The sequence below is a fragment of the Hydrogenophilus islandicus genome, from assembly GCF_054657095.1.
Genome location: NZ_BAAHXE010000003.1, coordinates 54,639 through 96,910, shown reverse-complemented (window position 1 = coordinate 96,910; position 42,272 = coordinate 54,639). Strand labels below are relative to the sequence as shown.

At 62.7% G+C, this 42,272-nt stretch carries 38 protein-coding genes and 1 tRNA gene (1 of these 39 only partly in view); 21 read left to right on the top strand and 18 right to left on the bottom strand.

What is annotated here, in order from left to right; genetic code table 11:
* Positions 1-321: 321 nt before the first annotated feature.
* From ACYQ6T_RS02215 to ACYQ6T_RS02185, 7 genes are read left to right on the top strand one after another with little or no spacing between them, the layout of a single operon-like run.
* Positions 322-1,509 (top strand): FAD-dependent monooxygenase, encoded by a 1,188-nt coding sequence (locus tag ACYQ6T_RS02215; protein ID WP_459827028.1) that lies wholly within the window; start codon positions 322-324, stop codon positions 1,507-1,509.
* 40 nt (positions 1,510-1,549) lie between these two features.
* The gene (locus ACYQ6T_RS02210; RefSeq protein ID WP_459827026.1) at positions 1,550-2,272 is read left to right on the top strand and encodes a DsbC family protein; all 723 of its coding nucleotides are present in this window, start codon (positions 1,550-1,552) and stop codon (positions 2,270-2,272) included.
* Between the two features lie 12 nt (positions 2,273-2,284).
* The gene (locus ACYQ6T_RS02205) at positions 2,285-2,872 is read left to right on the top strand and encodes an anthranilate synthase component II (protein WP_459827024.1); all 588 of its coding nucleotides are present in this window, start codon (positions 2,285-2,287) and stop codon (positions 2,870-2,872) included.
* Between the two features lie 17 nt (positions 2,873-2,889).
* Positions 2,890-3,930, top strand: a complete 1,041-nt coding sequence (gene trpD / locus ACYQ6T_RS02200) for an anthranilate phosphoribosyltransferase (RefSeq protein WP_459827022.1) — start codon at positions 2,890-2,892, stop codon at positions 3,928-3,930.
* Between the two features lie 2 nt (positions 3,931-3,932).
* A complete protein-coding gene (gene trpC, locus ACYQ6T_RS02195; RefSeq protein ID WP_459827020.1) occupies positions 3,933-4,769 on the top strand; it encodes an indole-3-glycerol phosphate synthase TrpC in 837 nt (278 codons plus the stop codon).
* A complete protein-coding gene (locus ACYQ6T_RS02190; protein ID WP_459827018.1) occupies positions 4,769-6,040 on the top strand; it encodes a hypothetical protein in 1,272 nt (423 codons plus the stop codon). Before trpC ends, ACYQ6T_RS02190 begins: the two co-directional genes overlap by 1 nt.
* A gap of 4 nt (positions 6,041-6,044) precedes the next feature.
* A complete protein-coding gene (locus tag ACYQ6T_RS02185; RefSeq protein ID WP_459827016.1) occupies positions 6,045-6,404 on the top strand; it encodes a DUF2069 domain-containing protein in 360 nt (119 codons plus the stop codon).
* Here the strand turns inward: ACYQ6T_RS02185 and ACYQ6T_RS02180 are convergent.
* From ACYQ6T_RS02180 to ACYQ6T_RS02170, 3 genes are all read right to left on the bottom strand, one after another.
* Complete coding sequence (locus ACYQ6T_RS02180) at positions 6,388-7,929, bottom strand: 2-isopropylmalate synthase (RefSeq protein WP_459827015.1); 1,542 nt, start codon at positions 7,927-7,929, stop codon at positions 6,388-6,390. The two genes, ACYQ6T_RS02185 and ACYQ6T_RS02180, sit on opposite strands and share 17 nt — an antisense overlap.
* Positions 7,930-8,106: 177 nt before the next feature.
* A complete protein-coding gene (gene pssA / locus ACYQ6T_RS02175; RefSeq protein ID WP_459827013.1) occupies positions 8,107-8,883 on the bottom strand; it encodes a CDP-diacylglycerol--serine O-phosphatidyltransferase in 777 nt (258 codons plus the stop codon).
* Positions 8,880-9,551 carry a phosphatidylserine decarboxylase gene (locus tag ACYQ6T_RS02170; RefSeq protein WP_459827011.1) on the bottom strand — a complete coding sequence of 224 codons (672 nt, stop codon included), beginning with the start codon at positions 9,549-9,551 and terminating at the stop codon, positions 8,880-8,882. The genes pssA and ACYQ6T_RS02170 overlap by 4 nt, the downstream gene beginning before the upstream one ends.
* A 65-nt stretch (positions 9,552-9,616) precedes the next feature.
* On the opposite strand from ACYQ6T_RS02170, the gene ACYQ6T_RS02165 reads away from it, so the two are divergent.
* Positions 9,617-10,417: a carbonic anhydrase gene (locus ACYQ6T_RS02165; RefSeq protein WP_459827009.1), complete on the top strand. Its 801-nt coding sequence runs from the start codon at positions 9,617-9,619 to the stop codon at positions 10,415-10,417.
* Between the two features lie 7 nt (positions 10,418-10,424).
* Here ACYQ6T_RS02165 and ACYQ6T_RS02160 read toward each other — a convergent pair whose 3' ends face one another.
* Positions 10,425-12,065: an electron transfer flavoprotein-ubiquinone oxidoreductase gene (locus ACYQ6T_RS02160; protein ID WP_459827007.1), complete on the bottom strand. Its 1,641-nt coding sequence runs from the start codon at positions 12,063-12,065 to the stop codon at positions 10,425-10,427.
* An 83-nt stretch (positions 12,066-12,148) separates the two neighbouring features.
* Between ACYQ6T_RS02160 and ACYQ6T_RS02155 the strand changes: the two genes are divergently transcribed.
* The 7 genes from ACYQ6T_RS02155 to ACYQ6T_RS02125 are packed head-to-tail and all read left to right on the top strand — an operon-like array spanning position 12,149 to position 19,111.
* A complete protein-coding gene (locus ACYQ6T_RS02155; RefSeq protein ID WP_459827005.1) occupies positions 12,149-12,592 on the top strand; it encodes an acyl-CoA thioesterase in 444 nt (147 codons plus the stop codon).
* On the top strand, positions 12,592-14,610 hold the full coding sequence (locus ACYQ6T_RS02150; RefSeq protein ID WP_459827003.1) for an acetoacetate--CoA ligase: 2,019 nt from the start codon (positions 12,592-12,594) through the stop codon (positions 14,608-14,610). The genes ACYQ6T_RS02155 and ACYQ6T_RS02150 overlap by 1 nt, the downstream gene beginning before the upstream one ends.
* A 41-nt stretch (positions 14,611-14,651) precedes the next feature.
* A complete protein-coding gene (gene pyrG / locus ACYQ6T_RS02145) occupies positions 14,652-16,319 on the top strand; it encodes a CTP synthase (protein ID WP_459827001.1) in 1,668 nt (555 codons plus the stop codon).
* Positions 16,319-17,167 (top strand): 3-deoxy-8-phosphooctulonate synthase, encoded by an 849-nt coding sequence (kdsA, locus tag ACYQ6T_RS02140; protein ID WP_459826999.1) that lies wholly within the window; start codon positions 16,319-16,321, stop codon positions 17,165-17,167. The genes pyrG and kdsA overlap by 1 nt, the downstream gene beginning before the upstream one ends.
* A 10-nt stretch (positions 17,168-17,177) precedes the next feature.
* Positions 17,178-17,480, top strand: coding sequence for a DUF1330 domain-containing protein (locus ACYQ6T_RS02135; RefSeq protein ID WP_459826997.1), 303 nt, complete (start codon positions 17,178-17,180; stop codon positions 17,478-17,480).
* 17 nt (positions 17,481-17,497) lie between these two features.
* Positions 17,498-18,787, top strand: a complete 1,290-nt coding sequence (gene eno / locus ACYQ6T_RS02130; protein WP_459826995.1) for a phosphopyruvate hydratase — start codon at positions 17,498-17,500, stop codon at positions 18,785-18,787.
* A gap of 39 nt (positions 18,788-18,826) precedes the next feature.
* Positions 18,827-19,111 (top strand): FtsB family cell division protein, encoded by a 285-nt coding sequence (locus ACYQ6T_RS02125; protein WP_459826993.1) that lies wholly within the window; start codon positions 18,827-18,829, stop codon positions 19,109-19,111.
* A 4-nt stretch (positions 19,112-19,115) separates the two neighbouring features.
* Here ACYQ6T_RS02125 and ACYQ6T_RS02120 read toward each other — a convergent pair whose 3' ends face one another.
* Positions 19,116-19,640: a gamma carbonic anhydrase family protein gene (locus ACYQ6T_RS02120; RefSeq protein WP_459826991.1), complete on the bottom strand. Its 525-nt coding sequence runs from the start codon at positions 19,638-19,640 to the stop codon at positions 19,116-19,118.
* A gap of 76 nt (positions 19,641-19,716) precedes the next feature.
* Between ACYQ6T_RS02120 and ACYQ6T_RS02115 the strand changes: the two genes are divergently transcribed.
* Both ACYQ6T_RS02115 and ACYQ6T_RS02110 read left to right on the top strand, forming a co-directional pair.
* Entirely contained in the window at positions 19,717-20,571 is an 855-nt protein-coding gene (locus ACYQ6T_RS02115) for a 23S rRNA (adenine(2030)-N(6))-methyltransferase RlmJ (protein ID WP_459826989.1), read from the top strand.
* Between the two features lie 77 nt (positions 20,572-20,648).
* A complete protein-coding gene (locus tag ACYQ6T_RS02110; protein ID WP_459826988.1) occupies positions 20,649-22,322 on the top strand; it encodes a sulfatase-like hydrolase/transferase in 1,674 nt (557 codons plus the stop codon).
* Between the two features lie 47 nt (positions 22,323-22,369).
* On the opposite strand, the gene ACYQ6T_RS02105 is transcribed toward ACYQ6T_RS02110, so the two are convergent.
* Both ACYQ6T_RS02105 and ylqF read right to left on the bottom strand, forming a co-directional pair.
* Positions 22,370-22,987, bottom strand: coding sequence for a hypothetical protein (locus ACYQ6T_RS02105; protein ID WP_459826986.1), 618 nt, complete (start codon positions 22,985-22,987; stop codon positions 22,370-22,372).
* Positions 22,962-23,912, bottom strand: coding sequence for a ribosome biogenesis GTPase YlqF (gene ylqF, locus ACYQ6T_RS02100; RefSeq protein ID WP_459826985.1), 951 nt, complete (start codon positions 23,910-23,912; stop codon positions 22,962-22,964). Before ylqF ends, ACYQ6T_RS02105 begins: the two co-directional genes overlap by 26 nt.
* A gap of 144 nt (positions 23,913-24,056) precedes the next feature.
* Between ylqF and ACYQ6T_RS02095 the strand changes: the two genes are divergently transcribed.
* From ACYQ6T_RS02095 to recD, 3 genes are read left to right on the top strand one after another with little or no spacing between them, the layout of a single operon-like run.
* The gene (locus ACYQ6T_RS02095; RefSeq protein WP_459826983.1) at positions 24,057-27,251 is read left to right on the top strand and encodes an exodeoxyribonuclease V subunit gamma; all 3,195 of its coding nucleotides are present in this window, start codon (positions 24,057-24,059) and stop codon (positions 27,249-27,251) included.
* Positions 27,248-30,640 carry a UvrD-helicase domain-containing protein gene (locus ACYQ6T_RS02090; RefSeq protein WP_459826981.1) on the top strand — a complete coding sequence of 1,131 codons (3,393 nt, stop codon included), beginning with the start codon at positions 27,248-27,250 and terminating at the stop codon, positions 30,638-30,640. The genes ACYQ6T_RS02095 and ACYQ6T_RS02090 overlap by 4 nt, the downstream gene beginning before the upstream one ends.
* A complete protein-coding gene (gene recD, locus ACYQ6T_RS02085; RefSeq protein ID WP_459826979.1) occupies positions 30,633-32,276 on the top strand; it encodes an exodeoxyribonuclease V subunit alpha in 1,644 nt (547 codons plus the stop codon). The genes ACYQ6T_RS02090 and recD overlap by 8 nt, the downstream gene beginning before the upstream one ends.
* 15 nt (positions 32,277-32,291) lie before the next feature.
* On the opposite strand, the gene ACYQ6T_RS02080 is transcribed toward recD, so the two are convergent.
* From ACYQ6T_RS02080 to rpsU, 4 genes are all read right to left on the bottom strand, one after another.
* Positions 32,292-32,364, bottom strand: a tRNA-Ile gene (locus ACYQ6T_RS02080).
* Between the two features lie 52 nt (positions 32,365-32,416).
* Positions 32,417-34,474: an RNA polymerase sigma factor RpoD gene (gene rpoD / locus ACYQ6T_RS02075; protein WP_459826977.1), complete on the bottom strand. Its 2,058-nt coding sequence runs from the start codon at positions 34,472-34,474 to the stop codon at positions 32,417-32,419.
* Positions 34,475-34,558: 84 nt separating this feature from the next.
* Positions 34,559-36,355 carry a DNA primase gene (dnaG, locus tag ACYQ6T_RS02070; RefSeq protein WP_459826976.1) on the bottom strand — a complete coding sequence of 599 codons (1,797 nt, stop codon included), beginning with the start codon at positions 36,353-36,355 and terminating at the stop codon, positions 34,559-34,561.
* 67 nt (positions 36,356-36,422) lie between these two features.
* Positions 36,423-36,635 (bottom strand): 30S ribosomal protein S21, encoded by a 213-nt coding sequence (gene rpsU / locus ACYQ6T_RS02065; protein ID WP_459826974.1) that lies wholly within the window; start codon positions 36,633-36,635, stop codon positions 36,423-36,425.
* Positions 36,636-36,732: 97 nt separating this feature from the next.
* Here rpsU and tsaD point away from each other — a divergent pair, with 97 nt between their 5' ends.
* A complete protein-coding gene (gene tsaD, locus ACYQ6T_RS02060) occupies positions 36,733-37,743 on the top strand; it encodes a tRNA (adenosine(37)-N6)-threonylcarbamoyltransferase complex transferase subunit TsaD (RefSeq protein ID WP_459826972.1) in 1,011 nt (336 codons plus the stop codon).
* On the opposite strand, the gene plsY is transcribed toward tsaD, so the two are convergent.
* From plsY to holA, 7 genes are all read right to left on the bottom strand, one after another.
* Positions 37,716-38,330, bottom strand: coding sequence for a glycerol-3-phosphate 1-O-acyltransferase PlsY (plsY, locus tag ACYQ6T_RS02055; RefSeq protein WP_459826970.1), 615 nt, complete (start codon positions 38,328-38,330; stop codon positions 37,716-37,718). The genes tsaD and plsY overlap by 28 nt on opposite strands.
* A 27-nt stretch (positions 38,331-38,357) precedes the next feature.
* Positions 38,358-38,723 carry an H-NS histone family protein gene (locus ACYQ6T_RS02050; RefSeq protein WP_459826968.1) on the bottom strand — a complete coding sequence of 122 codons (366 nt, stop codon included), beginning with the start codon at positions 38,721-38,723 and terminating at the stop codon, positions 38,358-38,360.
* Between the two features lie 61 nt (positions 38,724-38,784).
* Positions 38,785-39,693: a site-specific tyrosine recombinase XerD gene (xerD, locus tag ACYQ6T_RS02045; RefSeq protein WP_459826966.1), complete on the bottom strand. Its 909-nt coding sequence runs from the start codon at positions 39,691-39,693 to the stop codon at positions 38,785-38,787.
* Positions 39,690-40,181 (bottom strand): methylated-DNA--[protein]-cysteine S-methyltransferase, encoded by a 492-nt coding sequence (locus ACYQ6T_RS02040; protein WP_459826964.1) that lies wholly within the window; start codon positions 40,179-40,181, stop codon positions 39,690-39,692. The genes xerD and ACYQ6T_RS02040 overlap by 4 nt, the downstream gene beginning before the upstream one ends.
* Before the next feature lie 50 nt (positions 40,182-40,231).
* On the bottom strand, positions 40,232-40,819 hold the full coding sequence (locus tag ACYQ6T_RS02035) for a chalcone isomerase family protein (protein WP_459826961.1): 588 nt from the start codon (positions 40,817-40,819) through the stop codon (positions 40,232-40,234).
* Positions 40,820-40,889: 70 nt separating this feature from the next.
* Positions 40,890-42,176: a glutamate-5-semialdehyde dehydrogenase gene (locus tag ACYQ6T_RS02030; protein ID WP_459826959.1), complete on the bottom strand. Its 1,287-nt coding sequence runs from the start codon at positions 42,174-42,176 to the stop codon at positions 40,890-40,892.
* Positions 42,173-42,272: the final stretch of a DNA polymerase III subunit delta gene (gene holA, locus ACYQ6T_RS02025; protein WP_459826957.1), read on the bottom strand. The gene runs 950 nt beyond the window's last position; 100 of the gene's 1,050 nt are visible here — the last part of the coding sequence; the start codon falls outside the window, past its right edge; it ends in the stop codon at positions 42,173-42,175. The genes ACYQ6T_RS02030 and holA overlap by 4 nt, the downstream gene beginning before the upstream one ends.

Genomic DNA, 42,272 nt, shown 5'->3' with positions numbered 1-42,272 from the left:
ACCACAAACCAAACCAAACACCCACACGAAACACCGCAAACACCGCACACAAGACGCGCACCCCAAAACAGGGGGCGCACCACAAAACACCAACCACCACACCACCTCCACACACCCAACACCCACAACCACCAAAGAACCAAGAAGTCAAACCGAACGACTTCACTCGAACTTGCATTGGCTCAAAACGGGCTGAAGGTGCCCTCCTTCGCGCACTACTCCTCCACCTTCAGGAACCTCCATCCTGCCCCAAACCCATACCGATCCACCCAGCTTCAAAAGCGTGCGAAAATAGACCTTCGCAAAGCAGGCGAGCGAAGAATGAGCGTGATCGATTATGACATCGTCATCAATGGGGGCGGACTCGCGGGGTCTTCCTTGGCGTTGGCACTCGGCAACGCAGGGTGGCGGGTTTTGTTGATCGAACCCTCCCCGCCGCCGCCTTCTCCTCCCGCGGACGACGCTTTCTGGCAGCCGCGCATTTATGCCTATGCCCCTCGCCCTTGGGGGTGGCTTGAACGACTGGCGGTTCCGCTGCCATCCGAGCGGACCCAACCGGTTGCCCGCATGGTGGTGAAAGGGGATCGTGCCGGTGTGGTTGCCTTTGCTGCCAGCGAAGCGGCACTTCCTTACCTTGCGGTGATTGGTGAGGCCGAATCGCTTCGGTCGGCGATTTGGCGTGCGCTGGCCGATTGTGAGACCGTGACTTGTGCGACGTCGGCAGGTGCGACGTTGCAAGGTGCAGAGGTGCGATGGGATGGGGTGATCCTTACGACGCAAGATGGGCGGAGTTGGCAGACGCGCTTGGTAGTTGGGGCCGAAGGGCGGCAGTCGTGGGTGCGACAGTTTGCTGGCATCCAAGCCGAAAATTTCCCGTACGGGCACAGCGCGGTGGTTGCCAATTTTGTCACCGAAAAGGAACATGATGCCACTGCTTATCAGTGGTTCCGTCGTGACGGGGTTTTAGCCTATTTACCGTTGCCAGGTCATCGCGTTTCGATCGTCTGGTCCACCCCTGAGGATCATGCCCAGACTCTGATCGCGATGAAGCCGAACGATTTCGCGCGAACTGTCGCGGAGGCGGGTGAAAGGGTGCTGGGTTCGCTCACGTTGCTCACACCTCCGCAGATGTTTCCTCTCTCGCTCATGCGCTGTGACCGGGTAACCGCGAAAAGAGTGATGATTATTGGTGACGCTGCCCACGGGATTCATCCGCTTTCGGGGCATGGGATTAATCTGGGGTTCAACGACGCGGCGGTGCTCGCTGAGGAGATCGGGCCGGCGAGCTTGGGAAGGGATCCCGGGGATCCGGTCCTTTTGGCACGCTATGCCCAGCGGCGGCGTGAGGAGCCCCTATTGCTCCAAACCGTGACCGATTGGCTCGCGAAGGGTTTTGCAGTCGACGCAAGCCCAATCCGGCTGCTGCGCAACTGGGGGATGTCGTGGGTTGATCACCTGCCGATCGTCAAACGGCGGTTGATCCGTTATGCGACACTCGCCCAATGGTAAAGTTATGTTATCGGATGAGTCTCGGAGCAAGCGGATCATGATGAAAAAAGGGGTTGCGATCGCGTGGGTGGTGCTTGCGTGCCAAAGTGTGCCACTTCATGCTGAAAATGGGGCAGAAGCCAAGGTGCGGGCCACGGTCAACGCGTTGTTGGGTGAGGATGCGGTCCGTTCAGTCGCGCCGGCGCCGCTTGCCGGGCTCTACGAGGTGGTTTTAAAAAACGGCGAACTGGTCTATACCAATGAGCAGGTGAGCCATATTGTCGTGGGCTCGATCATCGACGCGAAGACGCGGGAAAATCTGACCGAGAAACGACAAGAGGCACTCGCGAAGATCGATTTCTCCACCCTGCCGCTCAACGATGCGATCGTGATCAAGAGTGGGGACGGTTCGCGAATTTTTGCCTCTTTTGAAGACCCGAACTGCGGTTTCTGCAAACGGTTGGCGAAAGATCTGCAGCAGGTAACCAATACCACGCAGTACCTCTTTCTCTACCCGATTCTCGGCGCCGATTCGACCGAAAAGGCGCGACGGATCCTCTGTTCGGCTAACCCGGCGGAGACGTGGCGGGCGTGGATGGTCGATGGCAAAGCGCCACCGGCTCCTCCGGCAAACTGCGACACCAGCGTCATTGAGCGCAACCTTCAGCTCGGCCAGAAACTGGGGATTGGCGGGACGCCGACCCTCTTTCTCAAGGATGGGTCGCGCATTGGGGGGTATCTCCCGGCGGCGAAACTCGAGGAGCGGTTGCGCGCGGTGCGCTAAGGGGAAGCGCTGATGCTCTTGATGATCGACAATTACGATAGCTTCACCTGGAACTTGGTGCAATATTTTGGCGAACTGGGGGCTTTCGTCAAGGTCGTCCGCAACGACGAAGTGACGCTCAATGACATCGCTGCGCTCGCCCCGAGTTATCTAGTTATCTCGCCGGGTCCCTGTTCTCCTGCTCAGGCGGGGGTGAGTGTCGCGGCGATTCGCGCCTTTGCGGGCAAAATTCCGATTTTAGGGGTTTGTCTTGGCCATCAGGCGATCGGTGAGGCGTTTGGCGGGAAGGTGGTCCATGCGCGCCAGATCATGCACGGGAAGACGTCGCCGGTTTATCATCGGGGTGAAGGGCTCTTTGCGGGGCTACCCAACCCCGTGGTCTGCACCCGCTACCATTCGCTCGCGGTGGAGCGCGAGACCTTGCCCGAGGTGCTCGAGATCACTGCCTGGACTGAGGACGGCGAGATCATGGGGTTACGCCATCGCGAATGGCCGGTCGAGGGGGTGCAGTTTCATCCGGAGTCGATTCTCACGGAGCATGGTCACGCGATGCTGAAGAATTTTCTCGTGCGCTATGCGCCGCGTGCCGATGTTGCCTGAAAGAAGGGAGGTGTAGGGTGATCACACCACAGCAAGCGTTGCAGCGGTTGATCGAACATCGCGAGATCTTCCACGACGAGATGTTGTCTCTGATGCGGCAGATCATGGCGGGGGAGGTATCGCCGGTGATGATCGCGGCGATTCTCACCGGCCTTCGGGTGAAAAAGGAGACGATCGGCGAAATTGCCGCCGCTGCGCAAGTGATGCGGGAACTCGCGACCAAGGTCGATGTCCCGGGGCCGCACGACCATCTCCTCGATGTGGTGGGCACCGGGGGTGACGGCGCACACACCTTCAACATCTCGACAACAACCGCATTTGTCGCTGCTGCCGGGGGCGCGCGGGTGGCGAAACACGGGAACCGCTCGGTGTCGTCGAAGTCGGGAAGTGCCGATCTCCTGGAGGCCTTAGGGGCGCGTGTCGACCTGACACCGGACGCGGTCGCGCAGTGCATCGCCGAGACGGGGGTGGGATTCATGTTTGCGCCGCTCCACCACCTCGCGATGAAGAATGTGATGCCGGTGCGCAGAGAGATGGGGGTGCGGACGATCTTCAATATTTTGGGGCCGCTGACCAATCCGGCGCAAGCGCCCAATAGCCTCTTGGGAGTCTTCCATCCCGATCTCGTCGGCATCTGCGTTCGGGTGATGGAGCGGCTGGGGGCGCACCACGTCGTGGTCGTCCATGGTCTGGATGGTCTCGACGAGGTGACGCTGGGGGCGGAGACGCTCGTGGGTGAACTCAAAGAGGGGCGCATTCGGGAATATCGGATCCACCCGGAGGATTTTGGTTTGCCGATGGCATCGAGCCGCCACTTCCGCGTCGACGACGCCGCAACCTCTGCGGCAATCGTTCGCCAAGTCCTCGCCAACGAACCGGGGCCCGCGCGCGATGTCGTGGTGTTGAACGCCGGGGTGGCGCTCTATGCCGCAAACCGGGTCGCGTCGATTGCCGAAGGGGTGGCGCTTGCCCAGGAGTTGATCGCAAGCGGGGCGGCGCTCGCGAAGATGGAGGCGTTTGTCGCCGTGACGAACCGGCTTGCGTCAGTGGGAGCGTGACGGTGACTCTTCCCGATATTCTCGCGGCGATTCTCGCCACCAAACGGGAGGAGGTGGCGGCGGGTCGTGCCCGCACGCCCGATCGCGCGATGCGTGCGGCAGCCGAGGAGCGGCTGCGCGCCGATCCCCCCCGCGGTTTCGTTCGGGCGATCGCCGCACGTCGCGCCAAGAAGATCCCCGCGGTGATTGCCGAGGTGAAACGGGCGAGCCCCTCGAAGGGGGTTTTGCGCGATCCCTTTGACCCGGTGGCGATTGCCCACAGTTACGAGGTGGCGGGTGCGGCGTGCCTCTCGGTGTTGACCGACGTGCGCTTTTTTCAGGGGAGCAATGCTTTTTTGCAGGCCGCCCGCGCGGCGGTCTCTCTCCCGGTTTTGCGTAAGGACTTTATCGTTGACCCGTGGCAGGTCTGGGAGGCGGCAGCGATTGGGGCAGACGCGATTTTGTTGATCGTTGCGGCGTTGGAGGACTCGGCGCTCTCCGATCTCGCCGTGTTGGCGGGGGAGCTCGGGCTTGATGTACTGGTCGAAGTACACGACGCCGCCGAGTTTGAACGCGCGTTGGCTTTGCCGACACCCCTCATCGGGGTCAATAACCGCAACCTCCGTACCTTTGAGGTGGCGCTCGAGACAACGCTCACTCTGTTACCCCGCTATCCCGCCGATCGCATCCCAGTGGCCGAATCGGGGATCACGACGACAGGTGACGTCGCGCGCCTCTGGGCGGCAGGAGTACCGGCGTTCCTCGTCGGTGAGGCGTTCATGCGTGCGGGCGACCCGGGGGCAGCGCTCCGCGAACTCTTTGCCCCGTGTGGCCTCGAGCGTTGCGTTGTGGAGGAGTGATGCGTGAGGAGGCTGCCGCTACCCCGGTGACGCTTTTTCCGCGGTGGTTTTCGGAGCGGATTGTCGACTACTTTCCCGAATGGCGGGGGCGAGCGGTTTCTTGGGATTGCGAAGCGGTCAAAGCACTTGCCGACACATGGCTGGCCCGCCTTGATCGCTTTACCGACGCTGCGGCACAGGTTGACGCGGGTGCATGGGTGGTGGCGTATGCCTGGGTGGCTCGGTGTTCCTTAGAGGAGCGCTTCTGGTCCTCGTGGTTGTCTGCGGCTGTCGCCTCTGCCGAAGAACGAGGGGGAAGGATTGAAGGGGTCGCCGCGTCAGCGCTCGCGCTGACCCTTGGGGGGGACCCCAGTTGGCCGCTCCCTCAGCGAATGGAGACCTGGATGGCGCTTGCGGCGCTCCCCTCGACCGTCACCCTCACCCCTGCGGAGCACGATCCTCTTTCTCACCCGGATCTTTCTGCCTCTTCATCTGAGTTGCCTGTTTGGGGAATCGCGAAAGGTCACTCGGTTCGGCTCATCCGTTGGGGGGAGGAGGGCGAAGAGGAGTCCCCGCTCTATTGGTTCGATTTCACCGAATGTAAGCGACAGATTGAACGGTTGGCCCAACATGGGTTGCAACGTGAGCGCGAGAGCGCACCCAACCAGGGTTGGGGGTGGCTCCTTTTGGCGCTCTCAGAGCGTTTGCAGGGCGGGGTGCGACGACTTTTTCGCCACGCCGTTCACGAATCGGCGCTCATCGTCGTCGGATGGGAGGGTGTTGCGGCTTTGGGCGTTGGTGGGCTACCGGAGTACGTTTCGACGACCGTGCTCGACGTTGCCGACTATGCCTTAGGGGTACGCCTCCTACTACCTACTGACCAAAGTGAAGTGGGGGAGGGTGAAATTGTCGCGCTCCGCATGGCGGGGGCGCAAAAGGGGCCAGTGGCACGGTGGTTGTTGGGCGTGGTGCGCTGGTGTCAGAAAAGAGGCGACGGCACCGTGGTGGGGCTGCAGACCTTGGCGCCAATCGCTGCGACGGTCAATCTCTTGTGGGTTCCCCCGGATCGGAAAGCGGGAGAGCGGCAGATCGGAATACTGCTTGAGCGCTGGCTCCCCTTTTTTCCCCAACAAACGGTTGCGCTCCCGCGGTTGGACCATCTCGAAGGGGCGTGGTGGTTGGTCTTTGAGCCGGCACTCTACCGCACCAGCGTCGAACGGTTTCAGCCCGGACGGATTCGCCTGGTGACGCCGCGCGTCACGGTCGTCGAAGTGTGGCCCAAGGAGGCATAAGCGCGTGCGGCGGTGGGTAGCGTTCGCGACGGGGGTCGCGTTTCTTCTTGCCCTCTGGTGTGTGGCGTGGGAGAGCGTCTGGGCGCCGCTTCGCCCGGGGGGCTCCTGGTTGATCGCAAAGAGCTTGCCGCTCGCGTTGCTGTTGCCGGGGTTGTGGCGGGGGAGGCTCAAGACCTACCAGTGGACGGCGCTCTGGTGCGGTTTTTATCTCCTTGAAGGGGCAACCCGGATCTTCGAACCACCACCGGTACGGGAGCTCGCGGCGGTCGAGGTGCTTTTGACGCTGCTCCTTTTTGCGGCGGTGGTGCGGGTTGCCCGCTTTTTCCCCCGCCGCCCACGAGAAAAAACTAGACCTGAGGACTGATTCGCTCCTGTTGGGCGAGGAGCTTATTGAGCGCATTCAAGTAGGCTTTGATCGAGGCGACGATGATGTCGGTATCAGCGCCTTGACCATTGACGATACGCCCCTCTTTACTGAGCCGCACGGTCACCTCGCCTTGCGCGTCGGTCCCTTGGGTAATGGCGTTTACCGAGTAGAGGAGGAGCTCACTACCGCTTGCCACCAGCCGTTCGATCGCTTTGAAGGCGGCGTCAACGGGGCCCGAACCGTCGCTCTCCACCGTATGCTCTTCGCCGTCGATCGCGATCACCAGCCGCGCCCGCGGTAACTCGCCCGTTTCACTGTGGACGCAGCTGGAGACCAGCCGGTAGCGTTCGACCTCCTGGCCGCTCGCCACCCCCTCTTCGCTCATCAAGGCGATGAGGTCTTCGTCAAAGATTTCGTGCTTCTTGTCGGCAAGCTCTTTGAAGCGGGCAAAGGCGTGGTTGAGCTGCTCTTCGCTCGTGAAGGTGATGCCCAGTTCCGCAAGCCGCGTCTTGAAGGCGTTACGCCCCGAGTGCTTGCCAAGCACAATCTTGTTCGCGCTCCAGCCCACATCTTCGGCGCGCATGATCTCGTACGTCTCGCGGTGTTTCAACACCCCATCCTGGTGGATGCCCGACTCGTGGGCAAAGGCGTTCGCGCCGACGATCGCTTTGTTCGGCTGCACCGGAAAGCCAGTGATCTGCGACACGAGCTTCGATGCGGGGACGATCTGGCGGGTGTCGATCCGGGTGTCGCACGGGAAGACATCCTGACGGGTGCGGACCGCCATCACGATCTCTTCGAGCGCCGCGTTGCCTGCGCGCTCCCCGAGGCCATTGATCGTGCATTCGACTTGCCGCGCCCCCGCAAGCACCGCCGCAAGCGAGTTGGCCACGGCCAAGCCGAGGTCGTTGTGGCAGTGGACCGACCAGATCACCTTATCCGAGTTGGGGATTCGCTCGATCAGCGTACGGATCCGCTCGCCGAATTGATGGGGGAGCGCATAGCCGACGGTGTCGGGGACGTTGATCGTCGTTGCTCCCGCCTGAATCACCGCTTCAAAGATGCGGCAGAGGAAGTCGATCTCCGAGCGGCCGGCATCTTCTGCTGAGAATTCAATATCATCGGTGTAGCGGCGTGCCCAGCCGATCGCTTTCACCGCCTGTTCGAGCACCTGCTCCGGGGTCATCCTGAGCTTCTTCTCCATATGGATTGGGCTCGTCGCGATGAAGGTGTGGATCCGCTTGCGCTCTGCAGGGGCGATCGCTTCGCCTGCTGCGGCAATATCCTTTTCGTTGGCGCGCGCGAGTGAGCAGACGGTGCTCTCTTTGATCGTCTGCGCGACTGCCCGGACAGCGGCGAAATCTCCCGGGCTTGCGGCGGCAAAACCCGCTTCAATGACGTCGACGCGGAGCCGTTCGAGCTGTTTCGCGATGCGAACCTTCTCCTCTTGGGTCATCGACGCGCCTGGGCTCTGTTCGCCGTCGCGCAAGGTGGTGTCGAAAATGATCAATGGCTCTTTCATGGGTTCCTCGCTCACGTGAAGTTGCATCCTTGAGAGGGGTTAGAAACAGGGGCCAACAGGGGAGGGAGCGGAATCGTATTAGCGCGCAAGGCGCAGGAGGGGGCCGAGCAGGAGTCCTGCCCGAAGAAGGATATTGCGCGTGCGAGAGGGGAGGGTATGCGTGACCATAACGTAAATCTACCCACCTTTTTCGGTTTTGACAAGAGGTTGCCGTTTTTTCCACCACCGCCAAAGGGCGAGCAGATACCCGCTTGATGCGTAGAGCAAGGTGAGGGCAAAGAGAAGGCCGGGCGGGTAGAAGGAGATGAAGGCAAAGACGAGCGCGACGCCTGCTGCAGTGAGGAAGGGAACCGAGCGGCGCAGGTCGATCGCTTTTCCGCTCCAGAAGAGGATGTTGCTGACCATGCTGACGCCGGCGAACAGGGTGATCACCGCGCACCAGATGGCGGTCGTCGTTGTCGGCCACGAGAGGTCTGTGGCAAGCCAAACGAAGCTCGCCACCAGCGCCGCAGCCGCAGGACTCGGGAGACCCTGGAAGTAGTTTTTGCTCACCGCCGAATGGTTGACGTTGAATCGCGCGAGGCGCAGCGCTGCCGCGGCGCAATAGACAAACGCGAGAATCCAGCCGAGTTTTCCAAGGGCGTTCAGCGCGGTCGCGAGCGCCAACACCGCGGGAGCGACGCCAAACGAGACCATATCCGAAAGCGAGTCATATTCGGCGCCGAATTCGCTTTGGGTATGGGTGAGGCGAGCCAAGCGGCCGTCGAGGCCGTCGAAGAGGATCGCGATGAAGATGGCGATTGCTGCCCCTGAGAGGTCTCCCCGCCACGACTGGACGACCGAAAAGAACCCGAAGAAGAGGGCGGCGGTGGTCATCAGGTTGGGCAAAAGGTAGATCGCCCGTCGGGGGGCAGCTGTGCGGTCGTGCTCGCAACGTTCGTCGTCAGGAATCATTGCTGACTCGCGCTTGCCGGCAGTATGGCGAGGATGGACGTGGTCGCCTTCACCTTTTCGCCGATGGTGACACAGACGCGACTCTCCGGGGGAAGATAGAGATCGACCCGGGAGCCGAAGCGGATGAAACCGTAGCGTTCCCCCCTTCTGAGCCGCTGCCCCGGGGCAACGTAGCAAAGAATCCGGCGGGCAATGAGGCCCGCGACCTGCACGCAGGTGAGCTCAGCGCCGTCGTCGGTTCTGAGGTGGAGGGCGTTGCGTTCGTTTTCGCTACTCGCTTTATCGAGCGCGGCGTTGAGGAATTTCCCGGGATGGTACCAGCGGGCGACCACGACGCCGTCCACAGGACTTCGGTTGGAGTGGACGTTGAAGACGTTCATGAAGACACTGACCTTGAGTGCGGGGGTTTGTCGCCAAGGGTCGATGGTGGGTTCAACCGCGACAATTCGTCCATCAGCGGGGGAGAGCACCGCGTGGGGGGTATCGGGAATCGGGCGGGCGGGGTCGCGGAAAAATTGGACGACAAAGAGAAAGAGCGCCCAGAAGGGTAGGGAGCCCGCTTGCCACCAGAAGGTGGTGAGGAGTGCGACGACCAAAGTGAGGGCAATGAAGGGCCACCCTTCACGGGCAAGGATCGGATGGGGATAGAATCGCGTCTGTGGGCGCATCAGTTCGTGCCTGGTCTAAGATTTTGTGCTATTTTACTCGCAAAGCATCGAGAGGAGCGAAAGTGATGAAGTGGGGTCTTCGCTGGCTTACCGGCGCGATGGTGGTTGGGGCTGTAGCGCTCGCTTATGCGGCAGAGGGGGCGCACTGGAGTTACCACGGCAAAGGTGGGCCGGCAGAGTGGGGCAAACTCGATAAAGCTTATGTCCTGTGCGGCATTGGGAAGAACCAGTCGCCGATCGACATCGACCGCGTGGCGGTGTTGCGTACCGATCTGCGGCCGCTCGCCTTCGAGTACGAGGCGCCGCTGCCGCTCACCGTCGAGGACAACGGTCATACGATTGTGCTCCCGGTCTCCGGGGGGAAATGGACGCTGCGCGCCGAGGGGCAGAGCTTTGCGCTGGTGAATCTCCATTTCCATTCGCCGAGCGAACACGCCGACAGTGGGAACCGCTATCCGCTCGAAGCCCACTTCGTCCATCGCAACGCTGCAGGGGAGTTGGCTGTCGTCGGCGTCTGGTTCCGCTCGGGGGATGAGAATCCGGCACTGACGCAGATTCTCCGCTGGGTTCCGGAAGCGGAACCGCGCGCGCAAGGGGGTAAGGCAGCTGCCCCATCCCATCGGCAGGAGGCGCGCAAGCGTGTGAGTAACGAGACGATTGACCTGCGCGGCTTGTTGCCGAGAAGCGAGGGGTATTTCCGCTACAACGGGTCGCTCACGACCCCTCCCTGTTCGGAGGGGGTCCGGTGGTATGTGATGCAGGAGCCACTTTCCGCGAGCGAAGCGCAACTGATGCGGTTTCGCGAGCTGTTAAACGACAACGCCCGGCCGCTACAGCCGATCAACGCTCGTCGCGTTCTGGAGTGAGCGCCGGTCACATTCCCTGGTAGATCGGTCCTTCGCCCCCTTGGGGGGTGACCCAGTTGATGTTCTGAGTGGGGTCTTTGATATCGCACGTTTTGCAATGGACGCAGTTTTGTGCGTTGATCTGTAGCCTCGGCGCGCCGTTTTCTTCGACGATCTCATAGACCCCTGCCGGGCAGTAGCGGCTTTCGGGTGAGGCGAAGGTTTTGAGGTTCACTTCGATCGCCTTCTCGGGCACCAAGAGGCGCAGGTGGCACGGTTGGTCCTCGTCGTGGTTGGTGTTTGAGAGAAAAACCGAGGAGAGGCGGTCGAAGGTGATCTTGCCGTCTGGCTTGGGATAGGCGATTGGCTGACAGTGGCTCGCAGGTTTCAAGGCGGCGTGGTCGGGTTGGGCGTGGTGGAGTGTCCACGGGGCTTTCCCACGGAACACCATCTGGTCGATACCAAAGAGGAGCGACCCCATATAGAGCCCTTTGTGCATCAACGGCTTGAAGTTGCGCGCGCGGTAGAGTTCCTCTTTGAGCCAGCTTGCTTCGAAGCGCGCCGGGTAGGCGGTGAGTTCGTCGTGGGCGCGGCCAGCGGCGAGCGCATCGGCAACCGCTTCAGCGGCGAGCATTCCCGATTTGATCGCAGCGTGGAGCCCCTTGATGCGCGAGGCGTTGAGGAATCCGGCGTCGTCACCGATGAGCGCCCCCCCAGGGAAGACCAATTTGGGGAGCGATTGCAATCCGCCGGCGGTCAGCGCTCGTGCGCCGTAGGCCAGCCGTTCCCCCCCTTCGAGCATCGGACGGATCGCAGGGTGGGTTTTGAAGCGCTGAAACTCCTCAAAGGGGGAGAGGTAGGGGTTGGTGTAGTCGAGGCCGATGACAAAGCCGATCGCGACCAGATCCTCTTCGAGGTGGTAGCAAAAGGAGCCGCCGTAGGTGTGGGGATCGAGCGGCCAGCCGGCGGTGTGCATCACCAGACCCGCTTGATGCTTCTCTTTCGGGATCCGCCACAGCTCCTTGATGCCGATTCCGTACTTCTGCGGGTCCCGTCCCTCGCGCAGCCGATAGTGGTGTTCCAGTTTTTTGCCGAGGTGCCCACGACACCCCTCCGCAAAGAGGGTGTAACGCGCGGTAATGGCGATCCCCGGTTGGTAGTTGGGGCCCGGGGTGCCATCCTTTTGCACCCCCATATCGCCGGTGACGACCCCAATCACCCGGTTCTCATCGTCAAAGAGGAGGTCGGCGGCGGCAAAACCGGGGAAGAGCTCGACGCCGAGCGCTTCAGCCTCTTTGCCGAGCCATTGGACCAGGAACCCCGCGCGAACGATCGTGTTGCCGTGGTTTTGGAAACAGGCGGGCAAAAGAAAGTTCGGGGTCTTGTAGGCGCCCGTTTCTGTGAGGAAGAGAAAGCGATCTTCGGTGACTGGGGTGCCGATCGGTGCGCCGCGCTCGCGATAGTCGGGGATCAGTTCGGCAAGGGCGCGGGCGTCGAACACGGCACCCGAAAGGGTGTGGGCGCCCAGTTCCGCCCCTTTTTCCAAGAGGCAGATCGACCAGTCGACGCCCCGTTCCTGAGCGAGTTGCTTGAGCCGGATCGCCGCAGCGAGCCCCGCTGGCCCCCCGCCGACGATCACGACGTCGAATTCCATCGTTTCCCGTTCCATCTGCACGCTCCTTACGCTAAAATGGGTTCCCATACGCTAGCGTATGTTGGCAAAAAAAGGGTCATCTGACAAGAGGGTGGAGTATGGATAGCGAACAAGCGAAGCAAAACGAAGGGGCTGTGCGGCGGCTTGCGTGGGTCTCTCGCATCCCAGTGCGCTGGGGCGACATGGACGCCTATGGCCATGTGAATAATACGGTCTATTTCCGCTATTACGAGCAGGCGCGCGTCGAGTGGCTTGAGCACCTGGGGTATCGGGTGATGCCCGAGACTGAGGGGGCACCGGTGATCATCAACGCGGAATGCACCTTTTTGCGCCCGGTAACCTACCCGGCGACGGTCGAAGTCAAGCTCTTCGTCGGTGAGCCGGGGCGGTCGAGCGTGATGACCTTTTATGAGTTGCGCTGCGTCGGTGAAGAGATGGTCTCGGCCACCGGCTACGCCAAGGTGGTTTGGTTCAACCCGAAGAGTGGTCAGTCGGTGCCGATTCCCGACGCGTTGCGCGCGAAACTCATCGATCCCGATTGATGGCAGTGCAAACCCACCACAAGGAGAAGGAGATGGAAGAGCGGCCGATGATGTGGGCTCCGAGCCCTGAACGGATCCAGCAGGCACAAATCACCGCGTTTACCCGTCGCGCTGAGGCGCGGTGGGGGGTGACGTTACCCGATTATGCAACGCTCCATCGCTGGAGTATCGACCACCCCGAAGCGTTTTGGGCGCAAGTGTGGGACGATTGCGGGGTGATCGGTTCGCGCGGGGAGGTGGTCTTCGTCGAAGGGGAGACGATCACTTCGGCCCAGTGGTTTCCCGAGGCGCGCCTTAACTTCGCTGAGAACCTCTTGCGACGGCGCGATGAGACGCCGGCGCTCATCTTTTGGGGTGAGGAGAAGCTGACGCTCCGCTTGACCTGGGCGGAGCTTTATGAGGCAGTGGCCCAGTGTGCGCAGGCGCTCGCCGCGGCGGGTGTCGGGCGGGGCGATCGCGTTGCCGCCTATATGCCGAACCACCCCCATACGATCGTCGCGATGCTTGCGGCGACGAGTCTCGGGGCGATCTTTACCTCCGCCTCTCCCGATTTTGGGGTGCAAGGGGTGCTCGACCGTTTTGGTCAGACCGAGCCGAAGGTGTTGTTTACGGTCGACGGCTATTGGTACAACGGCAAAGCGATCGACATCCGCGGCAAGGTGCGGGAGGTCGTTCAGGGGCTCACGAGCGTCGAACGGGTGGTAGTGACGCCCTATCTCAGCCTTTCGGGGGGGCTTCCGCCCGAGGAGTTTTCCGCGGCGGTGCGCGAGATCCCGCAAGCGGTGGCCTGGTCGGAGTGGCTTACCCCTTTTGCCGCGGCGCGGGAGGTTCCCTTTGTGCGGCTCCCCTTTGACCATCCGCTCTATATCCTCTACTCCTCAGGAACGACGGGGGTGCCGAAGTGCATCGTCCATCGTGCGGGAGGGATTCTCCTGCAGCATCTCAAGGAGCATCGGCTCCATACCGACGTCCGGGCGGGTGATCGCCTCTTTTACTTCACGACCTGTGGCTGGATGATGTGGAACTGGCTCGCGAGTGGCCTGGCGAGCGAGGCGACGCTGCTGCTCTACGACGGTTCGCCGTTTGTCCGCGAGGGGCGAATTTTGTTCGATTTCGCTGACGCGGAGGCGATGACCCATTTCGGCACTTCGGCGAAGTTTCTTGACGCTGCAGCGAAACAGGGTTTGGCGCCAGCAAGGAGTCACGACCTCAGGACGCTGCGCACGATCCTGTCGACCGGCAGCCCTTTGGCACCGGAAGGATTCGACTACGTCTATGCGCAGATCAAGGGCGACGTCTGTCTCAGTTCCATCTCTGGTGGGACCGATATCTGCTCCTGTTTTGTGCTGGGTAATCCGACGTTGCCGGTCTATCGCGGCGAGATTCAGTGCAAAGGGCTCGGGATGGCCGTAGCAGTCTATAACGACGAGGGGCAACCGGTGGTGGGCGAAAAGGGGGAGTTGGTCTGCACCCGCCCCTTTCCGGCCATGCCGCTTGGCTTTTGGCACGACCCCGACGGCAAGCGCTATCGCGCCGCCTATTTCGAGCGCTTCCCCGGGGTGTGGACCCATGGTGACTACGCCGAAGAGACACCCCGCGGGGGCTTCATCATCTACGGCCGTTCGGACGCCACCCTCAACCCCGGTGGGGTGCGGATCGGCACAGCCGAAATCTACCGCCAGGTGGAGAAGCTCGACGAGGTGGTCGAGTCGCTCGTCATCGGCCAGCGTTGGGAGAACGACGAACGGGTGGTCCTCTTTGTCCGCCTGCGCGAGGGGCTCGTGCTGGATGAGCCGCTCATCCAGAAAATCAAGGAGACGATTCGTGCCCATACCACACCCCGCCATGTGCCGGCGAAGGTGCTCCAGGTTCCCGACATTCCACGCACGAAGAGTGGCAAGATCGTCGAAATCGCGGTGCGCCAGGTGGTCCATGGCGAACCGGTGAAAAATGTCGAGGCGTTGGCCAACCCCGAGGCGCTCGACCATTTCCGGAATCGCCCGGAGCTCGCGACCTGAGTTTCGGGTAGAATAGCGCTTTTCGTGAGCGCCTTTTCGCTATGACCAAGTATGTCTTCGTCACCGGCGGCGTCGTCTCTTCACTCGGCAAGGGCATCGCCGCCGCGTCGCTCGGCGCGATTCTCGAGTCGCGTGGTCTTCGCGTCACCCACCTCAAACTCGACCCTTACATCAACGTCGATCCGGGCACGATGAGCCCGTTCCAACACGGTGAGGTCTTTGTGACCGAAGATGGCGCCGAGACCGACCTCGACCTCGGCCACTATGAGCGGTTCACCAGCGCCAAAATGAGCCGGCGCAACAACTTCACCACTGGGCAGATCTACGAGTCGGTGATCCGCAAAGAGCGGCGCGGCGAATATTTGGGGAAGACCGTCCAGGTGATCCCTCACATTACCGACGAGATCAAACAGTTTATCCGCCGGGGTGCTGAAGGGGCCGAGGTGGCGATCGTCGAAGTGGGCGGGACAGTGGGCGACATCGAGTCGCTCCCCTTTCTCGAAGCGATCCGCCAGATGGGGCAGGAGTTGGGGCCGCACGGGGCGTGCTACATCCATCTGACGCTGCTCCCGTACATCGCCACTGCGGGCGAGTTGAAGACGAAGCCAACCCAGCACTCCGTGAAGGAGCTGCGCGAAATCGGCATCCAACCCGATATTCTCCTCTGCCGGGCGGACCGCGAGATCCCCGCCGAGGAGCGGCGCAAAATTGCGCTTTTTTGCAACGTTCGGCCTGAGGCGGTGATCGAGGCGCGCGACGCCGATACCATCTACCGGATTCCGCTGCTCCTTCATGAGCAGATGCTCGACGAGATCGTCTGCCATAAGCTGGGGATTCTGGCGCGTCCGGCGAATCTGCGGGTGTGGCAGGAGATCGTCGAGGCGCTCAACCACCCTGAGACGCAGATCGACCTCGGTTTCGTCGGTAAATATGTCGACCTGACGGAATCCTACAAATCGCTCATCGAGGCACTCACCCACGCCGGGCTCAAAGCGCGGTGCCAGATTCGCATCCACTACATCGACGCCGAAGATCTCGAGGTGGCGGGTGGCGAAAGGCTCCTGAAGGAGCTCGACGCGATTCTCGTTCCCGGCGGCTTTGGTCGCCGCGGAACCGAAGGGAAGATCCGTGCGATCCAGTACGCCCGCGAGCAGAAGGTCCCCTATTTGGGGATCTGTCTGGGGATGCAACTTGCGGTTGTTGAGTTTGCCCGCAACGTCGTCGGCTGGTCAGACGCCCATTCGACCGAGTTCGAACCGACCACGGCGCATCCGGTGGTGGGGCTGATTACCGAATGGCAGGATCGGAGTGGCGAACTGGTCCGCAGAAGCGCCGCCGACGACCTCGGGGGGACGATGCGGCTGGGGGGGCAACCCTGCCGGATCGCGCCGGGGACACTCGCGCACGAAATCTACGGCAAAGAGGAGATCATCGAGCGCCACCGCCACCGCTATGAGGTGAACAACCGCCTTTTGCCGGAGCTCGAGCAGCATGGGTTGGTGGTCTCTGGCCGCGCGCCCGGCACCGATCTCTGCGAGATCGTCGAGCTGCCGCGAGCTGTTCACCCCTGGTTCTTGGGGTGCCAATTTCACCCTGAATTTACCTCCAATCCCCGCACGGGGCACCCGCTCTTCTCCTCGTTTGTCCATGCGGCTCTGGCCGCGCGCGAGCGGGCGGGACGTCCGGTGTTGTTGGCAAAGGAGCGGTGATGCAGCTCTGTGGCTTTGAGGTGGGGCTCGATCGCCCCCTCTTTTTGATTGCCGGCCCGTGTGTGATCGAGTCGCGCCAGATGGCCCTTGAGACCGCTGCGGCGATCAAAGAGATCGCCGTCCGAGTCGGGATCCCGGTGATCTACAAATCGAGCTACGACAAAGCCAACCGTACCTCGGTGCAGTCGTTTCGCGGCCTTGGGATCGCGAAGGGGCTCGAGATCCTTGCCGAAGTACGCGAAACGGTGGGGGTGCCGGTGGTCACCGATGTCCACACCGAAGCTGAGGTGAAGCCCGCCGCCGAGGTGGTCGATCTCCTTCAGACGCCCGCGTTTCTCTGCCGCCAGACCGATTTCATCCAGGCGGTCGCCGCGAGCGGCAAGCCGGTCAATATCAAGAAGGGGCAGTTCCTTGCGCCGGAGGACATGAAGCACGTCGTCGCGAAAGCAAAAGCGGCGAATGGCGGTGCCGATACGATTTTGGTCTGCGAGCGCGGCGTCTCCTTTGGTTACCATAACCTCGTCGTCGATATGCGCGGTCTGGCGGTGATGCGCGAAACGGGGTGTCCGGTCGTCTTTGACGCGACCCATTCAGTTCAGCTACCAGGTGGCGGCGACGGGCGTTCGAGCGGGCGGCGGGAGTTTGTCCCGGTGCTTGCACGCGCAGCGGTCGCCGCGGGGATTGCCGGCCTCTTCATGGAGTGCCACCCCGACCCGGACAGAGCGCTCTCCGACGGCCCGAACGCCTGGCCCATTCCGCGACTCGAGGAGCTTCTGCGCACCCTCGTGGAGCTTGACCGGACGGTGAAACGCACGCCGTTCCTGGAAAACGAATGGCTCAATCGGTGAAAGGGAAGTGATGGCGAAGGGATATGTGATCGTGGTGGCCCGCAGCGCCAACCATGAGGCGCTGGCCCGCTATCGGGAGTTGTCGGCGCAAGCGGTTGCCGAGCACGGGGGGCGGTTTCTCGTTCGCGGCGGTCGCTTCGCAGTCCTTGAGGGGGAGTGGCAGCCGGTGCGGGTGGTCGTCGTCGAATTTCCCTCTTTTGAGGTCGCACAACAGTTTTACGCGTCTGAGACCTACCGCCGGGCGCGGGAAGCGCGCGCGGGCGTTGCCGAGTACGACATGCTCGTGGTCGAGGGGCTCGAATCAGCCGGTTGATTTCAAGGAGAAAGCAAATGGCAGCAATCGTCGATATCGTCGCGCGCGAAATTCTCGATTCGCGCGGTAATCCCACCGTCGAAGCGGACGTGTTGTTGGAGTCGGGGGTGCTTGGGCGCGCTGCAGTCCCTTCGGGTGCCTCGACCGGTTCGCGCGAGGCGCTCGAATTGCGCGACGGGGACCCCCAGCGTTATCTCGGGAAAGGGGTGTTGAACGCGGTCGAGAACGTCAATACCGAAATCTGTGAAGCGCTCCTCGGGTTGGATGCCGAGGATCAAGCGCTCATCGACAAGACGATGATCGAACTCGACGGTACCGAAGACAAGTCACGCCTGGGGGCAAACGCGATTCTGGCGGTGTCGCTCGCTGTAGCCAAAGCGGCTGCGGAAGAGGCGCGACTGCCGCTCTACCGCTACCTGGGTGGCAGCGGCCCCAAGGTGATGCCAGTGCCGATGATGAATGTAATCAACGGGGGAGCGCACGCCAACAACAGCCTCGATATCCAAGAGTGCATGATTATGCCGGTCGGTGCAACCTCCTTCCGGGAGGCGCTCCGCTGCGGGGCGGAGGTCTTCCACCACCTCAAGAAAATTCTCGACAAGCGCGGCATGCCGACTACGGTGGGCGATGAGGGGGGCTTTGCACCCAACGTGAAGAACACCGAAGAGGCGCTCAACTTGATCCTCGAGGCGGTGGTGGCGGCGGGCTATGAACCGGGGCGTGAGGTGGTTCTGGCGCTCGACTGTGCGAGTTCCGAGTTCTACCTCGACGGGCAGTATCACCTGGAAGGGGAGGGGCTTACCCTCACCTCTGAGGGGTTTGCCGACTATCTCGCGACGCTGGTCGACAAATTCCCGATCGTCTCGATCGAAGACGGGATGGCGGAGAGCGATTGGGACGGCTGGCGTCTCTTGACCGAACGGTTGGGACGTTCGGTCCAGTTGGTTGGGGACGACCTCTTTGTCACCAATACCAAGATCCTGCAAAAGGGGATCGAAGCGGGTGTGGCCAATTCGATCCTGATCAAGATCAATCAGATTGGGACGCTCACGGAGACCTTTGCAGCAGTAGATATGGCGCAGCGCGCCGGTTATACTGCGGTGGTTTCGCACCGTTCGGGCGAAACGGAGGATGCGACGATCGCCGACATTGCGGTGGGGCTGTCGACGATGCAGATCAAAACGGGTTCGCTCTCCCGCTCCGACCGTCTGGCGAAATACAACCAGCTGCTGCGCATCGAAGAGGATCTGGGGGTCACGGCGAGCTATCCTGGGCTCTCGGCCTTCACCAATCTGCGGCGCAGATAATATCGCCTTCCGGGTGGCTGCGCGCGGGTGGTATTCCCCATGATCACGGTGCTCCGGCGCGTGGCCTTTCTGCTCCTCATTTTGGGGCTGCAGTACCAACTCTGGTACGGCGACGGCGGAATCGTTGCCCGGCAGCGGCTCGAGGCGAAATGGGCGGAGCTGCGCGAGCAAAATAGTGCGCTTGCGGCCCGCAACGAGCGGCTGCGCGAAACGATCCGCCAGCTCCAAGAGGGTGGGGAAGCACTGGAAGAAAAGGTCCGCCGCCACTACAACTGGATTCGTGGCGACGAAGTGCTCTTTTTGCTTCCCGAAAAGGAGGAGTAACGCGCTAATCGATGCGGCGAAGCGCGCGGCGGTAGCGTTGAGCGGCGTCGATATAGTGGTGGGCGTTTTGCTGCAGTGCTGCGACCTCCTCGTCACTGAGCGTCCGGACGACCCGACCGGGCGAACCAACGACGAGGCTGCGATCGGGAATGACTTTCCGTTCGGGGATCAAGGTATTCGCACCGATGATGCACGACTTCCCGATCACCGCGTGGTTGAGGATCACCGCGTTGATGCCGATGAGCGTCCCGTCGCCGATGGTGCAGCCGTGAAGCATCGCCATGTGACCGACCGTGACAAAGGCGCCGATCGTGAGCGGCACCCCGATGTCGTTGTGGAGGATCGCTCCGTCCTGGATGTTGCTCCCTTCGCCGATGGTGATCGGTTCGTTGTCGCCGCGAACCACCGCGTGGAACCAGATCGAGACGCGGGGGGCCAACCGGACGTCGCCGATCACTTCAGCGCTTTCGGCAATCCAGACCTCTTCGGATAGAATGGGCTTCTTGTCGTCGAGTGCGTAGCAGGCCATCGTTGGACACCATTTTTTCTGAAATACGTTTCATTATCCCATGAAAACTTCTCGTTGGTGAAAGAGCCCCAAAGCGATGTTGGCCTACCGTCACGCCTTCCACGCCGGAAACTCCGGTGATTCTCTGAAACATTGGCTGCTCAGCACCACGTTGCAGCTCCTCAACCAAAAAGCGAAGCCGTGGTCCTATTTTGATACCCATGCCGGAGCGGGCGTCTATGCGCTCAGCCAACCGGTGGGCGGGCGTCTGCCCAGCGAATGGCAACAAGGGGTGGCGCGCTTCTGGGAAAAGCGCTCTGCGGCTCCTGCCCCCTTCACGGCGTGGCGTTCCGTGCTCGAGGCGTTCAACTCGGAGCAGAAGTTGACGATCTATCCCGGTTCCCCCGCGATCGCGCGCTTTTTTGCTCGCGAGGAGGTTGCCGACCGACTCTTTCTCTTTGAGCGTCACCCCACCGATGGGGAGAAGCTGCGCGCCCTCTTCGCCCGTGACGACCGGGTCGAGGTCTTCCTCGCCGATGGGTGGCAGGCCGCGCCCAAACGGATGCCCCCGGCGGTGCGGCGCGGCGTGGTCTTTGTCGACCCCTCTTATGAACTCGCAAAAGATTACGGTGCGGTGGTTCCCTTCGTGCGCGAAGTGCGCCGGCGTTTTCCCCAAGCGGTGGTGATGGTCTGGTATCCGCTCTTGAAGCGCTATGAGGTGCCGCTCCTCGCGCGGCGGCTGCGCAACGTCCTCCCTGAGGAGCATCTCTGGGTCGAACTTCCGGTCGCGCCGCCACCTGAGCACGGTTGGGGGATGTATGGAAGCGGAATGGTGGTGCTCCAGCCGCCGTTCGGTTTGGCACAGCAGGTGGCTGAGGGGTTACCGTGGCTCCATGCGCTCCTTGCGCAACCGGGCGCCGCGGAGCCCCGCTTTGCCGCCCACGAGCGGTGAAGCATGGGGTGCGCCGCAAGGGGTGAGCATTGGATCGTCGTGGTGAGCAAAGGAGCGGTTTTGTGGTGAGGGCGTGTGTGGCACCTCTCGAGAAGAGGAGGGGGCGCCGGGTTGCTGTCTGGTGGCTTGTCGCTGGGGTGACGACGGTCGGGTACTTCGCCGTCGACCACCTCTATGCCCTGTGGGATTCCAACTACCTCGTGAGACCCGAAGGGCTGACCGTCGGGGTCACTTTCATCTGGGTTGCTTTGGCGCTCGCGCTCCGTTCGCGTGGCGCAGCACTGTTGGCTGCGCTCTTTTTCGCCGCAGCGCAGTGGGGGCAGTTTCTCCATTTTGCCTATTATGGCGCGCCGATCGCGCCCCATGAACCGCCGCTCCTCTTTTCCGAGTGGCGTGAGATTGTTGGCGCCTTTGCCGGAACAGTACATCACTATACCGCGGCGATCGTCTTGCCTCTGGTGTCGCTACTCTTTTTCGCCGTGGGGTGGTCCCTCAATCGCCGCTACGGCCTCCAGGGCCGTCTCTGGCCGGTGCTCCTCTTTGTCGCGCTCCTTGCGGTTTTGCCGGTCAAAGCTTATCGCGCGCCGGACAACACCCAGGCGTTTTATCCGCGTCCCTACGGGTACGCGCTCAAGAACGCTTGGTTGGTGACGAGCTACGCGATCGGTTCCGCGTTGGCGCACGGGGGACACACCGCGGTGGCTGGGGAGGCAGCTACCGCGCAACCCTATCGGGTCGAGCGGGTCGGTGACGGGGTTGATGGGGTGGTGGTCGTGGTGATGGGGGAGTCGACGAACCCCGCGGTGATGAGCGCGTTCGGTGCCCCCGAGCCGACAACACCCTTTCTTGCCTCCCTGGCCGCAAGCGGTGCCATCGTCACGGTGGGGCAATCGGCGGGGGTGGCGACGAAGGTGTCGCTCCCCATGTTCTTCAACGTGCAACGCGAACCGTGGCGTCACGACATTCCGGTGGCGGGGAAGAGTAACCTCATTGCGCTCGCTCAGGCGAACGGCTACCGGGTAGTGGTCGAGTCGGCGCAGACCAACAACCTCTTTACCTTCACCCGCGCCGAGTGGGCCGACCACTTCTGCGCGGTCGACCGCTGCCACCCAGAACGGCCGGAGGCAGGGGTCGACACGGTGTTGCTCGAAAGGGTCGCTGCCGAGCCGTTTGACAGGAAAACCCTTCTCATCCTCCATACGCGGGTCGCCCATTCGGCCTACGACCGTTTTCTCCCCGAGGGGTGGCGACCCTTTCCGGTCGATGAGAAGAGTCGCGAGGCGCAGATGCGCTCGACCTACCGCAACGCCGCGGCCTGGTTCGACGAATTGGTACGGCGAATCACCGAGGCGATCCGCACCAAGACCTCCCAGCCAATCTGGTTCGTGCTCACCGGTGACCACAACGAGCTCCTCGGCGAGGGGGGGTATTGGGGGCACGGGCAGCTCGTTGCGCGCGCCGGCGAAGTGCCGGTGGTGGTTGCCACCTGGAACGGGGCAGAGCTTCCTTCTGCGTGGCGCGATCGGTTACACTGTCGCCCGAGCCACTACGAGGTGGGGCAGTTGGTTGCCGCGTTGCTTGGCTGGGAGGTCCGTTCGCCTGACGAGGTGCCCGACCAGGTGCTGACGAACGGCCCCGATTTGGCAGGAAAAGCAGGGTGGATCGAACTGGAGCGGGAGGTCACGGCTGAGGGCGAATGCCGGGTGCGTGAACGGCTCGTCTTCCCCGGGCAGAGAGGGGCGCTGCGTTAGGGGGTCATCCCCCGCCACGGTGCAAGGCGGAACATCTGGCGTCAGTGTTACTCATTGAGCACCAACGGGTCGGAAAAGACCAGCGTTCCGTCTTGACGCATCATCAGGTTGTCCTGGGCGATCAGGTCGGGGAGTAACCGGTACTGCTCGGTGAAACGGGCGAGCGCTTCCAGCGCCTCTTGCAACGACCGGTCAAAGGGGGGTTGGGTTTGTAACATCTGCTGCAAGGCGATGGTCCCCATCTTGCGGTTGAGTTCCCCCCACTGTTTGCACATCTCCCAAAAGACGGTTGCGAGCCGCCGCGCAAGCTGGCCGGCGGGGGATCGCTCCGGTAAGGGGTAGAGCTTCTCCATTTCGAAAAGATGCATCGGGTAGCCCAGCGTCGACCGACCGATGATGCCGTGGTAGCCGTAGATGATCGGGAAATGGGGGCCTTGGGGGCGATTTTCTGCGGTGTAGTAGAGGAATTCGTCAGGATGGGTGACGATCTTGAAGACCCACTCAGGTCCCGCATCCAAGACGATGCTGAAGCGTCCCCGCCCGATCTCGGGTTTGCCCTGGAGCAGCGGGTGGTCGGGAACGGGATCGGGGAGAGGAGGTTGCTGGGGCGTCACATTCCGGGGTGGCGTGCGGCTCTCTTTAGCGTGCTGCGTCTTCGACGTCATCGGTCTGCTCCACTCTCTCTCCGTTGTCAATCATACCACCACTCTTTTCTCTGGACGCTTGGGCAACGCGCAAGGCGCGGCTCGCGGGGGTCTCAAGCGTGATTCGCCCCAAACGCCCGTCACGGAAATCCTGGAGGAGCAGGAGCGCCGCCCGCTCCCAGTCGATGCCGCCCCCGCGCGCCACGCAACCACGCCTTTTGCCGATCGCTTCGAGCACCGCTTCCGGGGTAGCCTCTGTCGCGTACTGCTCTGGGAGATGGTAGCGGGCGACGAGCCGCTCGCCGTATCCCTCTTCCTGGAGCGTGGAGATGAGCGCGAGCGCCACCTCTTCCTCACGAACCGCATTGCGGCCGATCGCATGACACGCGGCAAGGAGCCAGCCGTCGTGTTCGATTTCGATCTTTGGCCACATCATCCCGGGGGTGTCGTAGATCGTCCGCAGTCCGTCGAGGGCGTAACGTTGCACTGCTTTGGTGACAGCCGGTTCATCGCCCACCTTGGCTGCTTTGCGCCCAAGAAGGGCGTTGAGCAGCGTCGATTTGCCGACGTTGGGGATACCAACGACCATGACGCGCAACGGTTTCGCGGGGCTGTTGCGGTGGGGGGCAAGACGGGCGGCAGCGGGGAGCACACGGCGGACGTCGGCGGGGTTGTGGGCGCAAAGCGCCAGCGCCGCAACCTGTGCTTCACCTTGGAGCGTCGTCAGCCATTCCGCAGTGCGGACGGGATCCGCGAGGTCGCTTTTGTTGAGGATTTTGAGGCACGGTTTTTGCCGGCTGCGGCGAAGCGTCTCCAGGAGTGGATTGCGGCTTGCCGCGGGAATGCGGGCATCCAGAAGCTCAATCACGACATCGACCTCCGCGAGCGTCTCTTCAAGACGCTTGCGGGTAGCGTGCATGTGGCCGGGGAACCATTGAATGGGCATTGTGGGGGAATTCACGGTTGAACGGGGTTGGCGATAAGGATAACGCAGAAAAGCGGATTGGCGAAACGCCTCCAACCCCAGCATGGGCAGATACAATTGCCGCTGAAGATTGGGCCGCCTGAAGGGCGGCTGAGGAGGTGCCCTGTGACGAGCCACTTTTTTCTCCACACCGGTAACCGCACCGAAGCGCTCTTTGCTGGCGTCAAAGCGCTGATCGAAGCAGAGCAGCGCCCCTTTGGCCGCTGGGTCTTCCTCGTGCAGGCGCGGGGGATGGAGCGGTGGCTCGAGCAGCGGCTCGCCGACACCTTCGGCGTCTGGATGGGGAGCGAGTTTCCCTTTCCGCAGACCTTCTTTGACCGGCTCGCTGCTGAGCTCGATGATTCGCTCACCAGCGACCATCTGCAGCGGGAGCGGGTGCGGTGGCGCATCGAGGCGCTGCTGCGTGAGCCGGAGTTCGCCTGTGATCCGCTGCTTCAGGAGCTTCTGGGAGAAGGGCGCGACCGCCACCGCTTCTTGCTCGCCGAGCAGATCGCCAACCTCTTTGACCAGTACCAGATCTTTCGCCCCGATTGGTTGGAGGCGTGGGCGCAGGGCAGAAGGGTTACCGAGAACCCCCACGAAGGGTGGCAGATGCGGCTGTGGCAGGCGCTCGGGTTGCGCCCGCACCGCGGCGAGTTGTGGCGGAGGCTCATCGAGCATCTCGAAACGATTCCGAGCGAGGCTCTCCCTAATCCCCCTGACCAGCTCTTTGCCTTCGGGATCACCTTTCTGCCACCGGTGATGCTCGAGGCGCTCTTGGCGTTGAGTCGCCATCTGCCGGTCCATCTCTTCACCTTGTCCCCCACTGCGACCTTCTGGGCCGACCTGCCGAGTCGCCGCGCCCAGCTCCAGCTCCTGATGCCGCGAAACGAAACGGAATCTGCCGAAGAGGCGCCCACGTTCCATCCGCTTCTTCTTGCACTCGGCCGCCAAGGAGCCCACTTCCAGCAGCTGCTCCTTGCGGTCGACGAGCAGGTCGAGTACCGCGTCGACTATTTCCAGCCGCCCGCGGAGGAGACGCTGCTGGCGCAGTTGCAACGCGATCTCCTTGCCAACCGGGTCGATCGTGACGCGGCGAAGCAGCGCGCGCGCAATATCCTCTTTCACCGCTGCCATACCCCGCAGCGCGAGGTCGAGGTGCTGCGCGACCGGGTGGTGGCGCTCCTTGAGGAGTCTCCCGATCTGCGCCTCAACGAGATCGTGGTGATGGCCCCCGATCTCACCCCCTATCGCCCCTTCATCACCACCCTCTTTGCTGAGATTCCCCACACGATCGCCGACCGCACCGTGGAGATGGAAGCTCCAGCGATCAAGCTGCTTACCCGTTGGCTTACGCTGGTAAGCGGGCGGATCGATTGGGACGAGCTCTTTGGCTTCCTCTACGACCCTGAGGTGGCGGCGCGGCTCGAGCTTTCCCCCCAGCAGCTGGAGGCGCTCTACGATGCGCTCATCGCCAAAGGTCGGATCCGCTGGGGTTTGGCGGGGGAACTGCACCGCAACCACTGGTGGGACGGCATCCAGCGCCTCTTGCTTGGGGCGGTGATGGCCGCGCCAGAGACCCTGTGGCAGGGTCACGCGCCGGTTGCGGCGCTCGAGGGGCAAGCGATCCGTCTCCTCGCCCCGATCCTCGAACTCCTCGAGCGCATTGCCCGGTGGCAAGAGGCAGCGCGTTCAGGACTCACTGCAGCGGGGTGGGGGGAATTGATCGGCGAATTGGCCAACTTTTTTTACCGCGATGCCCCGGAGGGGATCGCGCTCTTTGAGGCGGCGGAGCGACTCGCGTTGGAGGCAGCACCGCTTGGGGAGCAGCCGATTGCGCTCGAGACCCTCGCCGCGTGGTCCGAGTCGCTCGGCGCGGAGCGGCGAAGCAGCGCCGGCTTTCTCAGCCACGGGATCACCTTCTGTGACCTCCTGCCGATGCGCTCGATCCCGATCCGGGTCGCGTTTCTTTTGGGGATGAACGACAAGAGCTACCCGCGGCCGCGATGGACGCCGGCATTTGACCTGATGCGTGACACTTTCCGCCTGGGCGACCGCGACCTGCGCGCCGAGGATCGCCACACCTTTTTGGAGCTCCTCCTCTCGGTTCGCGAGCGGCTCGAGATCCTCTGGCAGGGCCTTTCGCCCGACAAAAATAGCGAATTGCCCCCTGCGCAGGTGGTGCTCGAGTTGCGCGACACGTTGCACCACCACTACGGGGTGAATCTAGGGGAGATCACCTGGGACCACCGCGCCTATCCCTTCCACAGCGACTATTTTCGCGTCGATGGGGCGCTTCAAGGGCGCTCGCCGGAGGATTTCGCGACCTGTCGGGCGCTGCACGCTGCGGACAAAACGCTCCCCCCGTTATGGCAGAAGCCGCTTGCGACGCCCGAGGCGCCGCTTCCCCTTGCAACCTTGAGCAGCGCGCTCGCCGACCCCGTGCGCTGGGCGCTCCAAGAGGCGGGGCTTTCGCTGCCGCGATGGGAATCCCCTCCCGAGCCGCGGGAGAAGCTCGACGTCGATGGTCTGGATCGCTGGGCGTTGCGGGAGGCGGTCAAAGTGGGGAGGAGGGAGCCGATCGAATGGGCTGAGGTCAAGAATCTTCTCACCCGCTGGCAGGCCGAGGGGCGTTGGCCGCTCGGAGCGGTGGGCGACCAGACTGCGGAAGAGACCGTATCGCTCGTGACCCGCCTCCAAGAGCTGATCGCCGAGAAAGCGCTCCCCACGATGGGGGAGCAGCTCCCCGCCGAGACGATCGAGCGGCAGATTGGGGCATGGCGGCTCATCCATCGATTTCCAGAGCGCTTTGCCGCGGGGCAGGTGGTCTTTCATCCCCATCGCCTCAAGGGAAGCCATCGGCTTCACTTCTGGTTGAGTCATCTCCTCTTGAACGCCCATCAAGAGGGGCAGACGACGTGGGTCGGCTATTTCGATACCCGCAAAAAAGAGCGGAGCGAGCAGTTTCCGGCGCTCTGGCGGCTGTTGCCGGTCACTCGCGAGCGTGCCGAAGAGGAGCTGGCAGCGTGGCTCGACCGCTTCGCGAGGGTCTTGGTTCAGCCGCCACTCTGGCACGCCGACTGGATCGCTGAGTGGTTGAGCAGTACCCCAGAGCGCCGCGAAGAGGAGTGGTGGCGCGCTGCAACGCTCGCAACGGGGTTGCGCGCGCCCGGTGAATGGGAAAGCGAACCGGACGCCGCGTGGCGCCTCTTCCTGCGCCACGAGCGCGAAGGGGCGGTACGCGACGCGATCCGTTCGGGCTACGAGAGCCTGGTGCCGCTTCTGGAGTTCTGGAACGCGCACGAGGAGCGCCTCACATGACCAACAGTTTCCAGCTCTACACCGACCCGTTGCCGTGTGGCGTCCATGCGATCGAAGCGAGCGCCGGCACTGGGAAGACCTATACGCTCGCACAACTCGTGGTGCGTCTCGTGGTCGAGATGGGGATCCCGATTGAAAGGATCCTCACCGTGACCTTCACCCGCGCTGCGGCGGCGGAACTGCGCGAGCGGATCTTTGACCGCTTCAGTACGGTCCTGCAGGTGTTGCAAGGTGGTGCATGTGAAGATCGGGAGCTCCTGCGTTGGCTTGACTCCCTCACGCACCCGCCGCACGGGCTCAGCAAAGCGGTGCTGGAATCGCGCATTCTCGAGGCGCGCATGATGCTCGACCTCGCGACGATCGCGACGATCGACGCCTTTGCGATGGAAGTGGCGCGCGAACACGCGCTTACGCTGGGGCTGCCGTGGAACGCAACACTGCTTGAGGAGAGCGAGCGGCTCGACCGCCAGCTCGGCGACGCCCTCTGGCACGAACTGAAGGCGCTGCCCGAACCGGCGCGCGAGAGTCTCCTTGCCAAGTGGTCCTCACCCGACGCGCTCTGCAACCAGTTCCGGGATTTGGGGGCGAACGTCCTCTTCGACGAGGCGATCGGGCGCTTGCCGGCGCTGATGGCCCGCTACGAGGAGCTCGCTGCCCCTTGGCCCGCTGAGCGGTTGCAGCGCCTCTTCGCGCAGCTCAACCCCTGGTTGCAAGACTACTGCCGCGCCAATAGCCTTGCGAAATGCACTCGCATGATTCTCGACCCCCTGAAGAGGGGTCGCTTTCCCCGGCTCGAGGGCGACAGTGGGATCGAAATGTACCTCAGCAGTGTCCTCAAAAAAGGGGCGTTCGAGCGCATTCCCGCTGAAGTTCGCACGGAGTTGGCGCAACTCGATGAACTCCTCCTGTCGCTCCCCTCTGAGGAGGTTTTGGCCTTCGCAGCGTTTCGCGATGCCCACGAGCGGTGGCAAAGCGCGCGCAGCGCTGCGCTCGACCGAGAAGGGCTCTTTACCTATGAGAGCCTCAAGCACCGCCTGGCTGAGGCGGTGAGCGCCGCGTCGCCGGTGGGGGAGGCGCTCGTCGCGGCGCTTCGGAAACGCTACGCGGTCTGCCTGATCGACGAATTCCAGGATACCGACCCCGACCAGTGGCGCCTCTTTCGCCGCCTCTTTGCCGAAAGCGACGACCACCGCCTCTTTCTCATCGGTGACCCGAAACAGGCGATCTACAGCTTCCGCGGCGCCAATCTGCTCACCTATTTCGCCGCGGTTCGCAACGCCCACTACCGCCATACCCTCACCGTCAACTACCGTTCCCACCCCCACCTCATCGCCGCGTTCAACGCCCTCTTTGCCGAGATCGACGGCGCGCCGACCTTTCTCCACCCCGAGTGCTGCTACCACGAGGTGGAGGCGGGACGCGACGACGCCCCCGCTTTGACGGTCGCGGGGGACTCCTGGACGCAGATCCGCATTGTGACCGGCGAAGGGCTCGAGGATCGTGAGGAGGCGACGCTGCGGCAACTCGCCCGTGACGTCGTCTGGGTGCTCACCGATGGCGTCATCGAACGCAAGGGCTCCGACGGCGCGGTCGACCGCCGCCCCGTCGCTCCAGGGGAGATCGCCGTGCTCGTCAAAAGCAACAGCGACGCGCTGGCGGTGCAACGCAAGCTCAGAAGTGTCGGTGTGCCCAGTGTGCTCACCAGCCGCACGAGCGTCTGGAGGAGCGACAGCGCCTCGGACCTGGTGTGCCTCCTTTATGCGCTCCTCCACCCCCGTCGCCGTGCCGAGGTGCGTGCGGTGCTCGCCGGCCCCTTTTTCCAATATACCCTTGCCGAACTCGACGACCCGCAGCGGGAGGCGCAAATCGCGGTGCAGCTCACCGAGGCGGTCGAGCGGTGGGAGCGGGAGGGGGTGCTGGCCGCGCTCCTCGACCTCTTTGCCCGCAATGAGAGCTGGGTGAAGCTCGCACGCCTCCCCGACGGCGATCGACGCATCGCCGACACCCGCCACCTCCTCGAGCTTCTGCACGAAGAGGCGCACCAGGCGAACCTCTCGCCGCAGGCGCTCCTTCGTTGGGCGATCGCGCAGCACCAGGGGGGTAGCGGCGAAAATCAGACGTTGCGCCTGGAAAAGGATGACGATGCGGTCGAAATCGTCACGATCCACAGCAGCAAGGGGCTCGAGTATCCGATCGTCTTCGTCTATGGCGCGTGGCGGGGAGTCGCAACGAACCGCTCTGTTCCGCTTACTGTTGCGACCGAAGCGGGGTTTCTCGTGAGCTTCTCTGCAGAGCGGAAGAAGGAGCGCGTCGCGCAAGAGGAACAAGAGCTCCGGCGCCTCTTCTACGTCGCCTGTACGCGGGCAGTGAGCCACCTCACCCTCTACTGGCCTAACGCTGACGTGGATACCGCTGACTATTCCGACGCGCTCAACGCAATCCTCCGCCCGCGGTGGGAATCGCTCTGTCAATCGCCCCACTTCCGCTTTGTCCCTTACTGCGACGGGGAACCCCCCGTATGGCAACCGAGTCGTCCTGCGGTTGTCTGGCGTGAGCCCCCCGCCGTCGACTGGGGGGCGATCCGGGGGCGCAGCGAACGCTTGACCAGCTTCACGGGGCTCGTCAGGGCCCTCCCTCGGCCAGACGATGAGAGCGTTGCGCTGCTGGACGAGGAGGGGGGAAGCGAGGAGCTCCCCGCTGAAGGGATAAGTACCGATCCCCTCCCCGCAGGCGCAGCGTTTGGGACCTTCGTCCACGCGTTTCTTGAAAGGTGCGATTTTGCTGCCCCCGACTGGGTGGGGCTCCACGAGCGTTGGGAGCGCTTTGCCGGGCGTGCAGCGGAGGAGAGCTGGCCGCGACTCCAGGAGATGCTCGCCCATACCCTAGCCGGGAATTGCCAACCCTTTGCGCTCCAGACCCTTTCCCCCGAACAAATCTGGCGCGAGGTTCGCTTCGTTTTGCGCGCGCCGCGCATCGACACCGCGCGGCTCAACGCTCTTTTCCACCACCGCCCCGACTGGGCACCGGTCGAGGCACGCGAGGTGCAGGGCTACCTCCAGGGAACGGTCGACCTCATTGCCGCAGTCGACGGGCGTTACTTCATCGTCGACTACAAAACCAACCGCCTGAGCGACTACCGCCCCGAGACGCTCACGGAGGCGATGGCGGCGCACCGCTACACCCTTCAAGCGCTTCTCTACACCTTGGCGATCGACGCGCACCTGCGCCGCTTCCAAGAGGGATACGACCCCACGCGCCATCTCGGGGGCGTGCGCTATCTCTTCCTCCGCGGCATGGCGGCGGGGGAAACGAGCGGTGTCTATGCGCTCACCTTCTCACCTGAAGAGTTGGCCAGCGCACGTGCGGCATTGGGAGTAGCAGATGAGTGAGACGATCCCGCGAAACAACTCCAGCGATGCGACCCTTGCCCGGGCACTCGCCCGGACGCTCGAGCCGGAGGAGCCGGCGGCGCGCGAAGCGGCGTGCTCCTTTGTCGAGCGGCTCTTGGCCGCCGAGGTGCAAGGGGACACCGCGATCGAAGTAAGCGACGAGGAGGCGGCGTGGCTCACCACCCGCCCGTGGGTGGGGAGTGGCACCCCGCCAACGCCGCTCGTGCTCTCCGGGCCGCTGTTGCAGTTCCACCGCTACTGGGACGCAGAGCAGCGGATCGTTGCCGCGCTCGCTCCGCGCGTCACGGCCAATGCAACGCCAACGGCGCCCCCCGACGCGTGGCTCGAAGCGGCCCACGCCCACAGGATCGACCCCGAGAAGATCGCCTTGATCGCCGCGGCGCTACCGCAACACCTGGTGCTCCTCACCGGCGGGCCGGGAACGGGAAAGACGACGACACTCGCGTGGCTCCTGGCGGCGCTCCTGCTCCTCGAGCCCGATCGCTCCATCGCCCTTGCCGCCCCCACCGGCAAGGCCGCCGAGCGGATGCGGGAGGCGCTCCAGCGCGCGATTTCCTTTCTACCGCTCTCTGACGCGCAGCGTGCAACCCTGGGGAATCTCCAGCCGAGTACGCTCCACCGGCTGCTCGGGATCGGCTGGAGCCCTGTACCCCGTTACACCGCCGCCGCGCCGCTCCCCTACGACATCGTGGTGGTCGATGAAGCGTCGATGGTCGATGTGCTGCTCCTCGCCAAACTCACCGACGCCCTCCAACCGAGCGCGCGGCTGATCCTCATGGGTGACCCCAACCAGTTGGCGTCGGTCGAAGCAGGCAATGGCCTCGCCGACCTGATTCGCCGCTTTCCTGAAGCCCACTGCCGCCTCACCCGCAGCCACCGCTTCAACGCAGCGATCGGGGCGCTCGCCGACGCCGTGTTGCAGGGCGACAGCGGCGCGGCGGTTCAGCTCCTCACCGCGGGTGGGGAGGCGCTGCGGCTCCTGCCCCTCGACCGCGCGGCGCTCATTGCCGAAGCAGAGCGGGGGTTTTCAGGGTACCTCACGCAGCTCACCCACTTTCGCCTTGGGGATTACGACCAGACTGCCAATGCCGCGCGGGCGCTCCTGGCGCACCTCACCTCCTTTCGCGTAGTGACCCCACTGCGCGAAGAGTCGATCTGGGGGGCGAACGCGCTCAACGTGCGGCTTCTTCGCGCTTTTGCCCGTCGCGGCTTGAAGCCGATCGGTCGACGTTATCTTGGCGAGCCGATCCTCATTCAAGAGAACGACTACACCCTTGGGCTCTTCAACGGCGACGTGGGGGTGCTGCTACCACTCTCGGGCGAACTCGTCGCCTGGTTCATCGCGGGCGAAGAGGTGCGTGCCATTCCCCTCACCCAACTGCCGCAGTGGGAGAGCGCCTTTGCGATGACAGTGCACAAATCCCAAGGGGCGGAGTTTGACGAGGTGCTCCTCGTGCTTCCCGACGCGTCAACGCCACTTGTCACGCGCGAACTCATCTACACCGCGGTGACGCGCGCGAAAAAGGGGGTGACGGTGATGGGGAGCAGCGACGCATTCATTTGCGCGCTCGAGCGGGTTACGCGCCGGGTGAGCGGCTTGGGGCGTTCTGGTTGAACGAGAAGTACAGCATGCGCCCAGCAGGATTCGAACCTGCAACCCACGGATTATGAGTCCGCTGCTCTAACCGTTGAGCTATGGGCGCACAGGCGGCCGCAAAAAGCGGCCGGGGGTTGGGCACAACAAGCGTAACAGGTTCAGCTTTCGTTGTCCAGGTAGGCACGCAGCAGCTCGGCGCGCGAGGGGTGGCGGAGCTTTCTGAGTGCCTTCGCTTCGATCTGCCGGATCCGTTCGCGGGTGACGTCGAACTGACGCCCGACCTCTTCCAGCGTGTAGTCGGTGTTCATTTCGATGCCGAAACGCATCCGCAGCACCTTAGCCTCGCGCGGATTGAGTTGCTCGAGGACCTCGCGCATCGCGTCGCGCAGGTCGGCTTGCAACGCAGCGTCGATCGGTTGCTGCACCGAGGTATCTTCAATGAAGTCGCCGAGATGAGAGTCTTCGTCGTCGCCGATCGGGGTCTCCATCGAGATCGGATCGCGCGAAATCTTGAGGATGCGGCGGATCTTCTCTTCGGGCATCCCCATCTTTTCAGCCAGAACCTCGGGCGAGGGCTCTTCACCCGTCTCCTGAAGGATCTGGCGGCTGATCCGGTTCATCTTGTTGATCGTTTCGATCATGTGGACCGGAATCCGGATGGTGCGCGCCTGGTCGGCGATCGAACGGGTGATCGCCTGGCGGATCCACCAGGTGGCGTAGGTGGAGAATTTATACCCGCGCCGGTATTCAAATTTATCGACCGCTTTCATCAGGCCAATGTTCCCCTCCTGGATGAGGTCGAGGAACTGTAGCCCGCGGTTGGTGTATTTCTTCGCGATCGAAATGACGAGCCGGAGGTTCGCTTCGATCATTTCGCGCTTCGCGGCGCGCATCTTCGCTTCACCCTGCGACATCCGTTTGTAGATGTCTTTCAATTCATCGAGGGGTACGCGGGCGCGGGCCAGCACGTCGAGGATGCGTTGCTGCTCGTCGAGGACGCTCGGGAAGACGCGCAGGAGCGACTCCGACCAGGGGTGACCGGCCTCAATTTCGTGTTTGATCCAGTCGAGGTTGGTTTCGTTGGGCAGAAAGCTCTTCAAGAAGTGGTCGCGGGGCATCGCACCGATTTCGGTGCAGAGCTTCTGGATCTGCCGCTCGTGGAGGCGAATCTGTTCGATGAAACCCCGGACGATGTCGCACACTTGTTCGATGTAGCGCGCCGTGAAGCGAATGTGGAGGAGCTCGTGGGCGATCTGGTCGCGCAGCTTCAGGTATTCGGGATCTTGGGTGCCGCCGCGGGAGAGTGCAGCGTCGAGCTGCGCGTACCATTCGCGGATTTTGGCGAAGTGCTCCAGCGTCCCTTTTTTGAGGGTGGCGAGGTTTTCGGCCTGGATGCGGGCAGCGCGATCCTCCTTGGACTCTCCCTCGTCATCTTCCTCTTCAAGGTTCGAGGTCACCTCATCGTCGGCAAAGGTGTCGTCGCTCTCATCTCCCTCCTCTTCGTCGTCGAGCGCCGCTTCGAGGTCGGCGAGCATCGCCTCGTCGGCGGCGTCATCGTCCGCGGCGGCAGGAACGATGTCGTCAAGTTGCTCAATCAGGCCATCGACCGCCTCATCGATGCGCATTTTGTCCTTCTCGATCTTGTCGAGGGTTTCGAGCATGAAGGCGATCGTCGGGGGGCACGCGGCGATCGCTTGAACCATGTTGCGCAAACCATCTTCGATCCGCTTCGCGATCTCGATTTCGCCTTCGCGGGTCAAGAGTTCCGAGTGGCCCATCTCGCGCATGTACATGCGCACTGGGTCGGTAGTTCGGCCAAATTCGCTATCGACGGTGGAGAGGGCTTGCTCGGCCTGCTCGTCGAGGTCGTCGTCGTGGACGATCGCCGGGGTGGTGTCGGTGATGAGGAGTTCCTCAGGCGATGGGGCCTCTTCAAAGACCTTGATCCCGAGGTTGTTGAAGGTGGTGACGATCGCCTCGATCTGGTCGGCGTCGGTGATGTCGTCAGGGAGGTGGTCGTTGATTTCGGCGTAGGTCACATAGCCACGCTCTTTGCCCATCGAGAGGAGCGTTTTGATCTGGTTGCGCCGTTTTTCGGCGTCTTCAGGGCTGTGGTTCGCGGCAACCGATTCGATGAGCGCCCGTTCTGTGGCGCGGGTGTTCGCGGTACGGCGTGCGTTTTTCCGTTTTTGGCCGTTTTTGGGGGTCTGCGTCATAGAGCGTTCACCTCAACAGGGCGAAGGATAGGGTGACAAGATAACCGGTCATTATAGCACGGAAGCGCGCGATTGTCTGCAGGATTACCCCTGATCGGGAAATGAGCGCCGCCGCTTGCTCTCCCGGATGAGTGTTTGCAGGCGGTGCTGTTCGTTCGGGTGAAGAGGTTGACTGCGCGCTTTGGCCATGAGTTCAGCGATCTCTTGCTGCAGCGCGTGGAGAGTGAAGCCTTCGAGAATGCCGGCGAGCTCCGCTTCGGGGTCTTCGTCGTAGAGGGGCGGCTCGGCGATGAGCGCGGCAACGTGGCTCTGGAGGTGCTGGAAGAGCGCTTCGTCGGCTTGGAAATGGGCGGTGATTGCGGCAAGCGGCGCGTGCGGCGAGAGCTCGCCGTGTTCGATCGCGTCGATGAGGCGAAGGGCGGCGCGGAGATCAGGGTCGTCGTCGTGGAGCAGACTATTCGCCGAGACACGGGCGGCGAGTGTCGGGTGGGCGAGTAACAGGCGAAGGAGCCGCGTGCCGAGGGTTGCAACGGGGCGACGGCGGGTAAAGGAGTTGCGGGGGCGCGACGTGACCGGGGGGGTGGGGGGTGGGGTTCGAGCTGCCTGCGGTGCCTGGAGCCAATGGTCTGCGGGAATCTTGGCTCGCTGCGCCAGCTCCTCTTCGATTTGCCGTTTCAGTTGCGGTGCGGCGATGCGGGACAAAAGGGGTTGTGCGAGGTGCACGAGGCGCGCTCGCCCTTCGGGGGTGTCGAGGGGGAGTCCCTCAACGAGACTGTCGATTAGATATTGGCTGAGGGTCTGGCTTCTCTCGAGCGCTTCGCGCAAACGGTCGGCGCCGTAGGTGCGGACAAAGGAGTCGGGGTCTTCCCCTTCGGGCAGGAAGGCAAAGCGGAGAATCGCCCCATCGTTGAGGGCTTCGAGACTTTGCTCGAGCGCCCGCCACGCGGCGCGGCGTCCGGCGTCGTCGCCGTCAAAGCAGAAGATGATCTCGTCGGTGAGCGTAAGCAGCGTCTTGACGTGGTGGGGTGTCGCGGCAGTGCCGAGTACGGCCACCGCGTTGTCGATGCCGTGCTGCCAGAGGGCGACGACGTCCATGTACCCTTCGACGACGATCACGTGGCCACGGCGGCGAATCGCGTCGCGCGCGAGCGCCAAAGCGTAGAGTTCGTGGCTTTTACTGAAGAGCGGGGTCTCTGGGGAGTTGAGGTACTTCGGTTCGCTTTGATCGAGCACCCGTCCGCCGAAAGCGACAATCTCGCCGCGGCGGTTGTGGATCGGAAAGAGGATGCGGTGGCGAAAGCGGTCGTAGCGCCGGCCACTTTCGTGGTCGATCACGAGTCCCGCTTTTTCGAGGAGCGGGTCGTTGTAGTGGGGAAAGATTGCGGCGAGCGCCTGCCACTCCTCTGGGGCATAACCGAGGCCGAAGTGGTGGATCGCGTCGTGCCCAATTCCCCGGGCGGTGAGGTAGTTGAGGGCTTCCGGGGAGCGGTGGAGCTGTTGCTGGTAAAAGTGGGCTGCTTTTTTGAGGAGATGGAGGAGTTGCTCCCGTTCGTTTTTTGCTGCCTCTGCCGCCTGGGGGTCACTCGCATGGCTCTTGGGGACGGTGAGCCCCACTTCGTGGGCGAGTGCCTCCACTGCGGCAGGGAAGGTGAGCCCTTCATAGGCCATCAAAAAGGTGATGGCGGTCCCGTGGGCGCCGCAGCCGAAACAGTGGTAGAACTGTTTGCTGGGCGAAACAGAGAAGGAGGGGGTCTTTTCGCCGTGGAAAGGGCAGCAGGCGAAGTAGTTGACGCCCGACTTCTTGAGCTTGATCCGTTTGCCGATCACTTCGACGATATCGACGCGGGCAAGGAGCGTCTCGACGAACTCGGGCGGGATCATCGCTCACCAAAGGAAAAGCCACACCGAAGCAGTGCTTGGGTGTGGCATGAGAAGCGGTGGCGGGGAATCAGTAGAGCTTCGGGGGAAGCGTCTGCATCCGCAGCTTTTTCTGGTAGCGTTTGATCGCTGCGGCGCGCATCCGTTTGCGCCGTTCCGAGGGTTTCTCGTAGAACTCGCGCTTACGCAGTTCCGTCAGGATCCCCGCCTTTTCCACCAAGCGCTTGAAGCGGCGCACCGCCACTTCAGCAGGTTCATTCTCTTTGACACGCACGTAGGGCATGAGGTTTTCCTCGAATCGGGTACTCGAAAAAAACAATTATACCGCAGCATGAAAGAAACGGGCAAGGTTTTGCCGGCCGATTGGGTACAATTGCAGGATGGAGCGAATCTTGGCGATCGAAACCTCGTGCGACGAGACGGGCGTTGCGCTCTGGTCGTTTGAGGCAGGGTTGGTGGCCCACGCCCTCTATTCTCAGGTGGCGCTGCACGCGCGTTACGGCGGCGTGGTGCCGGAGCTCGCGTCGCGCGACCATGTCCGTCGTTTGCCTCAACTCGTCGCGCAGCTCTTTACGGAAAGCGGCTGGGCGTTCGACTCGGTTGATCTCGTTGCCTATACCGCCGGCCCGGGGCTTGCAGGGGCGCTGTTGGTGGGCGCCGCTTTTGCCGAGAGCTGGGCCTTTGCGCGCGGTATCCCGACGATGCCGATCCACCACTTGGAGGGGCATCTCTTGTCGCCAATGATCGCGGAGCCCGATCTCGCCTTTCCTTTTCTGGCACTGCTTGTCTCCGGCGGCCACACGCAGCTCCTTTGGGTGGAAGCCGTTGGCCGCTACCGATTGTTGGGTGAGACGATCGACGATGCAGCGGGTGAGGCGTTCGATAAGACCGCGAAAATCCTGGGGTTGGGTTACCCCGGGGGGCCAGAGTTGGCGAAGCTCGCTGAACAGGGGGATCCCGCGCGTTTTGCGTTGCCGCGGCCGCTTCTTCACGACCCGGAGGTGGCGTTCAGTTTCAGCGGATTGAAGACCGCTGTGGCGCTCGTGGCTCAGAAAATTGGCGACGACCCGCAGGCCAAGGCTGACCTTGCAGCGTCGTTTCAGGCGGCGGTGGTTGATGTGCTCGTCGCGAAGAGTGTGCGTGCGGTTGAGCTTTGCGGTGCTCGCCGGTTGGTTGCGGCTGGGGGGGTGACCGCGAACAGACGACTACGGGAGAGCCTCACCCAAGCGTTGGCCCAAGTTGGTTGCACGGTCTCTTTCCCGCCCCTTGCGTGGTGCACCGATAACGGGGCGATGATCGCCCATGCGGCAGCGCGGCGAGTGAGGGGCGGTTTTCCGGTGAAGCGGGACTATCGGGTAACGGTCTATCCACGCTGGTTGCTGCCTGACTGAGCGCCGATCTTCGGCTCTTTCCCGTGCATGAGGTTCCTGATGTTCCGGTGGTGGCGGGCGATGAGGATCACGGCAATGGCGGTGACGAGCGCCACTTCCGGCGGGGTGAGTTCAAGAAGCCAAGCAATCACCGGGGTAAGCAGTGCGGCAATCAGCGCCGCCAGCGACGAGTAGCGGGAGACGACGGCAACGGTGAGCCAGATCAGGGCGGCAATGACACCCAGTAACGGACGAATCGCCAGCAGCACCCCGAGCGCCGTCGCAACCCCTTTACCCCCTTGAAAACGGAGCAAGAAACTAAAGATGTGGCCGAGAAAGGCCCCCAGCCCTGCGGCAGCGGCGAGCGTTGCGGAGTGGCTTACCGCTTGGGTGATCAGGACGGCCACGGCCCCTTTGCCCGCGTCCCCGATGAGGGTCAGGAGCGCTGCCCCTTTGTGTCCGGTGCGCAGAACATTCGTTGCGCCCGGATTTTTCGAGCCAAAGGTGCGGGGGTCGGGTAACCGGAAAAATTTACTTGCGATGAGCGCAAAGGGAACCGACCCCACGGCGTAGCCGAAGAGGATCGCGACCAGAAAGTGCCAATCCATTGTGGGAGTCACAGAGAAGCGGACGAGTTAGCCGATGCGGAGCTCTTCGCGCGAATGGCCCGCTGCTTCCCACTCTCTCAGCCATTTCGGCGGCAAACCGCGTCCGGTCCAACCCTTTTCAGGGTCGGTTGGATGGCGGTAGCGGAAGGGGATTTTCCGTTTGGGCGTGTCGCTTTTTCTCCCCTTTCCTTCCCGGTCATTGAGGAGACGCTCCACAAACTTTTCAAAAGGGATACCCAGTTTTTCGGAAAGTTGCCGCGCCTCTTCTCGGAGTTGTTCGAGAGATTCTTCTTGCTTTTTGGCAATGATTTTGTCGATATCGGCTTTCAGCGCTTCGAGCGCGTCGATTGAAAGCGCTTCGAGGGTTTCCTGTGGAATCGCATGCAGAGACATCGTCGAACTCCCAAGTGAATTTCACCCTATTTTAGCAAAATTCTTACCCAATGCAACGCCATTATGCGCGGGGGTGATGGCGGTGGTAGAGCGATTCGAGACGAGCACGGGCGACGTGGGTATAGATTTGGGTAGTGCTGATATCGGCGTGGCCCAGAAGGAGCTGAACGGCGCGTAGGTCGGCACCGTGGTTGATGAGATGGGTGGCAAAGGCGTGGCGGAGGGTGTGTGGGGAGAGTTTCCGCAGGTCGATCCCTGCGCTCGTGGCGTACTGTTTCACCAGTTGCCAAGCGCGTTGGCGGGTCATCCCCTCGCCCAGACGGGTGAGAAAGAGGGTGGCGGGTGAGCGGGGGTGGGTAAGCAGCGGCCGTGCTTCCTTGAGATAGCGGGTGAGCCAATCGCCAGCCACCTCACCAAAAGGGATCAACCGCTCTTTGTTGCCTTTACCCGTGACGATGAGCCACCCGTCGTGAAGCCGTACTTGCGTCAGTTGCAGCGTCACCAGTTCGCTAACCCGTAAGCCCGTGGCGTAGAGGAGTTCGAGCATCGCTTTATCGCGAATGCCAAGGGGTGTGTCGATGTTGGGGGCATTCAAAAGAGCTTCCACTTCGGTTTCGCTGAGGGTTTTGGGGAAGCGACTAGGTAAAGGGGGGGGATGGAGTGTGGCGCAGGGGTTTTGAGCGATTTTCCCTTCGCGCATCAACCAGTGGAAAAATTTGCGCCAACAGGCGATGAGCCGCCGTTGCGAAGCGGCTTTGCGCGGTTTGGCCGCAAGATAGGCAAGGAGTGTGGTGCTCTTGACCGCCGTGAGTTTCTCACCGCGCTCCGCAAGCCAACGGGCAAAAAGGGTAAGGTCATTGCGGTAACTGGCGCGGGTATTTTCACTCAACCCCTCTTCCCACCAGAGGTGGTCGAGAAAGGTGTCGATCCATTCTTGGCTCAGGGGGTCCGGGGTGGGGTGACGGGTCATCGTGGAAGAGCGTTTTCGCGCTGCAAAAGCCACGCTTTGAGCGCGAGCCAGGATTCATCGTGGCCGCCGGAAAAACCGGTTAAAGCCCCCTTCTGGCCGACGACGCGGTGGCAGGGGATCACGATCGGGCAGGGGTTCGCGCCGCACGCTGCCCCGACTGCACGGGGGGCGCTCGCAAGCGTCCGCGCCAACGCGCCGTAGGTTGTGGTGGTGCCGCAGGGAATGGTGCGCAGAAGCGCCCAGACCCGTTGTTGGAAAGGGGTTCCTTGCGGGGCGACAAGCGGCCAGAGGGGGGTGCAAGGCGCTTCAAGCCAGCGATCGAGCCACGCTTCCAGCCGTGCGATCTCTTCCGGCAACGGGAGGCGTCGGGGGGTTGGAGGTGGATTCGTGCTGAAGTCGGCGGCGACCACCGTTCCGTCGCTTGTTGCGGTGAGGGTGAGCCAGAAGGGGGAGAGGAGGGGGCGAGAGAGGTGCCAGGTGGTGGGCATCGTGCAGCCATCGCGCAACGGGATGGCTGCGATTGTACCGGGTAGAGCGTTTAGGAGGCACCCCCCTGCAAGAGGGCATTTTTGAGCGACTCTTGGACAGGATTGGAGCCGAGCCAGATGCTCAAAAGGAGCGAAAAGAAGCCCGATTGGGTGATCGGAGCGAGCATCGGTTTGTCATTGATCACAATCTGGACGGCTCCGTTTTTCTCTTCGGTGATGAGTACGATGCTGTTTTCCGGAAATTCACTATGCGCTGCGATCGCCTGGCGCAGGGCATCAATGCTCGACTGAAAGGGGGCAAGGGCTTCCGCTGGCTGGTTCTGCTTGAGCCCGTCGATGAGTGCGTCAGCGAAAGTGGCACCGGAGAGGGCGCGGAGCAGCTGGATACGAATCTGGCGGGGCGGGGGACTTGCCAGTGCCGCGTCGGCTGTTTTGGCCGGTTGCGGGAGGTAGAGCCCCATGGCGTAGATGTTGAGAATGATTTTGGTGCGGATGCCTGCTCCATTGAGCTGAAGAGGCGTTCCGTCAACGGTCACCGTTTCGGCAAATCGGGCTGCGCCCACCTTGACTTCGGCGTGGGCGAGCGGTGCGTAGTTGGTGACGAAAGCGATGAGCAAAGCGACGAGCGTACGGGTCATGATCTCCTCCAACAAACGTTTGAATGAATCGCTATCGTAGCGCTCGTCGCTCTTCGGGTCAAGAGGGTGGCTAGCGGCGAATCTCCCCGTGGCCCAAGACGATCCACTTTTCGCTCGTGAGTCCCTCTAGCCCGACCGGGCCGCGGGCGTGGAATTTGTCGGTCGAGATGCCGATCTCCGCGCCCAAGCCGTATTCGAAGCCGTCGGCAAAGCGGGTCGAGGCGTTGACCATCACCGAAGCCGAATCGACTTCGCGCAAAAAGCGCATCGCTGCCGAGTAGTCTTCGGTGACGATCGCTTCGGTGTGGTGGGAGCTGTAGCGCGCGATGTGGGCGATCGCCTCGTCGAGGTCGGTGACGACCCGGATCGCGATGATCGGGGCGAGGTATTCGGTCGCCCAGTCGCTCTCCTCTGCTGCTTTGAGGAGGTGGCGCGGAATCGCAGGTTCCTGTTCGAGGATCGCGAGCGCCTGAGGGCAGCAGCGCATCTCGACGCCGTGGCTCGCGAGCATCGAGCCGATCTCCGGGAGAAAACGGGGGGCGACCGCCTCGTCGATGAGGAGCGACTCGGCGGCGTTGCAGACGCCGTAGCGCTGGGTCTTGGCGTTTTCGACGATCGGGACGACCCATTCGGGGTTCGCGGCGCGGTGGATATAGACGTGGCAGTTGCCGTCGAGGTGCTTGATCACCGGGACTTTGGCCTCCTGCATCACCGCCTCGATCAGCCCTTTGCCGCCACGGGGCACGATCACGTCGACGTATTGGGGGGAGGCGACTAGGAGCGAGACGAGTTCGCGTTCGGTTCGAGCGACGACTTGCACCGCGCTTGGTGGAAGCCCAGCGCAGGAGATTCCCTGATGAATGGCGCGGGCGATCGCCTGGTTGCTGTGAAACGCCTCCTTCCCGCCGCGGAGAATTGCGGCGTTGCCGGCCTTGAGGCAGAGGGCGGCCGCGTCGACGGTGACGTTGGGGCGCGATTCGTAGATGATCGCCACGACCCCCAACGGTACCCGCATTTTGCCGACCTGAATGCCTGACGGGCGTTGCTGCAGGGAGCGGATCTCTCCAACGGGGTCAGGAAGTTCGGCGACCTGTTTGAGCCCCGCGATCATCCCGTCGATCACTTTGGGCGAGAGGGTCAGGCGGTCGATCATCGCGGGCGAGAGGCCTGCCGCGCGGGCGGCGGCGAGGTCTTGGGCGTTGGCGTCTGCAAGATCGGTGCGGGCGGCATCAAGCGCTTCGGCAATTGCGAGCAGCGCTTGGTTTTTTTGCGCCGTGGTGGCGCGGGCCAGTACCTGCGCGGCGCTGCGCGCCGCTTCACCCAGTTGTTGGAGGTAGGCGGTGAGGGGTTCGTTCATGAAACGCTCCTAAGCGGTTGAGAACTGTCTGCAGTATGCCGGGTATCTGGGCTCAGGGTCCAGGCGAAACGCTCTGCTTCGCACCAAAAGTCGCCT

Coding starts and splice junctions, on each gene's coding strand:
- ACYQ6T_RS02050 (WP_459826968.1), bottom strand. CDS start 38,723: ATGTCTCTGCATGCGATTCCACAGGAAACCCTCGAAGCGCTTTCAATC.
- ACYQ6T_RS02180 (WP_459827015.1), bottom strand. CDS start 7,929: ATGAAAGAGCCATTGATCATTTTCGACACCACCTTGCGCGACGGCGAA.
- ACYQ6T_RS02040 (WP_459826964.1), bottom strand. CDS start 40,181: ATGCCCACCACCTGGCACCTCTCTCGCCCCCTCCTCTCCCCCTTCTGG.
- ACYQ6T_RS02090 (WP_459826981.1), top strand. CDS start 27,248: ATGACCAACAGTTTCCAGCTCTACACCGACCCGTTGCCGTGTGGCGTC.
- ylqF (WP_459826985.1), bottom strand. CDS start 23,912: ATGCCCATTCAATGGTTCCCCGGCCACATGCACGCTACCCGCAAGCGT.
- kdsA (WP_459826999.1), top strand. CDS start 16,319: ATGCAGCTCTGTGGCTTTGAGGTGGGGCTCGATCGCCCCCTCTTTTTG.
- ACYQ6T_RS02030 (WP_459826959.1), bottom strand. CDS start 42,176: ATGAACGAACCCCTCACCGCCTACCTCCAACAACTGGGTGAAGCGGCG.
- plsY (WP_459826970.1), bottom strand. CDS start 38,330: ATGGATTGGCACTTTCTGGTCGCGATCCTCTTCGGCTACGCCGTGGGG.
- ACYQ6T_RS02135 (WP_459826997.1), top strand. CDS start 17,178: ATGGCGAAGGGATATGTGATCGTGGTGGCCCGCAGCGCCAACCATGAG.
- recD (WP_459826979.1), top strand. CDS start 30,633: ATGAGTGAGACGATCCCGCGAAACAACTCCAGCGATGCGACCCTTGCC.
- ACYQ6T_RS02160 (WP_459827007.1), bottom strand. CDS start 12,065: ATGGAACGGGAAACGATGGAATTCGACGTCGTGATCGTCGGCGGGGGG.
- ACYQ6T_RS02150 (WP_459827003.1), top strand. CDS start 12,592: ATGGCAGTGCAAACCCACCACAAGGAGAAGGAGATGGAAGAGCGGCCG.
- ACYQ6T_RS02205 (WP_459827024.1), top strand. CDS start 2,285: ATGCTCTTGATGATCGACAATTACGATAGCTTCACCTGGAACTTGGTG.
- ACYQ6T_RS02035 (WP_459826961.1), bottom strand. CDS start 40,819: ATGACCCGTACGCTCGTCGCTTTGCTCATCGCTTTCGTCACCAACTAC.
- ACYQ6T_RS02155 (WP_459827005.1), top strand. CDS start 12,149: ATGGATAGCGAACAAGCGAAGCAAAACGAAGGGGCTGTGCGGCGGCTT.
- ACYQ6T_RS02115 (WP_459826989.1), top strand. CDS start 19,717: ATGTTGGCCTACCGTCACGCCTTCCACGCCGGAAACTCCGGTGATTCT.
- ACYQ6T_RS02165 (WP_459827009.1), top strand. CDS start 9,617: ATGAAGTGGGGTCTTCGCTGGCTTACCGGCGCGATGGTGGTTGGGGCT.
- ACYQ6T_RS02105 (WP_459826986.1), bottom strand. CDS start 22,987: ATGACGTCGAAGACGCAGCACGCTAAAGAGAGCCGCACGCCACCCCGG.
- ACYQ6T_RS02120 (WP_459826991.1), bottom strand. CDS start 19,640: ATGGCCTGCTACGCACTCGACGACAAGAAGCCCATTCTATCCGAAGAG.
- dnaG (WP_459826976.1), bottom strand. CDS start 36,355: ATGATCCCGCCCGAGTTCGTCGAGACGCTCCTTGCCCGCGTCGATATC.
- ACYQ6T_RS02125 (WP_459826993.1), top strand. CDS start 18,827: ATGATCACGGTGCTCCGGCGCGTGGCCTTTCTGCTCCTCATTTTGGGG.
- rpoD (WP_459826977.1), bottom strand. CDS start 34,474: ATGACGCAGACCCCCAAAAACGGCCAAAAACGGAAAAACGCACGCCGT.
- ACYQ6T_RS02215 (WP_459827028.1), top strand. CDS start 322: ATGAGCGTGATCGATTATGACATCGTCATCAATGGGGGCGGACTCGCG.
- pssA (WP_459827013.1), bottom strand. CDS start 8,883: ATGATTCCTGACGACGAACGTTGCGAGCACGACCGCACAGCTGCCCCC.
- ACYQ6T_RS02210 (WP_459827026.1), top strand. CDS start 1,550: ATGAAAAAAGGGGTTGCGATCGCGTGGGTGGTGCTTGCGTGCCAAAGT.
- ACYQ6T_RS02170 (WP_459827011.1), bottom strand. CDS start 9,551: ATGCGCCCACAGACGCGATTCTATCCCCATCCGATCCTTGCCCGTGAA.
- eno (WP_459826995.1), top strand. CDS start 17,498: ATGGCAGCAATCGTCGATATCGTCGCGCGCGAAATTCTCGATTCGCGC.
- xerD (WP_459826966.1), bottom strand. CDS start 39,693: ATGACCCGTCACCCCACCCCGGACCCCCTGAGCCAAGAATGGATCGAC.
- pyrG (WP_459827001.1), top strand. CDS start 14,652: ATGACCAAGTATGTCTTCGTCACCGGCGGCGTCGTCTCTTCACTCGGC.
- rpsU (WP_459826974.1), bottom strand. CDS start 36,635: ATGCCCTACGTGCGTGTCAAAGAGAATGAACCTGCTGAAGTGGCGGTG.
- ACYQ6T_RS02190 (WP_459827018.1), top strand. CDS start 4,769: ATGCGTGAGGAGGCTGCCGCTACCCCGGTGACGCTTTTTCCGCGGTGG.
- tsaD (WP_459826972.1), top strand. CDS start 36,733: ATGGAGCGAATCTTGGCGATCGAAACCTCGTGCGACGAGACGGGCGTT.